General features: G+C 38.7%; 48 protein-coding genes and 4 tRNA genes (2 of these 52 cut by a window edge). 37 read left to right on the forward strand and 15 right to left on the reverse strand.

Annotated elements, in window-relative coordinates; all coding sequences use genetic code 11:
* From JMN32_RS11030 to recQ, 6 genes are all read right to left on the reverse strand, one after another.
* On the reverse strand, window positions 1–692 hold the beginning of the coding sequence (locus JMN32_RS11030) for a TrkH family potassium uptake protein (protein WP_202856393.1). It extends 763 nt beyond the left edge of the window; only the first 692 of its 1,455 coding nucleotides appear in the window; its start codon is at window positions 690–692; its stop codon lies off the left edge, out of view.
* A 5-nt stretch (window positions 693–697) separates the two neighbouring features.
* On the reverse strand, window positions 698–2,038 hold the full coding sequence (trkA, locus tag JMN32_RS11035) for a Trk system potassium transporter TrkA (RefSeq protein ID WP_202856394.1): 1,341 nt from the start codon (window positions 2,036–2,038) through the stop codon (window positions 698–700).
* A 38-nt stretch (window positions 2,039–2,076) separates the two neighbouring features.
* Window positions 2,077–2,562 (reverse strand): gliding motility lipoprotein GldH, encoded by a 486-nt coding sequence (locus JMN32_RS11040; protein ID WP_202856395.1) that lies wholly within the window; start codon window positions 2,560–2,562, stop codon window positions 2,077–2,079.
* On the reverse strand, window positions 2,559–3,725 hold the full coding sequence (locus tag JMN32_RS11045; protein WP_202856396.1) for a PSP1 domain-containing protein: 1,167 nt from the start codon (window positions 3,723–3,725) through the stop codon (window positions 2,559–2,561). The genes JMN32_RS11040 and JMN32_RS11045 overlap by 4 nt, the downstream gene beginning before the upstream one ends.
* A 131-nt stretch (window positions 3,726–3,856) precedes the next feature.
* Window positions 3,857–5,155 carry a phosphoribosylamine--glycine ligase gene (gene purD / locus JMN32_RS11050; protein ID WP_202856397.1) on the reverse strand — a complete coding sequence of 433 codons (1,299 nt, stop codon included), beginning with the start codon at window positions 5,153–5,155 and terminating at the stop codon, window positions 3,857–3,859.
* A gap of 279 nt (window positions 5,156–5,434) precedes the next feature.
* A complete protein-coding gene (gene recQ, locus JMN32_RS11055; RefSeq protein ID WP_202856398.1) occupies window positions 5,435–7,621 on the reverse strand; it encodes a DNA helicase RecQ in 2,187 nt (728 codons plus the stop codon).
* 156 nt (window positions 7,622–7,777) lie between these two features.
* Between recQ and JMN32_RS11060 the strand changes: the two genes are divergently transcribed.
* Window positions 7,778–8,746, forward strand: a complete 969-nt coding sequence (locus JMN32_RS11060) for a KpsF/GutQ family sugar-phosphate isomerase (protein ID WP_202856399.1) — start codon at window positions 7,778–7,780, stop codon at window positions 8,744–8,746.
* A 22-nt stretch (window positions 8,747–8,768) separates the two neighbouring features.
* Window positions 8,769–9,839: a mannose-1-phosphate guanylyltransferase gene (locus JMN32_RS11065; RefSeq protein WP_202856400.1), complete on the forward strand. Its 1,071-nt coding sequence runs from the start codon at window positions 8,769–8,771 to the stop codon at window positions 9,837–9,839.
* Between the two features lie 17 nt (window positions 9,840–9,856).
* On the opposite strand, the gene rlmB is transcribed toward JMN32_RS11065, so the two are convergent.
* Both rlmB and JMN32_RS11075 read right to left on the reverse strand, forming a co-directional pair.
* Window positions 9,857–10,597 (reverse strand): 23S rRNA (guanosine(2251)-2'-O)-methyltransferase RlmB, encoded by a 741-nt coding sequence (rlmB, locus tag JMN32_RS11070; RefSeq protein WP_202856401.1) that lies wholly within the window; start codon window positions 10,595–10,597, stop codon window positions 9,857–9,859.
* A 16-nt stretch (window positions 10,598–10,613) separates the two neighbouring features.
* Window positions 10,614–11,789 (reverse strand): GWxTD domain-containing protein, encoded by a 1,176-nt coding sequence (locus JMN32_RS11075; RefSeq protein WP_202856402.1) that lies wholly within the window; start codon window positions 11,787–11,789, stop codon window positions 10,614–10,616.
* Window positions 11,790–11,900: 111 nt separating this feature from the next.
* Here JMN32_RS11075 and JMN32_RS11080 point away from each other — a divergent pair, with 111 nt between their 5' ends.
* Window positions 11,901–12,674 (forward strand): class I SAM-dependent methyltransferase, encoded by a 774-nt coding sequence (locus JMN32_RS11080; RefSeq protein WP_202856403.1) that lies wholly within the window; start codon window positions 11,901–11,903, stop codon window positions 12,672–12,674.
* 106 nt (window positions 12,675–12,780) lie between these two features.
* On the opposite strand, the gene JMN32_RS11085 is transcribed toward JMN32_RS11080, so the two are convergent.
* Both JMN32_RS11085 and JMN32_RS11090 read right to left on the reverse strand, forming a co-directional pair.
* A complete protein-coding gene (locus tag JMN32_RS11085; RefSeq protein WP_202856404.1) occupies window positions 12,781–15,741 on the reverse strand; it encodes a glycosyltransferase family 117 protein in 2,961 nt (986 codons plus the stop codon).
* Window positions 15,742–15,885: 144 nt separating this feature from the next.
* On the reverse strand, window positions 15,886–16,524 hold the full coding sequence (locus JMN32_RS11090; RefSeq protein WP_202856405.1) for a sulfate ABC transporter permease: 639 nt from the start codon (window positions 16,522–16,524) through the stop codon (window positions 15,886–15,888).
* Window positions 16,525–16,749: 225 nt separating this feature from the next.
* On the opposite strand from JMN32_RS11090, the gene wecB reads away from it, so the two are divergent.
* From wecB to JMN32_RS11145, 11 genes are all read left to right on the forward strand, one after another.
* Window positions 16,750–17,859 carry a non-hydrolyzing UDP-N-acetylglucosamine 2-epimerase gene (wecB, locus tag JMN32_RS11095; RefSeq protein ID WP_202856406.1) on the forward strand — a complete coding sequence of 370 codons (1,110 nt, stop codon included), beginning with the start codon at window positions 16,750–16,752 and terminating at the stop codon, window positions 17,857–17,859.
* A 393-nt stretch (window positions 17,860–18,252) separates the two neighbouring features.
* The gene (locus tag JMN32_RS11100) at window positions 18,253–19,434 is read left to right on the forward strand and encodes a tetratricopeptide repeat protein (RefSeq protein ID WP_202856407.1); all 1,182 of its coding nucleotides are present in this window, start codon (window positions 18,253–18,255) and stop codon (window positions 19,432–19,434) included.
* Between the two features lie 101 nt (window positions 19,435–19,535).
* Window positions 19,536–20,855: an oligosaccharide flippase family protein gene (locus JMN32_RS11105; protein ID WP_238354436.1), complete on the forward strand. Its 1,320-nt coding sequence runs from the start codon at window positions 19,536–19,538 to the stop codon at window positions 20,853–20,855.
* Between the two features lie 4 nt (window positions 20,856–20,859).
* Entirely contained in the window at window positions 20,860–22,080 is a 1,221-nt protein-coding gene (locus JMN32_RS11110; RefSeq protein ID WP_202856409.1) for a glycosyltransferase family protein, read from the forward strand.
* Complete coding sequence (gene asnB, locus JMN32_RS11115) at window positions 22,068–23,945, forward strand: asparagine synthase (glutamine-hydrolyzing) (protein ID WP_202856410.1); 1,878 nt, start codon at window positions 22,068–22,070, stop codon at window positions 23,943–23,945. The genes JMN32_RS11110 and asnB overlap by 13 nt, the downstream gene beginning before the upstream one ends.
* Window positions 23,942–25,147, forward strand: a complete 1,206-nt coding sequence (locus JMN32_RS11120) for a glycosyltransferase (RefSeq protein ID WP_202856411.1) — start codon at window positions 23,942–23,944, stop codon at window positions 25,145–25,147. The genes asnB and JMN32_RS11120 overlap by 4 nt, the downstream gene beginning before the upstream one ends.
* A 153-nt stretch (window positions 25,148–25,300) precedes the next feature.
* Window positions 25,301–26,593, forward strand: a complete 1,293-nt coding sequence (locus tag JMN32_RS11125) for an MBOAT family O-acyltransferase (protein WP_238354437.1) — start codon at window positions 25,301–25,303, stop codon at window positions 26,591–26,593.
* Window positions 26,594–27,541: a hypothetical protein gene (locus tag JMN32_RS11130; RefSeq protein ID WP_202856413.1), complete on the forward strand. Its 948-nt coding sequence runs from the start codon at window positions 26,594–26,596 to the stop codon at window positions 27,539–27,541.
* A complete protein-coding gene (locus JMN32_RS11135; RefSeq protein WP_202856414.1) occupies window positions 27,538–28,680 on the forward strand; it encodes a polysaccharide pyruvyl transferase family protein in 1,143 nt (380 codons plus the stop codon). The genes JMN32_RS11130 and JMN32_RS11135 overlap by 4 nt, the downstream gene beginning before the upstream one ends.
* Window positions 28,677–29,801: a glycosyltransferase family 4 protein gene (locus JMN32_RS11140; protein ID WP_202856415.1), complete on the forward strand. Its 1,125-nt coding sequence runs from the start codon at window positions 28,677–28,679 to the stop codon at window positions 29,799–29,801. The genes JMN32_RS11135 and JMN32_RS11140 overlap by 4 nt, the downstream gene beginning before the upstream one ends.
* Window positions 29,794–30,870, forward strand: coding sequence for a glycosyltransferase family 4 protein (locus JMN32_RS11145; protein ID WP_202856416.1), 1,077 nt, complete (start codon window positions 29,794–29,796; stop codon window positions 30,868–30,870). The genes JMN32_RS11140 and JMN32_RS11145 overlap by 8 nt, the downstream gene beginning before the upstream one ends.
* Here JMN32_RS11145 and JMN32_RS11150 read toward each other — a convergent pair.
* On the reverse strand, window positions 30,859–32,169 hold the full coding sequence (locus tag JMN32_RS11150) for a hypothetical protein (RefSeq protein ID WP_202856417.1): 1,311 nt from the start codon (window positions 32,167–32,169) through the stop codon (window positions 30,859–30,861). The two genes, JMN32_RS11145 and JMN32_RS11150, sit on opposite strands and share 12 nt — an antisense overlap.
* A gap of 93 nt (window positions 32,170–32,262) precedes the next feature.
* Here JMN32_RS11150 and JMN32_RS11155 point away from each other — a divergent pair, with 93 nt between their 5' ends.
* The 8 genes from JMN32_RS11155 to JMN32_RS11190 all read left to right on the forward strand — a co-directional run bounded on the left by JMN32_RS11155 (window position 32,263) and on the right by JMN32_RS11190 (window position 43,012).
* Entirely contained in the window at window positions 32,263–33,225 is a 963-nt protein-coding gene (locus JMN32_RS11155) for a class I SAM-dependent methyltransferase (protein WP_202856418.1), read from the forward strand.
* Window positions 33,226–33,272: 47 nt separating this feature from the next.
* Window positions 33,273–36,818 (forward strand): PKD domain-containing protein, encoded by a 3,546-nt coding sequence (locus JMN32_RS11160; RefSeq protein ID WP_202856419.1) that lies wholly within the window; start codon window positions 33,273–33,275, stop codon window positions 36,816–36,818.
* Window positions 36,819–36,999: 181 nt separating this feature from the next.
* Window positions 37,000–37,473, forward strand: a complete 474-nt coding sequence (locus tag JMN32_RS11165; RefSeq protein WP_202856420.1) for an Lrp/AsnC family transcriptional regulator — start codon at window positions 37,000–37,002, stop codon at window positions 37,471–37,473.
* 4 nt (window positions 37,474–37,477) lie between these two features.
* A complete protein-coding gene (locus JMN32_RS11170) occupies window positions 37,478–37,981 on the forward strand; it encodes a phosphoribosyltransferase family protein (RefSeq protein ID WP_202856421.1) in 504 nt (167 codons plus the stop codon).
* Window positions 37,982–38,072: 91 nt separating this feature from the next.
* A complete protein-coding gene (locus JMN32_RS11175; protein ID WP_317191773.1) occupies window positions 38,073–39,575 on the forward strand; it encodes a PAS domain-containing sensor histidine kinase in 1,503 nt (500 codons plus the stop codon).
* Between the two features lie 14 nt (window positions 39,576–39,589).
* Window positions 39,590–40,408: a 3-methyl-2-oxobutanoate hydroxymethyltransferase gene (gene panB / locus JMN32_RS11180; protein ID WP_202856422.1), complete on the forward strand. Its 819-nt coding sequence runs from the start codon at window positions 39,590–39,592 to the stop codon at window positions 40,406–40,408.
* A 54-nt stretch (window positions 40,409–40,462) separates the two neighbouring features.
* Window positions 40,463–42,277, forward strand: a complete 1,815-nt coding sequence (locus JMN32_RS11185) for a TrkH family potassium uptake protein (protein ID WP_238354438.1) — start codon at window positions 40,463–40,465, stop codon at window positions 42,275–42,277.
* A gap of 48 nt (window positions 42,278–42,325) precedes the next feature.
* Window positions 42,326–43,012 carry a potassium channel family protein gene (locus JMN32_RS11190; protein WP_202856423.1) on the forward strand — a complete coding sequence of 229 codons (687 nt, stop codon included), beginning with the start codon at window positions 42,326–42,328 and terminating at the stop codon, window positions 43,010–43,012.
* A gap of 1 nt (window position 43,013) precedes the next feature.
* On the opposite strand, the gene JMN32_RS11195 is transcribed toward JMN32_RS11190, so the two are convergent.
* Window positions 43,014–43,592, reverse strand: coding sequence for a CAP domain-containing protein (locus JMN32_RS11195; protein ID WP_202856424.1), 579 nt, complete (start codon window positions 43,590–43,592; stop codon window positions 43,014–43,016).
* Window positions 43,593–43,731: 139 nt separating this feature from the next.
* Between JMN32_RS11195 and JMN32_RS11200 the strand changes: the two genes are divergently transcribed.
* Entirely contained in the window at window positions 43,732–45,960 is a 2,229-nt protein-coding gene (locus tag JMN32_RS11200; protein WP_202856425.1) for an NADP-dependent isocitrate dehydrogenase, read from the forward strand.
* 78 nt (window positions 45,961–46,038) lie between these two features.
* Here the strand turns inward: JMN32_RS11200 and ribH are convergent, their stop codons facing one another.
* From ribH to pdhA, 3 genes are all read right to left on the reverse strand, one after another.
* Window positions 46,039–46,515, reverse strand: a complete 477-nt coding sequence (ribH, locus tag JMN32_RS11205; protein WP_202856426.1) for a 6,7-dimethyl-8-ribityllumazine synthase — start codon at window positions 46,513–46,515, stop codon at window positions 46,039–46,041.
* An 84-nt stretch (window positions 46,516–46,599) separates the two neighbouring features.
* The gene (locus JMN32_RS11210) at window positions 46,600–47,307 is read right to left on the reverse strand and encodes a tetratricopeptide repeat protein (RefSeq protein ID WP_202856427.1); all 708 of its coding nucleotides are present in this window, start codon (window positions 47,305–47,307) and stop codon (window positions 46,600–46,602) included.
* A gap of 107 nt (window positions 47,308–47,414) precedes the next feature.
* On the reverse strand, window positions 47,415–48,449 hold the full coding sequence (gene pdhA, locus JMN32_RS11215; protein ID WP_202856428.1) for a pyruvate dehydrogenase (acetyl-transferring) E1 component subunit alpha: 1,035 nt from the start codon (window positions 48,447–48,449) through the stop codon (window positions 47,415–47,417).
* A gap of 52 nt (window positions 48,450–48,501) precedes the next feature.
* Between pdhA and recF the strand changes: the two genes are divergently transcribed.
* The 14 genes from recF to rpoB all read left to right on the forward strand — a co-directional run.
* A complete protein-coding gene (gene recF / locus JMN32_RS11220; protein ID WP_202856429.1) occupies window positions 48,502–49,626 on the forward strand; it encodes a DNA replication/repair protein RecF in 1,125 nt (374 codons plus the stop codon).
* On the forward strand, window positions 49,607–49,918 hold the full coding sequence (locus tag JMN32_RS11225) for a DUF721 domain-containing protein (protein WP_202856430.1): 312 nt from the start codon (window positions 49,607–49,609) through the stop codon (window positions 49,916–49,918). Before recF ends, JMN32_RS11225 begins: the two co-directional genes overlap by 20 nt.
* 168 nt (window positions 49,919–50,086) lie before the next feature.
* A tRNA-Tyr gene (locus JMN32_RS11230) sits at window positions 50,087–50,169 on the forward strand.
* Between the two features lie 73 nt (window positions 50,170–50,242).
* A tRNA-Gly gene (locus JMN32_RS11235) sits at window positions 50,243–50,315 on the forward strand.
* 185 nt (window positions 50,316–50,500) lie between these two features.
* Window positions 50,501–50,572, forward strand: a tRNA-Thr gene (locus tag JMN32_RS11240).
* A gap of 170 nt (window positions 50,573–50,742) precedes the next feature.
* Entirely contained in the window at window positions 50,743–51,930 is a 1,188-nt protein-coding gene (gene tuf / locus JMN32_RS11245; protein ID WP_202856431.1) for an elongation factor Tu, read from the forward strand.
* 183 nt (window positions 51,931–52,113) lie between these two features.
* Window positions 52,114–52,186, forward strand: a tRNA-Trp gene (locus tag JMN32_RS11250).
* A gap of 22 nt (window positions 52,187–52,208) precedes the next feature.
* On the forward strand, window positions 52,209–52,400 hold the full coding sequence (secE, locus tag JMN32_RS11255) for a preprotein translocase subunit SecE (RefSeq protein ID WP_155170769.1): 192 nt from the start codon (window positions 52,209–52,211) through the stop codon (window positions 52,398–52,400).
* A 20-nt stretch (window positions 52,401–52,420) separates the two neighbouring features.
* A complete protein-coding gene (nusG, locus tag JMN32_RS11260) occupies window positions 52,421–52,978 on the forward strand; it encodes a transcription termination/antitermination protein NusG (protein WP_202856432.1) in 558 nt (185 codons plus the stop codon).
* Window positions 52,979–52,982: 4 nt separating this feature from the next.
* Window positions 52,983–53,423 (forward strand): 50S ribosomal protein L11, encoded by a 441-nt coding sequence (rplK, locus tag JMN32_RS11265; protein ID WP_202856433.1) that lies wholly within the window; start codon window positions 52,983–52,985, stop codon window positions 53,421–53,423.
* Window positions 53,424–53,435: 12 nt separating this feature from the next.
* Window positions 53,436–54,140 carry a 50S ribosomal protein L1 gene (rplA, locus tag JMN32_RS11270; RefSeq protein WP_202856434.1) on the forward strand — a complete coding sequence of 235 codons (705 nt, stop codon included), beginning with the start codon at window positions 53,436–53,438 and terminating at the stop codon, window positions 54,138–54,140.
* Window positions 54,137–54,667 carry a 50S ribosomal protein L10 gene (gene rplJ, locus JMN32_RS11275; RefSeq protein WP_202856435.1) on the forward strand — a complete coding sequence of 177 codons (531 nt, stop codon included), beginning with the start codon at window positions 54,137–54,139 and terminating at the stop codon, window positions 54,665–54,667. Before rplA ends, rplJ begins: the two co-directional genes overlap by 4 nt.
* A 46-nt stretch (window positions 54,668–54,713) precedes the next feature.
* Entirely contained in the window at window positions 54,714–55,094 is a 381-nt protein-coding gene (gene rplL / locus JMN32_RS11280; RefSeq protein ID WP_202856436.1) for a 50S ribosomal protein L7/L12, read from the forward strand.
* Window positions 55,095–55,251: 157 nt separating this feature from the next.
* A protein-coding gene (gene rpoB, locus JMN32_RS11285; protein ID WP_202856437.1) for a DNA-directed RNA polymerase subunit beta crosses the window boundary here: on the forward strand, window positions 55,252–57,671 show its 5' portion. 1,453 nt of this gene lie beyond the right edge of the window; 2,420 of the gene's 3,873 nt are visible here — the first part of the coding sequence; the start codon lies at window positions 55,252–55,254; the stop codon falls past the right edge of the window.

The raw sequence follows: 57,671 nt of genomic DNA on the forward strand, positions 1-57,671 counted from the left end.
GCTACACTGGCATTTTTGGTCGAAAATCCGCCTGTGGCCATAGTTGTTAGCGAATGGTTTAGAGCATCGTAGAAAGTCATGCCCCCAAACATGAGAAGTACAGTTTCTATTAGTGTCAGCCCCAGGTAGATGAACCATAATCTTTTGGCCACCTCTTTGATCCTTGGCTTCATTTTATCTGGCGAAATACCCGGTGCTTCTGCTACGAATAGCTGCATGCCCCCAATGCCCAGAATAGGCAATATGGCTACAGCCAATACGATTATACCCATACCACCTATCCATTGCGTAAGGCTTCTCCAAAAAAGAACACCTTTTGGAGCACTCTCTATATCTGTCATCACTGAGGCTCCTGTAGTGGTATAGCCAGAGATGGTTTCGAAAAAAGCGTTGGTGAAGTCAGGAATAGTGCCAGATAAAATGTAGGGCAAAGCACCAAAACACGACATGCATAGCCACCCCAGAGTCACAATAAGATAGCCGTCCTTTTTCTTTAGTTCCTTATTTTGTTCATTTCTGGTTGCCAACCAAGTGATACCTCCAACGATAATGGAAACAGCCCCTGATGTGGTCAAATGCCAGATATCTTCCCTGAAGTAGAGGGAAAAGGGGAGGCATAACAACATAAAAATACCGTTGATTACAAGCAGTAGCCCAAGTATGTTGGTTATTAACCAGAAGTTAAACCTCATAATGATTATTTGAAGAATTTTTCAACTGCGTGAATACATTCCGGACGACATAATACTACTGCCCGATCCTTCGGTCTGAACTGGAAGTCTCCCATGGTGGTATACCCCACCCCATTTCGCACAACTCCTCCGATTATGGCCCCTTTTGGGAACTTCAAGGACCTTATTTCTTTTTCTGTTATTTTAGACCCTGCTTTTACAATAAATTCAAGAATCTCGGCATCAACACCATGGATACTGGTAAGTGAAATAACATCTCCCTGGCGGATATAGCGGAAAATAAAGTTGGCAGCAATGAGCTTTTTGTTGATCATGGTGTCAACCCCGATATTTTGAGATAAGTGGATGTAGTCTATGTTTTCGACTAAGGCCACCGTTTTCTTAACGTTATTATTCTTCGCTACAAGACATGAGATAATATTTGTTTCAGAGTTGCCTGTTACAGCAATGAAGGCATCCATTTCCTCAATACCTTCTTCCTGAAGCAGCTCCACGTCACGCCCATCTCCATTGATGATCATAACATTTCTAAGCTGGTCAGCCAATTCAAAACACTTATCCTTATCGCTTTCAATAAGCTTCACATTGAATTTTCTACTGAGCCTTCTGGCAGCATGAAAACCAACCTTGCTTCCTCCCAGGATCATGATATTTCTGATTTCCTGCTTTTGCTTGCCAGAGAGCTGAAGCACACTGTCAACTCCATCAGGCTGAGCGATGAAATAGGCGTGGTCACCTTCTACAAACCTGTTTTCTCCATGCGGAATAATGGTATTGTTCTGGCGGAGAATGGCAACGGTGAGGAAATTTTGATTAGGGTTAAGGTGGGCAACTTCTATCATTGATTTGTTGCACAACTTACTGTTTTCATCTATTGTAACTCCTACAAGCGACAATTTACCCTGATCAAAGTCAAAGGTGTCAGTTAAGGCTACTTCCTTTAAGAGTCTTTTGATTTCTTTTGCTGCAAGCGATTCTGGCGAAATGATTTCATCTATCCCCAGGTCTTTCAGGTCAAGCTTCTCTTTATCCAGCAAGTATTCAAGATTCTGTATTCTTGCAACGGTCTTTTTAGCTCCAAGGTGCTTGCCAATCATTGCCGTTGTTAGGTTGGTTTCCTCTGAAGAAGTTACTGCTATTAGTAGGTCGGCATTTTCTACATCCGCTTCTTCTAGTATTTTATAGGAGGTGGAACTACCTTTGATTATGCCTACATCCAAACTACTGGAGGCTTGCCTGAGTGTGTCACCATCTTTGTCTATCAGTATAATATCCTGTCTTTCGTAGGCTAGCAGCTTGGCTAAGTGAAAGCCAACATCTCCAGCTCCTGCGATAATGATCCTCATGCCCATTTTAGTCCTTTAACCATTTTGTTTTGAAATAATCATTCTACCTGGCCACTAGCATCTTCAACTCTGACTCCTACTGAAAGAATTTCAGGGAGAGAGTCCCTTCTCATAAATTGTTCGAGCTTTAGTCTATAAGTTCCCGCTTGTTCAAACTGGAAACTCTTGAGGAGAGGAAATCTATGATCAAAAATATCACCCAGTCCATCTCCATAGGGTTTTCCTGTTTTAGGATGAAAAAGGTCTTTATTTACCAGTTCTGTTGAAATTTGGTTTCCTAACGTATCTTCCAAAGTATAATTAACATATATGTTTTGGAAAGGGTAAGAAACTGAATTTCTGAGATTGTAATATAAGTTGTATTTTCTTTCCTGGTTTTTTATCTGGAATTGGAACGTCAGACTAGAGTCAGCGATCCATGTTTTGTTTTCCAGATCTATATTTTCTTCATATATTCTATTGCTATCGCATGCAGTGAGTCCTGAGATCAGGAAAAGAAGAATTATTAACACCTGCTTTGTCATTTACTCTGGTTGCTTTGATTGTTTTTTTTACGATTTCTGAAGTTTTTGCGCTTCTTGTTTCTGCTTTTCTTTTTCTTGTTTCCTGTTTTGCTTTTAAACTTACGATCCATTTTTTCCAGATCACTGTTTAGTGCTACGTGATCATCTTTGCCAGGAACGTCATTTTCAAGCAGGGAGGCTGGTTTTTTGCCTGCTTTGTTAAGTTTAATAATTTCATTAACACGTCTAACGCCAATAGGGTGCCAGGTGTTTTCATCGTCATAGCCAAACCACATCACTTTTCTGAAAATATCTGTTTTCTGAAGTTTCGCTACGCCTTTTTCAGTAATTAGTGGTTTTTCAAGCTCTGGAATGTCTTTCAGAGCTTCCATATAAGTTTCGAGTTCATAATTGAGACAACACTTTAGCCGTCCACACTGACCTGATAGCTTACTGGGGTTTAATGAAAGGTTTTGGTACCTCGCAGCACTTGTGGAAACACTTTTGAAGTCAGAGAGCCAGGTAGAACAACATAATTCGCGGCCACATGAACCTATACCCCCAAGTCTGCCTGCCTCTTGTCGCAGGCTGATCTGGCGCATTTCTACTCTGATTTTGAATTCTGCAGCAAGCAGTTTAATTAGCTCTCTGAAATCGACTCTGTCGTCTGCTGAGTAATAAAATGTAGCTTTACTATTGTCCGCTTGATACTCTACGTCAGAAAGCTTCATGTCAAGCTTCAGATCATTGATGATCTGCCTGGTTTTGTAAAGCGTTGGCATTTCTCTTTTTCTGACCTCATCATATTTTTCGAGGTCTTTCTGGTGGGCTATACGGTAGATTTTTTTTACTTCATCGTCGTCATTGATTTTTTTCTTTTGCATCTGGAGTCTTACCAGTTCGCCCTGCAATGAGACATAACCGATATGGTGTCCATTGGGCACATCAACGACAATAGCATCACCAGTAGTAAGCTGAAGATTTTCGGTGTTTCTGAAAAAGTCCTTACGACCTCCCTTAAACCGTACTTCTACTACGTTAAATTTATCGACTACCGGCAAATCCATGTTGGAAAGCCAGTCAAAAACATTCATTTTATTGCATCCTCCGGTAAGGCATCCTCCATTGTTTTTACATCCTGCTACCTTTCCGTCCCCGGAGCTACAAGCACTACATCCCGCCATAACTTACTTTTGTTTCATCCACACTAAAGATAAATAAATATCCATAAACACAACTATGCTATGAATAAATAAGGAGCTACTCCTGAGGCTGTTCAAACCAATATTTGTATAGTGAATGAGGTTCAAGTGGATTACTTTAGCTGATTTAATTGCAGAGCTAAAATATCTTTACCTATGTCCGTTCTATAATACAGGCCATCCCATGAGATACACTGAGCTCCGTAGTACGATCTTTTCAGGGCTTCTTCCAAGGTTGTTCCCTGACCTGTAATGGCCAGTACTCTGCCACCGTTGGTGACAAACTTATAGCCTTCCTGTTTTGTTCCGGCATGGATAACCAATGCATCAGTAACATCTCCAAGTCCGTTGATTTCCTTGCCTTTTTCGTAGCCCTCAGGATAACCTCCTGCAACTAGTACAACTGTAGTAGCTACTTTATCGCTTACTTTAAGTTCTGTATTTTTTAGGTTTCCTGTAGCTGAGGCATACAGCAGATCAAGCACATCACTTTCTATTCTGGGGAAGACCACCTGGGTTTCAGGATCTCCCATGCGTGCGTTGTATTCGATCACATAGGGTTCTCCATCTACATTCATCAAGCCTATAAAAATAAAACCTTTGTAATCTATATTCTCCTTTTTTAGTCCTGCAATAGTAGGTTCTACTACTTTGCTCTTTACTTTGTTAATAAAATCTGTATTGGCAAAGCTTACAGGCGAAACAGCACCCATGCCGCCTGTATTTAGCCCAGTATCTCCTTCCCCAATACGCTTGTAATCTTTAGCTTCAGGTAAGAGCACATAGTCTGTGCCATCGGTAAGTACGAAAACCGATAACTCAATGCCTTTCAGAAATTCTTCTATCAACACCTTAGAACTAGCCTCTCCAAATTGCTTGTCGAGCAACATAGATCTTAATGCGGCTTTTGCATCATCTTTGCTTTCGCTAATAATAACACCTTTACCTGCCGCCAGGCCATCTGCCTTAAGTACAATAGGTGTATTGCAGGTGTCGAGGTAAGACAGGCCTTCTTCTATATCTGCAGCCGTGAAGGTTTTTGATTTGGCTGTAGGTACACCGTACTTTTCCATAAAAGATTTGGAGAAGTCCTTACTTCCTTCCAACTGGGCGCCAACTTTACCAGGGCCAAGAATAGCAATTTCTTTCAGGTTTGTGTCAGCCTCAAAGTGGTCTCTGATACCATTAACCAATGGGTCTTCAGGCCCCACTACCACCAAATCAATTTTTTCATCTAAAACGAACTTACCGATGGCTTCGAAATCACTGAGCTGCAATGCTACATTATGAGCAATTTGGGCGGTGCCGGCATTTCCAGGTGCAACAAAAAGCTTGTCACACTTGTCACTCTCACCAATTTTCCAGGCAAGTGTAAACTCCCTTCCTCCGCTTCCCAGTATTAATATGTTCATGTTTCAATATTTAGAATTAATATCTAGTTGAGCAGACTGAGAATCGAGTATTTCCTAAGCTATTACTCTGTTCACTGTTGCTCAATGTCTGCGATTTAAAGACCGCATATCCACCCCGTGAATTTTGAATCACTCAGGTAAGAAGCAAAGTTAAAAATTTACTTATAAAATACACCAGTACAAAAGGGGTATTGACCTCACTATTAGTTATAATCCTGAAACAAAAAATCCCGGCTTTCCAAATGAACGAAGGCCGGGATCTCTACAAGTTTTTGCTATTTAATTGGCATATTCTGATAAAAATTTGATTCTCATGAGTCTTAACTCTTCTTCTGAATATTCCTCATTATCTTCGTCTTCTAATGCTACCTGGATGTTATCTGTTTCCGCATTAAGGAAGTAATCATAGATGTCGTCTTGCTTATCATGATCCAGGACATCATTAATATAATAGTCCAGATTAAGTTTCGTTCCAGAATAGCAGATATTTTCGATTTCAGTAAGTAATTCGTCAAAAGATATTCCTTTGGCCTCGGCTATTTCATCCAGGTCAATCTTTCGATCAATCTGTTGAATAATAAATATCTTCATTTTTGATTTGTTGACCGATGATTTGATTACAACTTCGGATGCCGTAACAATATCATTTTCTTCAACATACTCAGATATTTTCTTGATGAACTCAGTACCAAATTTCTTCACTTTTCCCATACCTACACCGTTGATCTGAGCCATTTCCTCTTCCGAAGTAGGGTAGGTGGTGGCCATTTCTTCGAGTGATGGATCCTGGAAGATTACGTATGGGGGCAGGTCTTTTTCATGGGCTATTTTCTTGCGAAGTGCTTTCAATAAAGCAAACAGATTTTCATCGTAAGATTTGGTCGAAACCGGGGTCCTTTCGCTACTTTCTTCCTCATCGCCTGTATCGACATATTCGTGATCAATAGCGAATTGTATAGAGTATGGCTTCTTCAGGAAATCATGACCTTTTTTGCTTACTTTTAGCACACCAATGTTGTCAATATCCTTTTCAAGCAACTCGTAGATCAGGGATTGTCTTACTACAGACTTCCAATATTCTACGGAATCTTCATTTCCTTTTCCGAAGATGTCAAGGTCATGGTGGTTGTAGGACTTGACATATTGGTTCTCAACCCCCCTTATTACATCCACGAGGTGGTTTAAGCCAAATCTTTCTCCTGTTTTTAATGCAGCTTCCACAGCTACAACAGCAACATCTTTCGCTTCATACCTGTCTTTTGGCTTCACGCAGTTATCACACATTTCGCAGTTTTCTACCGTATACTCTTCACCGAAATAATGTAGTAATTGCTTTCTTCTGCAAACGGGTGATTCTGCATAGTATGACATTTCCTGTAACAGTACCCGGGCATTTTCCCTTTCCTGAACAGGTTTGTCTTTATTGAACTTTTCTAGTTTGTTAATGTCGTTGTGGCTATAGAACATCAGGCACTTACCCTCAAGGCCATCTCTGCCAGCCCTGCCGGTTTCCTGATAATACCCTTCAAGTGACTTAGGAACGTCATAGTGTACTACGAAACGTACATCGGGTTTGTCTATACCCATGCCAAAGGCGATGGTGGCAACGATGATGTCTACATCTTCATTGAGGAAATCATCCTGATTTTTTTCCCTGATGGCAGGTTCAAGTCCTGCATGATATGGGGCAGCTCTAAAGCCATTTACATTGAGTAATTCTGCTATCTCAGCAACTTTTTTTCGACTGAGGCAGTATACAATTCCGCTCTTGTTTTTGTGGTCGCGTAGAAAGTGAACAAGATTTTTCTTGGCGTGTTTTTTTTGTTTTACCTCATAGTAGAGATTGGTGCGGTTAAAAGAAGACTTGAATACGTCCGCACCTTCCATCTGGAGGTTTTTTTGGATGTCCATCTGTACCTTTGGGGTGGCTGTAGCAGTTAGTGCTATGATGGGCAAATTTCCCAGTTGGCCAATAATTTCTTTAATCCTTCTATATTCTGGGCGGAAGTCATGACCCCACTCCGAGATACAGTGGGCTTCGTCAACTGCTACAAAAGAAATGTTGGCTTTCTTCAGAAAATCAACATTTTCAACTTTAGTCAATGACTCCGGTGCAACATATAAAAGCTTTATTGTGCCATCTAGGCTTTCGCGTTTTACTCTGTTCATCTCAGCTTTGGTGAGTGTTGAGTTCAAAAACTGAGCGTTTACACCAAATGCATTCATTTGGTCCACCTGATTTTTCATCAGCGCGATGAGGGGAGATATAACAATTGCAATTCCTTCGGTCATAAGGGCAGGCAATTGATAGCATAAAGATTTTCCTGCACCTGTAGGCATAATTACAAAAGTATTTCTGCCTTTGAGGATGTTCCTGATGATCGCCTCCTGATTTCCTCTAAACTGGTTGTAACCAAAAACCTCCTTTAGCTTACCTTTTAATTTGTCCTTCTCTTCTACCAGCATCTTTTTCGTTGATAATGTTAAAATTAACCATTAATGTAAAAATGTTTTAAACGCCTGATGTATGCCCATCTTACCGGGTGGAACGGTGGTCGTGGGCATTTCACCATGATTTGATTATCTTTGGGGCATTTCATATACTACTAACGCAAAAGGACGTTGAAGATAGCAAAAAATATTAACAATATTGCCAAAAAAGTGCTTCAAAATGAGGCAGATGCGGTAAAAAACCTGATAAATTTCATCGATGAAGATTTTGAGGTCTGTGTACGCGAAATATACAACTCTCAGGGGCGCGTTGTCATCACCGGAATAGGGAAAAGTGCCATCATTGCCAACAAGATTGTGGCTACCCTTAATTCGACTGGTACGCCGTCCCTGTTTATGCATGCTGCCGATGCCATTCATGGCGATCTGGGTATGATCCAGGAGAATGACATTGTGATTTGTATTTCTAAAAGTGGCAATACTCCCGAAATTAAGGTGCTGATACCATTGCTCAAGCGTACAGGTTCTAAATTGGTGGCCCTTGTCAGCAATGTGGACTCGTACCTGGCTCAGCAATCAGACTTTGTGTTGAACGCTACAATTGCCGAAGAGGCATGTCCTAATAACTTAGCACCAACCACCAGTACTACTGCCCACATGGCATTGGGGGATGCTCTTGCCGTATGTTTGCTGGAGCTTAGAGATTTCTCTAGTGAGGATTTTGCGAAGTTTCACCCCGGAGGCTCACTAGGTAAACAGCTTTATTTAAAAGTTGATGATATTTATCCCAACAATGAGTTGCCAATTGTTTATGAAAACACTTCTTTAAAGGAAGTTATTATTGTAATTTCATCAAAACGTCTGGGAGCTGCAGCAGTTGTAAATGATGAGAATCACTTGTTGGGTATTGTAACTGACGGAGATTTGCGAAGGTGCATGCAAAAAGACATGGACCTGGGGATGCTTACAGCTGGGGAGATTATGTCTAAAGGACCAAAAACCGTTAGTAAAGGTGATTTTGCAGTTAAGGCATTAAACATAATGCAACAAAATAGCATTAGTCAGGTTATTGTACTTCATAAAGACAAGGTTGTTGGGTTTGTACATATTCACGATTTGTTAAAAGAAGGCATAATATAAATTGTCACTAAAGCTTTTATTAATGAAAAACAACTATGTAGTGATTATGGCTGGAGGTATAGGGAGCCGATTCTGGCCCTATAGTAGAAATAACCAGCCAAAGCAGTTTCTGGATATATTAGGTACAGGGCGCTCACTATTGCAGATGACTTATGACAGGTTCTTGCCTGTGGTCAATAAAGAAAATATTTACGTTGTTACTAATAATGATTATGCGACTCTGGTAAAGGAACAGTTGCCCGATTTGACAGAGCATCAGATACTTAAAGAGCCACTGAGAAGAAATACAGCTCCTTGTATTGCCTATGCATCGTACAAAATAGCAAAACAAGATCCTGATGCGATTATCATGGTGGCGCCTTCTGATCATATTATTTTCAATGAAGAAAAATTCTATAGTGTCTTAAAAACAGCTATATCAGCTGCAAATGGGCAGAATAAACTTTTGACCATAGGCTTGAAACCTAACAGGCCTGAAACCGGATACGGCTATATTCAGTTCTTGGAATCCAAGGAAAAGGTTAACCGGGTTAAGACCTTCACAGAAAAACCGGAGAGGGATTTAGCGCAAAAGTTTTTGGAGAGTGGAGACTTTGTGTGGAACTCAGGCATTTTTGTTTGGGGAGTTCAGGCTATTATTCAAGCTTTTGAAGAATGTCTGCCTGAGATTGCAGAAACTTTTGCCGATATTCAAAAGGCATTATTTACTGAAAGGGAACCTCGTGCTGTTGATGATGCATACTCACAATGTGGTAATATTTCTATTGACTACGGAGTAATGGAGAAGGCAGATAATGTCTATGTGGTGCTTGGAGACTTTGGCTGGTCAGATCTTGGGTCTTGGAATTCCCTACATGAGCTGTCGGAAAAAAATGGAGAGGGCAATGTAATACAAGGGAATGCTATAACTTACGATACCAAGAATAGTCTTATTCATGGGCCCAAAGAGAGGCTTATTGTTGTTCAGGGACTAGATGGCTATCTGGTAGCGGAGTGTGGCAATGTTACCTTGATTTGCAAAAAGGATGAAGAAGCTAAATTCAGAGACTTTGTTGCTGATGTTAGAGATAAAAAAGGCAAAGAGTTTTTGTAAAGGGAATAGCAGAGGGTTTACCCCCTCTGCCTTATAGCTTCATAAATGGCTATAGCAGCCGAAACAGATACATTGAGGCTGTCAATTTTACCATTCATAGGTATCCTGCCACGCATATCAGTCATTTTTAAGTATTCAGGTGATATGCCATCTTCCTCAGAGCCAAGTAGCACCGCCACTGGCTGGTTGAAGTTCGTCTCATAGATTGATTGATCAGTTTTTTCAGTACAGGCCATGATCTGGATGCCACTTTCTTTAAGGAAAGTAATGGTGTTTTTAAGGTTGTCAACACGGCACACTGGAATGTAGTTCAGCGCTCCTGCTGATGTCTTCATGGCATCACTGTTGATCGCAGCGCTCCCTCTGCTAGGAATAATTATACCGTCCAATCCGGCACACTCTGCAGTACGTGCTATGGCTCCAAAGTTTCTGACATCGGTAACTCTGTCTAATATAATAAAAAATGGCTCACGGCCTTCCTGATAGACATGATCGATGATGTTATCCAGAGACGCATATCTTATGGCAGAAATAAAGGCTATGGCTCCCTGGTGATTTTTTCTAGTCAGCCGATTGAGTTTTTCAATTGGTACCTGTGACATGGGTACATGATGATCCCGAGCGACTTTAAGTAACTCTTTCATCAAGTCATTATGTAATCCTTTTTGGATAAATAGTTTATCGATTTCTTTGCCCGAATTGATGCTTTCAATGATAGCTCTTATTCCAAATATTAAATCTTTCTGGTTCTCTTTCAATGTGATATTATTATACTTAAAACCTTCCTTTTCTCCATAAATCTATGGCACGATACCATGAACTGGCATAATTTTTATTTCTTACCAGTACAAAATGTGATGAAGAAAAAACACTTTCAGTTCTGATGAAGCTAAATTTTAACTTTGGCAGATCTGGAGAGGCCAGGTATAGCCAGGTTTCATCATTATTGCTTTTAGTAACTTCATCAGGAGCACCAAAGATAATATAAATCAATCCCATATCTGTTTTCCAGCCTTCTTTATATGTGGTGAATAGTCTGTTGGCACCTTCTACTCTGTCAAAGTAATTCTTTATAATTAACCTGGCCCTTTCCTGTGATTTTGTTAAGTCCAGCCAAAACTTGTCAAAAGCTTTTTTATCACCATTGATATTCCGAAGTTGTATATTTTCTTCTTTGGTGGTGATGTAGATCAGAGGCTCTATAAGGTCTTCTAGCTTGGCTAATTTTGGGTAGTATTTGTTTTCTACCCTTATCCCTTTGCCCTGCTGACTTGATGAATCTTTTTGAAATAGGAAAAGCCCATGGTTAGCAAAATCCATATCCTGCCTGCTACTTACAACAAAAGAAGAGTCAATAGGCATAGCCTTGACTGGTACATCTTCTCTCACAGGCATGGGGGGTAATGCAGGAGGGAAATGGTGATTGTAATAATAACCATATACTTGGTCATTGAAATGATATTTCCCTGGAGCAACCCATGATGTAAATTGTATCTTATTACTGCTATTATATAGTGCAAGGTGATGGTTATCTACATTAAAGTCATAGAAATAGGTAAACCCACTGAATTTACTTTGCACACGGATGGCTCCAAGACTAAGTAGTTCCGTTTTTGGCATGTAGAATTTTATAATGTGTTGGTTTTTTACCTGTTCCAGGTAAGTACTGTCGATTTTATTGGAAGCTATTTGCTGTAATGCCCCACTGTATGATGCTGCCGTAAAAAAATCAAACGTATAATCTTGTAATGAGGGCTTACTTTGGTTAATAACAAGCTTTAAATAAATGAAAGTGGTGTCATTACTGGTTACTAATTCATGTCTTACATCTATCTCTGATTCTGGATTGTATTGATGAGCGAGATTACTTGTATTCAAAGTGGGTTGCGCATTTATTAGAAATCCATGAAGTGTAAATGCCAGAATAAATAAATATTGAAAAGGCTTCATATACTTTTAGTCGGTTTTATGGAGGAAGTTACTGGATTTGAGTCATAAAATAAAAAACGAATAACAGGTAATTTCTTTATAATTCAAGTAATTTTGCTCAAAAAACTGCAAATGAGTGTTTATACTACTGAAATAGCTTCTGATCAAATAGCTTCTGACAATCCTATTCATCAAAGGTTGTTAAAGGCGTATTATTTGGCAGAGGATTTTGTGAAGGGGGATTTATTGGAGATAGGTTGCGGAGAAGGTAGAGGTATAGCACTTCTCAAAGGTAAAAGCGATTCATATACTGCTGTGGATAAAATTGCAGGTGTGTTGGAAGCCTTAAAGCAAAAATATAATGATGTTACCTTTATTCAAGATAATATCCCTCCTTTTAGTAAAATCGAAAGTGATAGTTACGATGTTGTTATTAGCTTTCAGGTAATTGAGCATATAAAGAAGGATAAACAATTTCTTGAAGAAATTCATAGGGTTCTTAAACCAGGAGGGAAGGCATTGCTTACAACACCTAATATTAAGAAAACCCTTACCAGAAATCCCTGGCATATAAGAGAATACACTGCGGAGCAATTGGAGCAACTGGCAAAAGAGGTGTTTACTAAAGTAGAAATGAAAGGAGTTGCAGGCAACGACAAAGTGATGGAGTATTATGAGATGAACAAAAAGAGTGTTCAGAAAATAACTCGCTTTGACATTTTTAATTTGCAGTACAGATTGCCAGCTTCTTTACTAAGGATCCCATACGATTTACTTAATCGCTTGAACAGGAATAAACTTAAGGACAGTAATGATAGTTTGGTAAATGATATTCACCATTCTGATTATTTGTTAACCGATGATGCTGATAAGGCTTTAGATCTCTTTCTGATTGTAGAGAAATAATTAATCAACAGATGATCTGGTGATAGGCTTTTAAAGTATTGAGACCAATAAAAAGCCCCTGAAATGTCGACATTTCAGGGGCTTTTTATTTTTTGCCATACAGGTATTACATCCTTCCTCTAAATAATTGCATATCCGAAACTATTCTCTGATATGCCTCTTCATATTTTTTCGCCAAGTCTTCGTTACCATTTTCGTAAAGAGTCCTTTGCAGTTCGGCTAGTACTATCAAGTTTCTTTGCAGCTCAAAGCCCAGGTCTTTATGCTCCCTGGCAAGGTATTCGACCATCTCAACTGCACGATTACCAAGTGTCTGAGCTATCTCTATAGCTTTTTCATCTTCTCCCAAGTCAAAAAGCAGGTCGATGGTTCTGGCAGCAGTATAATCATAAGGAACGGCTGCATCAGGCATTTTTTCAAGGCTAAACATTAATGCTTTACGAGCCCTTTCTTTATCACCTTTGTCAATTAGAGCAGTCGCCAACGTGTTGAAGCTTGTACGGTGGTTTAGCACAAAGTTCCTATAATCCTGATTGTAGTAAACATTAGGATTATCCAACTCTCTGTAATTAAAGTTATTCATAAGGTTGTCGTACATCACTTTAGTGTTCACAAAATCCTTTTTAGGGTTAGGATTGCTAATAGGAAGTATTCTGTAAGCATTTCCCTCCTGGATAGCATACCTGCGCAGATCAAAATTGATTTGTTGCATGGAGGTATTGTTCAGGTAGATTGGCCTTTCCCAGTTTGCAGAAGCCAGGACATCAAGAATAGCCAGGTCCTTCTTCTCCAAAGCATTTTTCCCACGCTTGAGGCTAAATACCATCTGGTCGACTAGCAGGCTATCCATGCCCTCGGGTATTATATTGAGGCTTCTTACCTTATCCTTATTTACATCTATTGTAAAGGTTCTGCTAGGAACTACATTAGTAGTGCCGTATTTCTGACGGAGCCTCTTGTCCTCTTTTTTAACAAGTTGCAAGAATTGCTTTACATCTATACTGTTCAGCTTATAGTCTTCATAAGGCAGATAATCATTGAGTCCGTTTTGTTTATAGTTTTCAAAAGTAAGTGTATAAGGAAATGCTTCTGAACCATAGACAGGCCTCATGCTTTGCTTAATATACCAGTCTGTGTTATAGTAGCTCAATACCACAACTCTTGCATCTGTTCTGAAGCCCTCAACTTCTTGCACATACCACAACGGGAAAGTATCGTTATCACCACCAGTGTAGAGGATAGCGTTTTCAGTTGTAGAGGCCAAAAAGTTTTTGGCAGAGTCAACAGAGAAATATCTATTGTCTCGGTCATGGTCATCCCACCCTTCGGTAGCCATAAGTGCAGGCCCGGTAAGGCAGAGAACTGATGAGAGTATCGCAGCTGTTTTTCTTGCTGAAAATTTAGCTAAAAGGTCACCCAGAGCCAATACCGAGAAGCCAATCCAAATGGCAAATGCATAATATGACCCTACATAAATATAGTCCCTCTCCCGAGGTTCAATTGGAGGAGAATTTAAGTATAATATAAGAGCAATGCCCGTTAAAAAGAACAGCATGGCTACAAATGCGAAATCCTTTTTGTTTTTTTGATATTGGTAAAACAATCCAATAATACCAAGTATCAAGGGGATCATAAAGAAGTTGTTCCGGCCTTTGTTCTCTGCCAGCTCCTCGGGAAGGTCTTCAAACGCACCTAACGGGCTTAACCAATCCGCATCCTGAATATCACTTTCCCTTCCTGCAAAGTTCCACATAAAATAACGCATGTACATCCAGCCCATTTGATGCCTAAGCATAAATGTAATGTTATCCACAATATTTGGCTTTTCACCTTCACTCAGGCCAGTAACTTCCATGTATCGCTCAATATGTCGTGGGTCATTGCTGTACATTCGCGGGAAGAGAGTTAAGTGGTTAGGGTCATACTTATATACCACATTTCTGTCCACTATTTCGTATTTATCTTCACCTTTAACATATACAGGTGCTCCTTCCTCAGAGTCAACAACTCGGGCAGTATAGTACTGGCCATAAAGTAACGGTCTACTTCCATATTGTTCCCTTTTGAGATACTTTACGAATGACATCACATCTTCAGGGTTATTTTCGTCAATTGGAGGGTTAAAGTTGGACCGGATTACTACAATAGCATATGAAGAGTATCCAATTAGAATAAACGTCAATGCTAGTAATGATGTGTTAAGTAAGACCTTCTGGTGTTTGATAGAATATTGAATACCTATAATTAGTCCGGCAATAATCAAAGCTCCGAAGAAGATAGCCCCAGAGCCAAATGGCAGACCAAGATTGTTAACAAAGAATATTTCGAATGTTCCTGCTATGGACGGCAACCCTGGGATGATGAAGTTATTTATTAATATGATCAGGAAACCACTAATACCTAATGCAGCTATAATTCCCCAAGTGGTAGGCTTGTATTTTTTGAAGTAATATATCAGTCCAAGCGCAGGAATGGTTACCAGGTTGAGCAAGTGAACCCCAATGGAAAGTCCCATCATGTAGGCAATCAATATGAGCCATCTGTTTGCGCGGTTTTCATCCTCCATAAGTTCCCATTTTAGGATAGCCCAAACTACAAATGCTGTAAAAAACGAAGACATGGCATATACCTCAGCTTCCACTGCAGAAAACCAAAATGAATCTGAGAAGGTGTATGCTAATGCACCCACGGCGCTAGCTCCTATAACCATTAGAATATTACCATCACTCATCTCAGAGGTGTCCTTGATTTTTAGGATTTTCCTTGAAAGCATGGATATGGTCCAGAATAGGAATAAAATGGTGAACCCACTGCTAATAGCGCTGACTACGTTGATCCAGAAAGCTACCTGGGTAACGTCGCCAAATGAGAGAAAGGAGAATATTCTTCCTATAAGTAGAAATAGCGGTGCACCAGGAGGGTGTGGAACCATCAGCTTATAAGATACAGCAATGAACTCACCGGCATCCCAGTAGCTGGCGGTGCGTTCGACGGTAATAAGGTAAACAAGTGTAGAGATAGCGAAAACTACCCATCCACCTATATTATTAACTCTTTTAAAATTCATCGGAGTTTTTGTTATTATATTTAGAATGGCGAAAATAACGAACTATGCACAATTAACAATGCATATTGCATATTAACCCGATGTTGGAACTTTCAAAGATCGGATTTATTGTATGCAGTGTGGCGTTCTAAAAGAATGGCCTGATTATTTGTAAACCAAAAGGTAAAAGCCTAACCACAACAGAAAGAATAGAACGTACGAAGAAAAAACTATAGCATAGGCAATATTTTTTTGTTTTTTTGCTTTATAATGTATCCCCCCTACTAAGATGAACCAATATATAACTTCAAAAATGTTCAATGCTTTTAGAGGGTAAAACCACCGATTGTCTAGTTCGTAAGGGTTGGCCAGGTTTATTAATGAAAGAGGGTAGAAGGCGCGTATTTCGAACAGGTTAGGGTCCATATCAACGAAAAGAAACCATAGGACTTTCAGCAGTTCTGGAATTAGAAATATAGCCTCTGCGATTACTGCTACCTGCCACGTTTGACTATAGGTGATCTTATAGCCGAACATAAAACTCCCGATCCATATTACGAAGCTGATCACTGTAAACTTGAAAAGGTAAATCAGAGGAATACTAAAATATTGCAGGGCATTGATGGTATGAAATATGCCCATCTCCCCTTGCGAATCGAGTACTTCAAATGCGGCAGTTTGGTTTTCAATGAAGGTCTTTTTTACAATTAACAGAAATAATGAGGCAAGGCAAAGGACAAGGAAAAATACCCATTTATTTGTGTCAAATATGGAATGATCTTCAGCGTTTTCAGTGGAATTCATATAGACAAAAGTGGTATTGTGGTTTATTTAGGCCAAATTAGTTAAACCTCTTGATTTTTTAACACTCATACAGAACGAAAGGAGAACTTTTATCTGTTCATAGGAATGATTGTTGGTGAGGACAAGGCTAGAAATAAATAATAATTTATCTTTAACCGATAATAGTGAATTTATGGGTTGTAATTAACGTAAACCCTTACATCATACACGTCTACTTTGGTGAATTTGAATATTTTAATAATAATTGGCACACGGCCGGAAGCAATTAAGCTTACTCCTCTATATAAAGCCTTAAAAGCCGAGAAGAATGTAAAGGTACATCTACTAAGTACTGGTCAACATAAAGAACTTATAGAACCTATTTGGGAACTGTTTGATGTTAAGCCTGATATTTCTCTTAATGTTTTGTCTGGTAATCAAAGCCTTTCTTCATTAACTAGTCATCTTCTCAATCAAATCAATGAAGTTGTAGAGAGGGAAAAATATGATTACATCATTGTTCAGGGAGATACAACCTCTTGCATGGTGGGGTCGCTGGTTGCTTTTTATAACCGTATAAAAGTGGCACATGTTGAAGCAGGGTTAAGAACTTTTAATAAGTATTCTCCATACCCGGAAGAAATTAACAGGAAGATTACATCTGTCATAGCTGATATACATTTTTCCCCAACTGAAAGTGCAAGGCAAAACCTTATTAACGAAAAGGTCCAGGGAGAGATTATAGTTACAGGCAATACCGGCATTGATGCGACTCTCTCAATGTTGGAAGTGATAACAGCCAATAAAGTGCGCTTTAATCAAAAATTTCCTTTTCTGTTTTCAAATGAGGGTAAGAAAATGATCTTAATTACCGGACATCGTAGGGAGAATATAGGCACTCAATTTTCTGAAATTTTTGCGGCTATTAAGGAACTGTCTATAGAAAACAGTGATTTAATTTTTGTTTTTCCTGTTCACTTGAACCCAAATGTGAGGAAACAGGTCAGTGAATGGCTTGAGGGTATTTCTAATATATATTTGATTGATCCCGTTCGGTATGACGAAATGATATTTTTAATGGATTCGTGTTATTTAATTATGACTGATTCCGGAGGTATACAGGAGGAGGCTCCCTCACTAAATAAACCGTTGTTAATATTGAGAGATACTACTGAAAGACCTGAAGGGGTGGCTGCATGTTGTAGTGTTCTGGCTGGGGTAAAAAAATCAAGTATTAAGGAGGCCTTTTATGCTATTCACAACAATCAGAAGACATATATGAGAATGGCGCGTGCAATTAATCCCTATGGTGATGGAAAAGCAGTACGAAGAATAGTAGAACACCTGTTAAAATAATTTTTTATTCAGAGAGTGATCATACTAGAAAAATGACATATGGATACTTGTGATCGAGTATAGCTATCCATGAATGTGATATACGTGATTCATCAAAACATAACCATTGTTAAGCATAAAACAACCTTTTGACAGCCTATAATGTCAGCCTTGTTTTTCAGCTGTTCCCCGATTCACCAGCCTTGGAATACTTCGTTCTTTTTGATCCTTATTTTGCTTACTAATACAAGTTAGGAAGCGTATCTATGAAGAGGAAATAATAGATGTTGAGTGGGATGTCTAATTTTTTACCACGCAGACAGAACGAAAGAAGGCTATTTATCTGTTCATAGGAATGATTGTTGGAGAGGACAAGGTTAGAAATAAATAAAAATTTATCTTTAACCGATAATTATGAAGCGGATTCTAATCATACTGATGTGTTCATTGGGCCTTACTGTAGCATTTGCTCAAAGCAACGATGCTGCCAATGATAATAAGCCTATTATTCTTATATCGGATATGCAATTGCAGATTGATGTAAATCAGGCAATGAACGATCTGTATAACTTTAAGTTTGACAAAGCAGAGAAACAATTTAGATGGCTAAAACAAAAATATGGCTGGCACCCGCTGCCTTACTTTCTGCTGGGTTTGAGTGAGTGGTGGAAGATCATGCCAAACGTAAGCAACACAGAGTATGACGAGAGGTTTTTGGCCTATATGGATACAGTGATCCATATCTCTGAAAGGCTTCATGAAATGCCCAAGCATGAAGTTGAAGCATCATTCTTTTTGGCTGCAGCATACGGTTTTAAGGGGAGACTTTACTCTAGCGAAGAACGAAAGAATTGGACCAAGTCTGCTTTTGCAGGCAAAAATGCCCTTAAGTATATGAAGGAAAGTCAAGGCATGCACGACCTAAGCCCTGAGTTGCTATTTGGAGATGCTTTGTACAACTACTTCTCTGTTTGGGTTCCTGAAAACTACCCTTTACTAAAGCCGATACTGGCCTTCTTTCCAAAAGGTGATAAGGAGTTGGGAATCAAGCAGCTCCGGGAGGTTTCTTACAATGCCTTTTATACCCGTACCGAAGCGATGGTATTCCTCATGAGGATTATGGGGAGTTATGAGAATAATAAAAGGAAGGCACTTCAAATAGGAGGGTATCTGCATCAAACCTATCCGGACAATCCGTATTTTCATAGATATTACGCTCGTTTGCTATATACCTCAGGTAAGTTCAGTACTACCAAACCTGTTGCAGAATCCATTTTGGCTAGGATTGATAGTGGTATGATCGGCTATGAGGCTACCAGTGGCCGGTATGCAGCTTTTTTTTTAGGGCAAATCCATGAAAGTAGAAAGGAATACCAGGAAGCCAAGGAGTACTATTTAAAAGCCAAGGGGTTTTCAGAGCAGATTGATGCTACAGATACCGGCTATTACCTTTACTCACTGCTATCCTTGGGAGAGATCTATCAGCAGGAAGGAAATGAAAAAGAAGCGAAAAAATACCTAAAACTGGTTAAAAAGCATGCCAAGCGCAGTGATGATGTTCATGAAAAAGCGCGTGAGCGATTGAGGGAGTTTTAGCTAATTTTTTAAATTTTTATTAGCTTTGTGGACACTTTAAAGCTTGAGGTATTAAAAGAATTGGTCAGCGACTTTTAGTTAAAGGTTCCTTTCTTCAGAATTTGGTTGTCACCATATCGGGAAGTGGTTTGGGCTTTCTAATTGGCTTTGCGTTCACACCTTTGATAGCTAGAGTATATCAGCCTGAGGCGTACGGATTGTTTGCATTGTTTAATGCCTTCGCAAGTAACATCACAATTATTTCTACCCTTAACCTTACTAATGCATTTATTTTACCAAAGAATAATGCTACGTTTTATGCACTATTTAAATTCACAATTTTTAGTGTAGCCATCACCACTATTATTTCATTCTTGGCCTTCTTGTTTCTTGGGCAGTGGATACTTGAAGCATTTAATGCAACGGAACTGGGGGCTTTTGCTCTCCTGATTCCGGTTTTTGTGTTTTTAAGTGCCATTTCTCAAGTTTTGAATGCATGGAATGTTAGAATTAAAGCTTTCGCAAGAAGTGCTACTTCAAAAGCAGGATCCATAGCAGTAGCGAAAAGCACTACATTAGGGTACGGATATATGACCGACGGATTTATCGGAGGTCTGATTATAGGTGAATTTATAAATGTATTAGCTAATAGCCTAATATTGTTGAGCCGCCGAATTAGAAGAAAGATGATACTAATCTTTAAGCAGAAGAGTTTGCCGGTTGCGGCAGCAATATCTGAGTACCGTGAATATCCCTTATATGCCTTGCCTGCAAATTGGCTCTATGCGTGCGCTGACCAGGTTCCTATCTATGGACTTACGTATTACTACGGAGCAGAGAGCACAGGCTATTTTTCTTTTGCTTACAGTCTTTTGAATATACCACTACTTTTGATCGGTCAGTCTACAGCAACAGTTTTTCTTCAAAAGGCTGCCGAAACAGATCAAGCAGAACCGGGGAAACTTCAAGGTATAACAGTACAATTATTTAATCGCTTAATATACTTTGGTTTAATACCTTTTGCTATTTTGGGAGTATTTGGTGATTATATATTTTCGGTATTTCTGGGAGAAGAATGGACTAAAGCCGGGGTGTTTGCCAGCTACTTGGGGCCATACTTTATGTTTAGGCTTGTTGTATTTCCCATCATGTCTATCTATAGAGTAAAAAGAAAGGAAAAAACATTTCTAAGGTACGCTGCAGCTTCTCTTATGGTTCTGCTTCTAGTACTATTTTTATCAGTGCAAATTTTTTCTGTCGATGGTTTCATAGTAGCTTTTAGTACGTTTGCAGCCCTTAATCATATAGTACTTGCCATTCTCATTTTTAGAATGCTCAATGTCACCAATATTGTGACTATAATGATTAAAGTCGTTTTAATAGTCTTAAGTACATTTGCCCTGTTGTTTGCATTTCGTTTTTTCATATTATACCTAATTTGAGTGAATGAAGAATTTGTTAGTAGTTAGTGTTTCAGCTCCACCGAAGGGGGGAGCTGAAAGTTTACAAGTGGATAGGTATTTATCTTATTTAAAACACGCCTTTAATATTTCTCTATTAACAACAAAGCCGCCACGATCTGGGTGGGCGAAGCTTGATCCTGATTTGGTTTCTAACTTGCCTGATATTAAAACATACGAGTTGAACGGTTTTTACAACCGTTACTTTAGGTACTTTCTCCGGCTTTTTTTTAAGTCCGGTGCAGCAAAACTTGACTATGATTTTTTATTTCCAAGGCAATGGAGAAGGGCTACCAAAATGCTTAAAGATAAACCTGATGTAATATATTCAAGGTCGTTGCCCTTCAGCTCAGCCGTTATGGCTCGTAAACTTGCAGCATATTACAAGGTGCCTTGGGTGATGCATTTGAGCGACCCATGGGTTGGGAATCCGTATCTGGCAGATTCACATAGGTCAACACATGTATTGAACGAAGCTCTTTGTATAGAACAGGCAAATATGGTGTCGTTTACCACACGTCAGGCGCTAGAGTATTATACACGTCGCTATCCAACACATGCTACCAAATTTTTTATAACACCTAATGTTTACAAGGAAGAGGGGAAGCCTGAGAGAAAAAGTGATTTAACATCGAAATTGGTTTTTACACATACAGGTAACTTTTACAGTGAGAGAAACCCTGATTTTTTTCTACAAGCCCTCGAAGCAATAGATGAACAACATCCAGGTCTTTTAAAAAATATTCAGGTTAATTTTGTGGGCAATGCAGATGAGTATTCTGAGGAGCGTATAAGAACATGCCCGCTTGATCAGGTGGTTTTTTATGGCCCCAAGTCTTATGCAGAGTCTGTTGCAATGCAAAATGATTCTGATGTTTTGGTTGTGATAGACAAACCGGTTAAAAAAGAAGAAGATACACTGTTCCTGCCCTCAAAGGTACTGGATTATATGGTTACGGGCCGTTACATACTCGCAATTACTGATGATACTTCTTGTACATCTGGATTAGTCTCGGAAGGATTCGGAGTTGCGTGCGGATATGACGATTTAAATAAGTTAAAAAATGCAATAATGCAATTGATACAAGCTCATCATAACGGCGACTATGCTTACTTTAAAACCCAAAGGCCCCATCCTGCATATAGTGCAAAAGTCAATTCAGGGGAACTCATTTCAAAATTAAATACGCTTGTATGTGCGGAATAGCAGGTCTTTATGGGTATGGCTTAGTAGAACAGCAACACCTGAAGCGAATAACCCGAACGCTATCTCATCGAGGACCAGATGCGGAGGGGTATTTTATAGATGAACAGGTTGCATTAGGTCACAGAAGATTGGCAATAATTGACTTGGAGCCCCGGGCAAACCAACCCATGACGTATGAGGAATACACAATTGTGTTAAATGGAGAGATATATAATTATCGAGAAGTTCGGCAGGAGCTTAAAGGATTAGGTTATAGTTTCAGTTCGGAGTCTGATACTGAAGTGCTTTTAAAAGCGTTTTCTAAATGGGGTATTGATGCGGTGGCTAAACTGGTTGGTATGTTTAGTTTTGCTATTTACAATAGCAAAACCAGAGAGCTGTGTTTGGTTCGGGATCGTCTTGGTGTGAAGCCATTGTATTATCATTATTCAAATGGCAGGTTGATTTTTGGTAGTGAGATAAAAGTAATTTCAGAGCATTTTGACAGATCCTTAGAGGTTGACAAAAGCGGTTTGTACTCTTATCTCCGTTTTGGATATTTCATAGGAGAGACAACCATATTTGCACAAGTGAAGAAAGTGCCTCCGGGTTCATACATCAGAATCACGCCTAACAATTTATCTATACAGCATTATTGGTGTCCTGAGGGGTTTCTACAAGACAAAAAGTCTTTTAAGAATATTGATTCTGCTGCTGATGAGCTTGAGCCTCTTTTAATAGAGGCCTTTAAATACAGGATGGTTTCTGATGTCCCAGTAGGTACATTCTTTAGTGGTGGAATTGATAGTTCGCTGCTTGTGGCCATATTAAATAAGCACTATGGGAAGATCATCACATGTACAATCGGTTTTGATAAAAGCCAAAATAACGAGGCAGAATATGCCAGAAAGATTGCTAAACATTTAGGGACCATTCATCATGAACGTATTTTAGGGTTTTCGGAAGCACGGGATCTCTTCTCTTCCTTTTATGACGTTTATGATGAACCGTTTCACGACACTTCGGGGATTCCTACGTCAATAGTTACCGAATTGGCGAAGGAAAGAGGAATTAAAGTTGTGTTGTCTGCTGATGGCGGAGATGAGTTGTTCGGGGGATATCCCGTATACAAGAAATTATCGAGCTTTTATAATCGTGTAAGATCAATACCTGCAATTTTCAGGCAAACTGCTAGTAGAATAGTAGAATTCATGGGGGTAGATTCCTCCGGTTTGTACTATAGAAATATGGGACAAAAAATGGGCAAGGTTGCAGAATTATTAGAGTCGGAGAGCGCGGAGGAGGTTTATGAGGCGATAATAAGTACAATTTCCCATAAGGAAGCAATGAAGCAAATTACCGGCGAACTAACTTTTAATAAAACCAGATACAATAACAATGGTCTTCATCCTATGGAACGGGCTATGCTTTGGGATCTAAAATATTTTTTACCTGATGATTTATTGGTGAAAGTAGACCGGGCAACAATGTATCATGGAATTGAAGGAAGAGAGCCTTTTCTTGATCATAGGGTAGTAGAGTTTGCCTTACGTTTACCACTTGACTATAAAATCAAGAATGGGGATCAAAAAATAATTTTGAAAAAGATTTTGGCTCGTTACATGCCTCCAGAGCTATACGAAAGGCCAAAACAAGGCTTCAGCATTCCTTTAGCAGATTGGTTTGCGGAATATCTTGATGAAGGCTTTCAAAAGAAGTTTTCGGGGGCTCGACTGGCAGAGCGGTTTCCAATGAACGAGAAGGTTGCCAAGAGGTCAATTGACAACTACTTTAGGTACAGAAAAAAACAGCAAGAGTATAATACCCTCCATGCGTTTAAACTTGCAGGGTTACTTATGTGGTACGATAAACATGTTGGAAAATGAAGGAAAAGATTTTATTATTAATTACCAACCTTGACTATGGTGGTGCTCAGAGGTCGTTTTCCAAACTTAGTTATGAACTGGATGATCGATATGAACTATATGTATCTGTTTTTAATACATATGATGGCATTGCATTTCCGATGAAAGGAACATTAATTGATTTGGACATTCCTGGATCATCTCATGTTCCAGGCAAGATTTACAATTTTTTTAAGAGAATAGTCAAGCTTAGAACAGTAAAGAAAAAGCTCGGAATTGACATTTGTATAAGTTTTTTGGAAGGGGCTGACTATGTTAACGTACTCTCTGGGATTGGCGAAAGAAAAATACTAAGTATCCGCGGCTCCAAAAGCCATGATGAAACGATTCAAGGCTGGATAGGGGTTGTCAGAAGAAAACTTTTTATGCCTCTCCTGTATCCTTTTGCAGATCACATTATAGCGGTAAACGAGGGAATTGTGCGTGAATTACGTGAAGAATATGGTGTTAAAAAGGTACCGGTTGATGTTGTACACAATTGGTATAATATTGAGGAGCTGGAAAATTTTTCCAAGGAAGAAATTAGTGATTCGGAGTCAGCAATATTTGACTTGCCTGTCATATCTGCTTTTGGTAGGCTCGCCATAGAAAAAGGGTACGATCATCTCATCAAAATGTATTCACAACTTCGGAAACGAGTGCCTTGTAAGCTCTTGCTCGTAGGGGATGGCAATTTTAAACAGAATCTTTTTGAGTTGTGTAACACTTTGAACCTCAAATACTATGATTGGGCCTCTGATACACTTCATGAGAAGTACGACATATACTTCCTTGGCTATAAAGAAAATCCTTTGAAATTTGTCAGCCGGTCCACTGTTTTTGTGATGACATCTTCCTCAGAGGGTTTTCCCAACGCGCTTGCTGAGGCTATGATTTGTGGTGTTCCGGTTGTATCAACCGATTGCCCCAACGGACCAAGGGAAATCTTGGCCCTAGATCAAAATACACAGCCGAAACTAAAAGTGGAGGACTATGTAGATTTTGGTATCTTAATGCCCACTTTTGATGTAGCATCTTCGGTAGAGGTGTGGGTGAGTGTGCTGAACCGATTGCTCGAGGATGATGATTTAAGAAAGGATTATGCCAAGAGAGCAGGGAAAAGGATACGCCAATTTACCAGAACTCTCATTCTAAATAAGTGGTTTAATGTCATTGAATCGTAAATGCTGTTCAATTCCTTAGATTATTTGCTTTTTTTACCACTGGTAGTGGGACTTTATTATTCGTTACCCATAAGGTTCCGGTGGATCTTGCTTTTAGCTGCGAGCTATTACTTTTATATGTGCTGGAAGGCTGAGTACATAATTTTGATATTCTTGTCAACCTTAGTCGACTATCACATTGCCCGGCAAATATTTAGCGAAGCTAAGAAAACAACGAAGCAAATTCTGTTAGGAATTAGTTTAAGCGTAAATCTTGGAGTGTTGATAGCTTTCAAGTACTATAATTTTTTCAGTCATAACATAAATGAAGTGCTTTCGACTGTCAACGTTCTTGGGCGGTTGCCTTATTACGATCTTTTACTACCAGTTGGCATCTCATTTTATACATTCCAAACACTTAGCTATACAATAGACGTTTATCACGGAAGGATACAGCCTCAGAATCATTTTGGTAAATTTGCTGTATTTGTTTCTTTTTTCCCTCAATTGGTTGCAGGTCCTATAGAGAGAGCTAGCCATCTTATCCCCCAGCTTGATAAAAAGGTTGAGTTTAGCTACCGCAACGCTGTCAGCGGTTTAAGGCGAATTCTCTGGGGCATGTTTAAGAAAGTTGTAGTAGCAGACCGGTTGGCAATTATCGTGGATCATGTATACGGAAGCCACGAAGAACAAACAGGGTTTTCTTTATTGATAGCTTCCTACTTGTTTGCCTTTCAGATCTACTGTGATTTTTCCGGCTATTCCGATATCGCTATTGGGTCAGCACGGCTTTTAGGTATTGATTTAATGGAGAATTTTCGCCGACCATATTTTTCGAGGTCCATTAGTGAGTTCTGGAGCCGCTGGCATATATCCCTGTCTACGTGGTTTAGGGATTATGTTTACATCCCACTCGGTGGTAACCGGGTAAGTATGAGACGGGTGTATATCAATATACTTATTGTTTTCTTAGTAAGTGGACTTTGGCATGGAGCGAACTGGACGTTTGTAGTATGGGGTGCCCTACATGGGGTTTATCTAATTTTTGAACGGGTTCTGAAAAACAAGGTCAGGTTCAATAACAGCTTGTTTGTTCAATCGGTGCAAATTTTAATCTGTTTTCATTTGGTAGTTTTCGGCTGGATATTTTTTAGGTCGGAGTCGGTTGAGCAGTCAATTTCAATTATAGCTTCGATCTTTGATGTGGAACAGTGGCGGGTAAGCTTCAGTTATTTCGAGCAATTGAAAATACATAAACCGGTAGTTACTATTCCAAAATTTTTGACTACACTATGCATGCTTACTCTGTTGATAATTGGGGATATGATTTTATCCTACTTGAAGCTAAAAAAAGCCTTTTTTGCTCTCAGTCGACCCTACAGGTGGGGAGTATATATCATTGTTATTTTACTTATCGTTTTGGTTGGCAATCATGGTGAGTCCGAATTTATTTACTTTCAATTTTAAATGAGCAAAAGAAAACTTTTTATAGTGCGGGTGTTACTTTTCTCAGCAATTTGTTTTGTTGTGCTACTCTCTATCAGCTCCTTTTTAAAAATTGGGCATAAGTATGTGGATAGAAGGCCAAATATTAAACTTTACCGGGTTTTTGATAGAGCAGATATTAATGCTCAATTACTAATATTAGGTTCCTCTATAGCTGAAGCGGCATTTAACTCGGGTATTATTGAAGAACAGACGGGCCTAAAGACTTACAATGCGGCGTTATCGGGAAGAAAAATTCAGGATTGGAGACCGGTTGGATATCAACTTTGTCATGCTGACACAGTTCCTGATATAGTCATATTGGATGTGTTTCCAAATATGCTTGACTGGTATGGGAATATTTATCATCCTCAGGACTTTTATCCATACTTGTTGAATCCGAATGTAAAAGAAGCACTATCTGAGATTAATAGCAGATATTCGAAATTGGTAACAGTTCCCTTCTACGAACTGACAATGCTGAATTCTAATTATATAAAGGATGCTTTTCAGGCGTGGGTGACTGGATTAGAACAACAGGGTTATGATTCTCTAGAATTCGTACAAACAGAGGGATCCGATTTTGATCCGAAGGATCTTCAGCATTTCATTCCTGTTGCCGCGGATCCATTGTCCGTTAAAGCTTATTATGAGTTGATTTCCTGCTTTAATCAACGTGGGACCAGAGTAATATTTATTGCACCACCCATGTATTCACCAGGTATGAGTGCTTATGTAAGATATGGCGAGGTAAAACAAATGGTCAATCAAATAGCAGATTCGACTAACAGCCTATTTTTGGATTACTCGAATCTAGAGAGCTTTTCTGAAAAAAAATTGTACTTTTTTAATAATACGCACTTAAATGGAGAAGGTGCTGCCGCTTTTTCCAGAAGGTTTTCATTAGACATTAAACCATTAACAAATTGAAAAGTAATCAAAATAGGGCGAGCATTTTAATTCGTGGCTACTATGGTTTTGGGAATTTTGGAGACGACATCCTACTACTTACCACGTTTAATGTTATTCGTGATGCCTTACCAAATGCGGAAGTTCAGGTGTTTTCAAATGCACCGATACCGGGGTATATATGTAAATTATTAGGCACCGATATTGGGATTATTGATTATAAGGCCAATAAGCACTTTGATTTTTTAATTGATGGAGGGGGAGGAGTGTACTTTGACTTTGCAACCGGTACAACTTTAAGCGCAGTGAGAAACAAAGTAATAGATATAATAGGTCATAGCACGTTTTCCTCCGTGCTAAACTTTTATAAGCGCTTCAAGGGTACGCCGGGCGTAACAGCGACGTATCAACTGGGAGTCGGTATTGGTGTTGGGACATTTACGAAAAGTTCAAATAGGTACCCGGATAGTGTTAGGAAACTCTCCGCATATAATATTTTGATGGTCAGGGATCCCGATAGCCTGTGTAACTTAAAAAAGATTAAGTTCGGAGGGGAAGTCGGTGTGTTTTCTGACCTGGCATTCTTGACAGATTATTGGTTGCCCAAAGAGCTTAAGAAAAATCAAAAAAAGCGAGGAAAATCAATAGGGTTTGTAGTGCGGGTGTGGAATCAACCCGAATATTTTGACTGGTGCTTATCTAGGGCTGAATTGCTTGCCTCTAGGGGCTATGAAGTTTCTTTTTTTTGTTTCGAAAAGAATTCGGATGCTGAAATTGTTGAGCGGTTGTCCACGAAACCTTACCAATTACATGTCTGGTCTCCTCATGAGGGGTCTTTACAAGTTTATCTGTCACATATAGCTGACTTGGACTTAATTATTTCAATGCGCGCTCATGGCACCATAGTGGGAGCATGCCTAGGGGTTCCTTCAATAAATCTTGATATTGAACCAAAGTTGAAAATCGTATCTGAAATGTTCCCTCGGTCTTCTGTTTTGCTAAACATTGGAGTGACCGAACCGAAGTTTATCGAATCAATTGAAGAAATGCTGCAGCGAAGGGTTTATTTAGAGAGTGAGGTTCAGAAAAACAGAGCTATCATGATTAAAGGGAAGGAAAAATTATGTCAGTTTCTTTTAAGCAAAAATAGGAACAGATGAGACCAACAATTGTAATAATGGATAACAGCATGGGTACCACTGGAGCGTTCAATGCTATCAGGTATAATGCACTTGATCTCCGGGTTGATTTTAACTTTGTTTTTGTTATTCCAGCAACCAGCAGTAATGATGAACAACTGCGAAAGGAAGGTTTTCAAGTATATAAGCTGGACATGGTCGAAATTAACAGGAGCTTAAGGAATAACTTGAAATATTTGCCCATGCTCCTTATTAATACCATAAAGCTATTTAAAATTTTAAAAAGACACCATGCCCGGGTGGTTCATATGAACGATATATATAACCTGTTGGGTATTACCGCGAAGCTGCTTTATAGGTATGAGTTGATTGTACATGTTCGTAGACTACAGAATTCATTCCCTAGACCACTTTTTAAATTTTGGATGTTTTTAAACAGTTTGTTTAGTCAAAAGTTAATAGCAGTTTCATTTGCAGTGGCAAGGGAAAACCCTTCACCAAAACTGGAGGTGATATACGATAGACTTCCATTATCAGAGAACCATGAAAAATACAAGGTGAGGAAAGATACGGCGACTTTTAATATGCTTTTTCTGGCCAATTATACCTTTGGAAAAGGGCAACAGCATGCAATTTCGGTTTTGCAACGATTAGTCGAAGACGAGAATACCCCTGATGTTTCGTTAACCTTTGCGGGCGGGGACTTTGGAAACGAAAATAATCTACGGTTTAAAAATGAGCTGAGAAGGCAAGTTGTTACATTAAAGCTGGAGAAATATATCACCTTCAAGGGCTATATAAGTAATGTGGAAGAGGAAATGAAGAAATATGACTTGGTACTTAACTTCTCAGAGTCCGAATCTTTTTCGTTTACTTGTGCAGAGGCATTGTTCTACGGAGTTCCTTTGGTGGCGACCGATAGTGGAGGGCCTGCCGAGCTTTTTGAACATGGAAAATCAGGTTTCCTTGTTGAGAGGGGAAATTATTCTCAAATGGCGGATTATATCAAACTTTTATCACGAGATTTTCAATTAAGGAAAGAGTTTAGTGACAACGGGAGAACCTATGTCCGGGAGAAGTTTTCATTAGAAAAAACTTCTCTTCAAATAAAGCAACTATATTATAGACTGACCAATGGGTAAAAAAATTTTATTTGTCACCCCTTATCCGAAAGACACTGCCCCAAGTCAGAGACTCAGGTTTGAGGCTTTTTATGCACAGTTCGAAGCGCAAGGGTTTCAGGTAGAAATGAAGCCTTTTGTTTCTTACTCATTTTGGAATGTGATATATACTAGAGGCAATTTACTCAGAAAAGTAATTTATACATTAGAGGGATATTTAAAACGTATTTTGCTGCTATTCTCTCTGAGAAAGTATGATTTGGTTTACATACATCTGTGGGTTGTTCCTTTTGCACCTCCTATATTTGAATGGCTCTTCACAAAAATAGCCAAGGCAACAGTGTATGATATTGATGATATGCTTTATGTCGGAGACACAAGTAGGTTCAACAAGGCAGTTTCTTTTCTAAAAAGCAAAAGTAATCCTTTGTATCTGTTAAAGAACTGCGATCATGTTATTGTTTCAACGAAGGCAAACTATGATAAGGCTAAGGAATTGAATAAATCGGTTACTAATATCCCCGTTTGTATTGATGTTGAGCGGTACAAAGCAGTACATAAGAGCAATGACAAGGTAGTGGTTGGCTGGACCGGTAGTAGAAGCACATCCAAATATTTGTACTTATTAAAGCCTGTTTTTGAAAAGCTTGTTAATAGGCCGGATGTGGAGTTATTAGTTATCGGTGACCAAGACTATAAGATTGATGGAGTTCCAATTACTGCTTTGAAGTGGAGTGCGGAAACCGAAGTTTCTGATATTAACAGAATTGATGTTGGATTGTATCCCCTTCCGGATGAGAAATGGGTATTAGGAAAAGGGGGAGGAAAAGCTTTACAGTATATGTCTTTGGAAATTCCCGTTATAGCAACTGCTGTTGGGGAGAACCTTGGAATCATTGATGACGGGATAAATGGATTTTTAATTCAGCCAGGAGATACCCAACAATGGTATAGCAAGATACAGGAGTTAATTGAGAGCAAGAAATTGAGGCTGCAGTTGGGTAAGAATGGTAGAAAAAAGGTCGAGCATTCTTTTTCCATTAAAGCTAATGTCTTTAACTATATCAGTGTCTTTGATTCACTCATCTGAAATTTCCTTGTATTTAGACAGAAATAACAGCCCTGCACAATAAAAAGGTAAAATGGGAATCTTGTATCGGACTAGTGTTCCAAAGTTGAAGCTATTTAGTCCTACACCAACAGCAAGTCCAAGCGAGAACACTATCGAGAAAAGTATGAGGGGTTCCTTGAATAGAATTTGGATACTTTTAAAAAAGCCAGGTTTAATAAAAATATAGAGCGACAAAGTCAGGAACAGAAGTGATTCAATCGCGGATAGGAGCATTAAAGGGTTTCTTATCTCCCATAGGAACGGGCGGTAAAGCGTAACAAGTATTGCTTGAGGCGTAAGTCTCACAATGCTTTCAAAAGATCCATCCAGTTCACCAAGATAATAAGCTGACCCCTCTTGTTGCTGACTTATAGCGTACAAGTATTCAGCATTAATTTTAGTTCTCTGGCCTATATTATCCAAGTCGTATTTTTCGCTTCCTTCTGTAACAGTGATTGCAGCATAAAATGCCAGACCTAACCCAAATGCCGCAAATAAAGGCTTTGAAATATTTCTAATTAGAGCGGATTTAATTCTCTTGTTGTTTTCCAGAAATATCCAAAATAATGCAGGGGGTACAAAAGCCAGTAAAATGTAGATTCTTATTGTATACAAAATATACAGGCAGATTATTAATACAATTACAGATATCAAAATCCTTTTTTTTTCAATAAAGAGTGAATGAAAAGAGTGGAACAGCCAACCTAATGCACCTAGCATGATAGTGTCTTTCATCAGACCACTTCCCCAGAATATGACTGATGGAATGAAAAATATAGCAATCGCTGAATATAATTTTAAGGATGGATAAATTTTGTTAAAAGTATTAAATAATGCCCACGAACCGGAGAAACTAATTAGCATAAACATCAGGGCAATAGATGAGTATGTGTCGAAACATAGGTAGCCGAAAAGACCAGATAATTTTATAATAAACATTTCTGGGGGATTTCTATACCAGTACAGCTTAGTACTGTATTCAAATGTTGATGATTCAAATTCCCCATTTGATAATAGCAACTGAACGCCGGCCAAAAAGTTTTCTCGTAGAGCCGATGCAACAATCTTTCCTTGATTATAATAGTTGAGGGTATCGCCGGCACCATAGTAGAATTGGTAGATAATGCCAATCATCAGCGCTCCAATGACTTTTAATGTAAGAGAGGGGAATAATATTTTTTTTGAAAGTTCATCATTAAGTGTCAGGTAGTATAGGTAAAACGCTATATATATTATAAATAGCAAGATCGGGGTAAATAAAAAATCACTAATGCTCATTGCATTTCCGCTATTGAATTAAATATTCCAAATTTAAGAGTTTTAATTTAAGCATTAACTTAGTTTCGTCTATCATAAATAAAGATCATTTGTATGAAGCAGGCAGTTAAATATTTGATTCGAGGACTAAAACCGTTAAGTGTTGTTATAGATGTTATTTTTGTTCCATTGACAATATTGGCCGCTGCATGGTTCAGAGTCGCAAAATATCTAGAGCTTAAAAAGCTTCCTTTGACAAAAAATATATTATTGAAGCTGGGAGTTTTTCCTATTGTAGACCATTATTACGAGCCGCAATTCGATTTTAGAAATGTCGAAGTTTCTGGAATAAGGCCTTTGCTATCACTAGATATGAACATTGACGAGCAGTTGAAATTTATTGATGGATTGCATTATCAACAAGAATTGAAAAATTTGCCTCTGAAGGAACAGAAACCAAATAGCTACTATTTCCATAATACCTCTTTTCAGTCTGGCGATGCAGAATTGTACTACGCTGTAATTAGAAAAATTCAACCCAAGAAGATAGTAGAAATTGGATCAGGTTATTCAACTTTATTGTCCATTGAAGCACTTAAAAGGAACGATACGAAGTGTGAATTAATTTGTATAGAGCCATACGAAATGCCATGGCTGGAACAATTAAATGTTACCCTAATTAGAAAAAAAGTTGAAGAAGTAGAACTTCATGTATTCGAGCAGTTGCAGGAGGGGGATATACTGTTCATTGACTCATCTCATGTGGTAAGGCCGAAGGGCGATGTCCTGTATGAAATATTTTCTATTTTACCAGTCCTTAAAAAGGGCGTATTGATCCACTTTCATGATATCTTTACTCCATATGAGTATCCTAAGGAGTGGTTAGTTGATGAATTCAGACTATGGAACGAACAGTATATTCTGGAAGCTTTTTTATCATATAACAAAGAATTTAAAATTGTTGCAGCATTGAACTTTTTGAAGCAGAATTATTTTCCTACTTTATCAAAGTATTTTCCGGTAATAGCTCAGGAGCCCGATCGCGTACCAGGTTCCATTTGGTTGGAGAAACTATAGTATATTTCAGCTGTTTACCTAAGGTAGTATTGGCATATTAATAAATAATGATTTTTCGAGCGCTTGTATTTTTTGCTTTACTCTATTCAGTTACTGCTTTTGGGCAATGTCCTACAGTTAATTTTACTATGGCGCAAACTGCCTGTACCAACGGAGCAATCCAAGTGGAGAGTTCTGCTGCAGGAAGTGTGCAGTGGGATTTTTGCGCAGGGGATTTATATTCCACCCCTTCTTCGTCAATTGTCTTAAATAATTCAAGTTTCTTGCGATCCCGCTCACTACAGCTCGTAAATGAAAACGGAAGCTGGTATGGGTTCGCCATAAGTACAACGGACAATACATTGTTACGTATGTTTTTTGGTGACGACCTTACCAACACTCCTGTGTTTACAAACTTAGGATCCTTATCGGGTGCATTTTCTAGCGTATATGCATTTGATATGATAGAGTATAATGGGGTGCCGTACATTTTTGCTGCAAATTCAGGTAATAGTACTATCGTTCGGTTGGCTTTTGTCAATGGATTGAACGATCTTCCTGATGTCCTTAACCTAGGAAATTTTGGCCTGTTATCCTCGGCAAACAGTATATCTGTCGAGGAAGATAATGGAAACTACTATGGCTTTGTTTCTTCTAATACGAGTATTGTACGTTTAAGTTTTGGTACAAACCTTTTGAATTTAACCCCTACTATTTCCTCATATCCGGTTTCTGGCAGCAGTTCCCTTAGAGGCTTAGATCTCATCAAGGATTGTAGTTCATGGTACGGGATACTCCTTTCTTATGGTAACTTCAAAATCTATAGTCTTTCGTTTTCCGGCGGTAGTCTCGGAGGAACTCCTGTATTTACTGAATTGCCAACCGCTGTTACGACCAGGTTTCCGGCTACAATAAAACTAGTGAACGAAGGTGGGAAATTTTTCGGGTTCATTCAAAGTGCTGAAGGTAATCTCTATCGAATCACATTTGGGGACCATATCTCTGATTTTGTTTACAACACGGAAGATTTAGGAAAATTGACGCTGTCAAGTCAGAATTTTGCTCTTGATATCCAAAATATCGATTCAAAGTGGTATGCGTTCAACATAGATTTATTGAACCGTAATCTCGCTAGCCATTCATTTAATAACACTTGTTCAGCGTCAATAACTACCTCAGAAAGTCAGTCAGAAAGCATCAGTTATTCTCAAGCTGGTCAGTATGTTGTGAGCTTAAGAACAATAGAAAATGAGGCTATCTCTTATCATCGCGATACAATTATGATTTCTTCTGCTGTAGCTCCTGATATCGACTTCACTTCCCAAAATATCTGTCTTTCCTCCCCGGTAAACTTTTCTTCCATAAACGCCTCGGGTAACATTGTCTCCTACAACTGGGACTTCGGAGATGGCAACAGCTCAACAGCCGCCGCCCCAAATCATACCTATGCCTCCGCAGGTAGTTATATGGTTACTTTAGCAGTGTCAAGCTCGGATGGCTGTGAAAATTTTGCAAAAAAAGGGATTACTATTTATCCTGAACCAACACCCTCATTCAACTTTCCCTCCAGCACCATATGTACCAATGACACTTACGTCTTCGAAAACACTACCCCTGGCAGCTACAATGGCAACATCAGCTATGAGTGGTTTGTGAATGGCGCTTCTGTTTCCACAGCAGAAAATCTCAATTACGAATTCTTAACAGGGGGAGCGAAAGAAATTAAATTGGTTGCAACTATTCCAGGGTGTTCTGCGGAGGTTATTCAAACCATCAGTGATGTAAGCATTGGACCGGTGGCACAATTTACGGTCAACGACGACTGCGTAGGCAAAGCCCTACAATTTAATAATACTTCAACAGGAGATATCACATCAGTACATTGGGATTTTGGCAATGGATTTACTTCAAACCTTGAAAACCCACTATTCCAGTATGCTACACCTGGTACATATAATGTTACTCTGACATTGACAAACAGTGCAGGCTGCGAAACTTCCAAGATTCAGGAGGTAAATGTGTATGAGCTGCCGGATGTGCAGTTTACCAATGAGCTTTCATGTGAAGGTATATCAACTGTTTTTACAGATGAGACCACGGTAGGTGATGCAAACCTCGCCTCGTGGAATTGGGATTTTGATGACCCCACGTCAGGAAGTAACATATCTGCAGACCGTCATCCAACTCATGTATTTACTACTTCTGGTGCGTTTGATGTTAAACTTGTGGTACAAACCACTAATGGGTGTAAGGACTCCCTCCAACAGGTGGTGAATGTAAAGCCTGCACCAGAAGCTGGATTTGAATATGACAAGCTTTGTATCAACGAACCCATACAGTTCATGGATGCATCCGTGCCTGTACCAAACGAAGATATTACGGACTGGTCGTGGGATTTAGGAGGTATATATAGTGCTGTCCAAAATCCCGAACGGACTTTTGAGTTTGCATTGGATTATAGTGTAGGCCTAACCGTTACGTCTGAAAACTTATGCACCTCTACAATTTATAAAACAGTAAGTGTCAAGCCAGAACCAACTGTTATTTTTGGTGTTGAAATGGCGTGTGATAATGCAGATGCACATTTCTTTGACACAACCGATCCTATGGGAGACTCTATTATTTCCAGAAGTTGGGATTTTGATGGCCTGGCAACAAGTATTGATTCTTCTAGCTATTATGCCTTCAATCAAACGGGCAACTATAATGTTGGTCTTACTATTATGACCGAAAATGGTTGTGACTATTCAATTACGCAGTCCATTCAAATTAATGCAGCCCCAACCGCTGAATTTGAGCCTTCTGTTACTTTTGGAGCACCCCCGCTTGAAGTTGAGTTTACAAATAGGTCTGAAGGAGCTAATAGCTTTCAATGGACATTCGAAGAAGGGAACACATCGGGAAGTACCAATGCGGTTTATACATTTACAGAAGAAAACTCATATGATGTTAAGCTAGTCGCTACTGATGAAAATGGATGTAACGATACCATAACACATAGAATAAACGTATTATACCCTGATTTGGACATTTTATTTACAGCATTAAATAGAAACCCGGTTGATGAAACCGAAGTGATACTGACAGTCGGTAACAATGGCACGGTAACCATTGATAGTTTTAAAACGTTCATAGATCTGGGTAATCAGGCAACTATTGAGAAAGTCATTAGCCAGACACTAAACCCGCGTACATCTGCAGAGGCTCCATTACAATTTGTTAATATTAATTTAGGATTTAATATTGACCCACGGAGCTTAGATTATTTGTGTGTTACGTTAGTTCCGCTATTTGAGGGGTTGGAAGAGAGTGAAATTTCAAACAACACGAAATGTATAAACCTTAATAATGACGAGACGGTTATTCTTGCGCCGTTTCCTAACCCTGCATCCAATCAATTGTACCTTCAAATTATTTCTGAAAAGGTGAATTCTGCCACTGTTCAATTATTCGACACCAAAGGTGATTTAATAAAAAGTATAGACTTTAATGAACTCCCTGCTGGTATGAGCAATATACATATAAATACAGCTGACATTAATAGCGGCATCTATGTTTTAAGGGCTTATGCCGGGGGTAAAACGGCAATGTACAAAGTAATAGTTGATAACTAATAGCGTTAGTTTTAACAATATCTTTTTTCATATATCCTTCCTATTTGTATTTTATATCTATCTTCGCACCAAATAATATTTTGTGGTTCACGTCGTATTTAGTGCAGTAGTTATTTAGAGCACTAATTGTTTAGTGACAATAAGTGAAGTTGAATGGTCAAAAACTCAAAAATAGAAGCAAATGAAACCGAAAATTAAGCTGGATAAAATTGATCGCAGGATATTGGAAATTCTTCAGGCCAATGCTAAAATTACAAATGCTCAACTAGCCAATGAGATTGGCTTATCTCCTGCACCAACATTAGAGAGAGTGAAGAAGCTGGAAGTTTCGGGGATTATAAAAAGTTACCATGCCACGCTCAATAATGAGAAGGTAGGACTTGGGGTTAGCACTTTTGTGATGGTATCTTTAAAAGGGCATAATAAAACAAATATAGAGGCCTTTACTCAAGCTATTAATGAAATTGACGAAGTGATTGAATGTCATCATATAACAGGTTCTGGTGATTTTATATTAAAAATTATTGCTCAGGATATTGCCGCATATCAAAAGCTTATGTTAGAAAAAGTAACTAATATTGAAGTAGTTGATAACATGCAATCACTTGTAATATTATCAACTTTTAAGGATAGTAAAGTAATGCCAATACCATAGGTCCATGGGAAGAAAAAGTTTGATATTAACTGATGCGCAAGTTAGGCAAAAAATAAAGCGCATTGCATATGAGATATATGAGAACAATTCTCAGGAAAAAGAGATAATCCTTGCAGGTATTTATGAGCAAGGTTATGAACTGGCAAATCTCTTGCTGAAAGAGCTTGAAGTTATCGCTCCTATTAAAATTACATTGATAGGAGTGAAACTGGATAAATTTGCTCCTACTCAGAGCGAAATAGCCTTGACTTGCAATGTCTCCCAATTAAAGAATAAATGTATTGTGCTCATCGACGATGTAATGAATACAGGACGCACAATGGCATACAGCCTCAAGCCTTTCCTTAATGTCAAGATTAAAAAAATTGAAACAGCTGTTTTGGTGAATAGAAGTCATACAGAGTTTCCCATACTGACTCAGTATGCGGGATATCAATTATCTACGACCATAAATGAACATGTCGAAGTACAATTAGAACGCGATAAAAAAGAAGTATACCTTCAATAAGAGATATACTTGTATTACAGCCATCATCCATTTATCTTAGACATGTTTATTCAGAAGCTGTCAGGTCTGAATCTTGAAAATCTTGTTAAATGTGAAAGGCAATAACGAAAACTTCAAAAGTGCTTTGGAAGAAAAATGTCTTGGAGTCTCCTCTGTGAAAGATCAACTCCATAAATATGAAGCCGCAGCAAATGGGGCTAATGATGGTTTGTGGGATTGGGACTTTGAGAATAACGTGGCATTTGTGTCTACGCCTTGGAAAACTATGCTGGGGCTTGATGAAGAAGAGGCTGTAGGTTATAGAGGTTTGTTTTCGTGGGAAAGTCTCCTACATCCTGAAGATAAAGAAAGAGCAATAAATACTTTTCGAGCTTATATTAATGGTTGCACGGATAGCTATAGAGAGGTCTTTAGATTAAAACATAAGGATGGCTCGTACAGATGGATTTTATCTAAAGCAAAAATTATCCATGATGATAATGGAAAGGCTGTGAGGATTTCTGGCTCACATACAGATATAACAGAACAAAAGAAGGCCGCCGATGCGCTCAGGAAAAGTGAGGAAAAGTATAGAAATCTTTTTCAGAATTCATTGGTAGCGATGCTTCGAAGTGACTCTGAGACAGGAAAAATAATCGAAGCCAATGATAAGTTCTGGGACATGTTGGGAGTTAGCCAATACCAAGATGATCAACTCAACTTTGATTTTTTCTACAATGATAGAGAGAAAAGAAGACTCTTGACTCTTTTAAAAGAGCAAGGATCAGTGGATAACCTTGAAATTCAGGTAAAATCTGTTACGGGTCAGTTGATTTGGGTCTCTTTTAGTGCAGTCCTTTACGCTGATGAGCAAGTGTTTGAATGCGTTTTGAAGGACATCAGCCAAACGAAAGAAAACCTTCTTGAACTTCAGAAAGTAAATTTTGAACTTGATAGCTTTGTATATCATGCATCTCATGATTTAAGGTCTCCGTTAAGGTCTGTTTTAGGACTAATTGACCTATACAGAATGGAACAAAGCCAAGCTATCAAAAAGGAGTGTATCAATAAGATTGAAAGTAGTGTTAAACGTTTGGATGACTTAGTGGTTGAACTTTTGAGCATTTCCAGGAATGACCGTGTAAATGATGAGCATGTTTCAATTAACTTGATGGTTGAAATAAACAGTAGTATATCCAGTTATTATAACGCTACAGATACCAAGGGACTTGAGGTTATTACTAAAGTAGATCAACGTATACCCTTTCACTCTGACCTGACCCGGGTAAGGATAATTCTAAACAACTTGATTTCTAACGCGATTAAATACCGAAGTTTTTATAGAGACCGTGCATATGTGTTGGTCGAGGCAAAAGTAACGGAGGAAAAAGCCGTAATTAAGGTAGAGGATAATGGTGATGGAATTGAGGAGTCTAAATTGCCCCATATCTTTGATATGTTTTACAGAGCGACTGAGAAGAGTGAGGGCTCAGGTTTAGGTTTATACATAGTCAAAAAAGTGGCTGATAAACTATATGCTAAAATTGAAGTGAATAGTGTGGAACTAGAGGGAACTACTTTTACCATAACTATTCCTAATGTGAAACAAATTTAAAAAGTATTTATACTATGTCTGTTCATAAATCCAATATAAAGAAAGTTACCACCCACCAACTTCAGGAAATGAAAAATAGGGGGGAGAAAATTTCAATGCTTACAGCCTATGATTATTCGATGGCAAGAATATTAGACGGGGCCGGGATTGATGTGCTTTTGGTAGGTGATTCAGCCTCAAATGTTATGGCAGGTCATGAAACCACCTTGCCAATTACATTAGACCAGATGATCTATCATGCCACATCCGTTGTTAAAGCAGTTGAGAGGGCCTTTGTGATTGTAGATATACCTTTTGGTTCATATCAAGGGAACTCTTCGGAGGCGCTAAGGTCAGCAATTCGTATTATGAAAGAGTCCGGTGCACATGCAGTGAAAATGGAAGGAGGCAGTGAAATACAGGAGTCCGTAAAAAGGATACTAAGTGCAGGGGTTCCGGTAATGGGGCACCTCGGTTTGACACCGCAATCAATATTTAAATTTGGGACGTATGCTGTAAGAGCGAAGGAAGAAGAAGAAGCAAAAAAGTTGATTGAAGATGCCAAGTTGCTTGAAGAGTGTGGGTGTTTCTCAATAGTACTGGAAAAAATTCCTGCAGAGCTAGCCAAAAAAGTAGCAGAGGAAATTTCCATACCTGTCATTGGGATAGGTGCAGGCCCTCATGTTGATGGTCAGGTTTTAGTAATGCAAGACATGTTGGGTATTACAAAAGAATTCAAACCTAGGTTCTTACGTAGATACGCTGATCTGTATACGGTAATCACTGATGCTGTAAGTAATTATATAGAAGACGTAAAAGCAAAGGATTTTCCAAACGAGGAAGAACAATATTAATTTTTCTGCCTTTATTTGTTTCCTCAAATTAAACTTTAAAACAGAGGTAGTATTTTGAGCAGAGGAAGCCAGTTGATCTCATCTAAAATTATTAATTCCCTGAATCAGGCGATCAAATGGATGCTTGGATCAGGGCTTTTTGTTACAAGCCTTTTAGCATTTATTAGTATTATAATTGAAGCAGGTTTTAAGCTTTCATTTCACCTTGTAGTGCTAATTCATATTTGGTACTTCTTATGCGTTACGGTCTTTCTGCTTGTTATCCTTTCCCGGATAACAATGAAGCTTTTGGGATCTACAGAAAAGAGAAAAATACTGTATTCCGAGTATTTCTTGTTTATAGTAGTAGTGGTGCTGCTTTTGATGAATATACTAATTCCTTCAGGGCAAGTCAGTGAAATTACATTTGTAAATGTTGTAACTGATGTGGTCTTTCTGAGGTTCAGTGTTATTCTTCTGTTCATTATTGAGCTATCTAAAAAATCGCTTAAATTTCAGCGGCTTGACTTAAACCCAGCGCTTCTGTTTATTGGAAGTTTTTTGCTACTAATCTTGGTAGGAACGGCACTGCTTATGCTTCCGCGTGCTACTACAGAGCACCTTTCTATATTGGAGGCACTATTTACATCTACAAGTGCGGTATGTGTTACCGGTTTAATAGTAGTTGATACAGCTACGCGTTTTACTCATTTTGGCCAGTTGATCATCCTTATACTCATCCAAGTCGGTGGCTTAGGCATAATGACCTTTACCACCTTTTTTGGATTTTTCTTTAAAGGAGCATCCAGTTATCAGAATACACTATTCATAAAGGAATTTATTAATGAGAGCAAGCTTAGTGAAATACTACATACTATAGTTAAAGTTGTGGTAGTTACATTGCTTATAGAGGCTATTGGTGCTGGTTTTATCTATTTTTCCGTTGCAGATATTTTTGATACTTCACAAGCGATTTGGTATGCTGTTTTTCATTCTATTTCAGCTTTTTGTAATGCAGGATTTTCCACAATGAGTAACGGACTTTACGAGCCAGTAATTAGGTTTCAGTATGGTATGCAGATGATTATTGCCGTATTAATATTTTTCGGTAGCATTGGTTTTCCTGTGATTTTTGATGTCTATAAATCAATGAAGTATTATGTCGTAAATAAGTATATGTACCTTTTTAAAGGTAAGTCATATGCACACCGAGGCAGGCACCTTACCGTGCATACAAAAATGGTACTGGTTACTACAGCAGTACTTTTAGTTGTTGGATTTACAATCTATTATATTGCTGAATTTGATAACACATTGGAATCACTGCCATGGTACGGAAAAATAGCAGGTGCTGTTTTTGGCGCTATAACACCACGTACCGCAGGGTTTAATACCGTGGATATGGCGTCACTTTCAGCGGTGGTAGTGTTAATTTATTTGTTTTTGATGTGGATAGGAGCTTCTCCAGGCTCAACAGGCGGGGGGTTGAAAACCACTACTTTTGCAGTAGCTATATTAAATGTTCTGAGTATTTCTAAACAGAAGGAAAGAATAGAAGTTTTTAGAAGAGAGATTACGAATGAGTCTGTCCGAAAAGCATTCTCAGTTGTTTTACTCTCTTTACTTGTTATTGGAACTTCTGTTGTTTTGGTGGCTTTATTTAACCCTGATATACCTTTGCTTTCGGTAATTTTTGAGTGTTTTTCAGCCTTCAGCACTGTTGGGCTTAGCTTAGGTATAACCGGGGATTTAAGTGAGGCTAGCAAAGTCGTGCTTATAATTACAATGTTTTTAGGTAGAGTTGGTACTCTTACCTTGTTGGCAGCACTTATTGCTAGTGCAAAAACTCAGAGTTATAGGTACCCATCCGAAAGTGTTTTTGTAAGCTAAGGACTGGTTGATATGACTTATGTTCGATTGTTTTAAAATTTTACCCAAATGAAATATATAGTTATAGGTTTAGGAAACTTCGGTTCTACACTCTCCATTGCTCTGACAGAAATGGGGTTTGAGGTAATTGCTGTGGATAAGGATATGAAGAAAGTCAACGAATTTAAAGAGCAGATAACTCATACCATATGTTTGGATTCAGGCGATAAGGCTGCTATGGAAACCTTGCCGTTAAAGGATAGTGATGCTGTCGTCGTAGCTATTGGAGAAGATTTTGGAGCGTCAACGCTTTCAACCGCTATCTTAAAGCAGCTTGGGGCACGGAAAATTATTGGCAGAGCTATATCAGATTTACACCAGACGGTAATAGAGGCTATTGGGGTAGAGGAAATAATAAGACCTGAGGAAGAGTCAGCGAACCGTTTAGCCAAAAGATTTCAAATAAAAGGAGTAGTTGACTCTTTCGAAATATCAGAGGACTACAATATTATAGAGACTGAATTACCGGAGGAATATGTCAATAAAACAGTTCAGGAAACCAATTTCAGAGCTGAATTTAATTTGAATATTTTAACTATTATCCGCATGGTAAAAACGGAAAATATCATAGGCCAGCCTTCTTTAAAAAGAAAAGTGCTTGGGGTAGTTACACCAAACACCATCTTCGAAAAGGGCGATATTCTTGTGCTGTTTGGTAATAATAAAGATATCAAGCGATGTCTGAACCCTGAATAAATTAACGATCGTTGCAAATGATAATCTGCGATTGGTCATCCTTTAGTTGACCAAACCATACAACTGCATACTCTTTATAGATTCCAATACCTATAGCATTCCATTCTGCCTGTTTCCACATTCCTGAGTTGATTAAGAGAGGGTTGTGGCCAGGGCTTTTCTGCCACCCCTGAAGACCTTCTTCCGCATTGGCACCTACGGAACTGTAATAGGCAATTTCATAGCCGGGGCTGTCATATGCGGCTATCTCTTTGGGCTTGTCCCACATGCATTTGGCCATTTTATGATCATTAGTGTAACAGCATGAACTCCACATACCATTTTTAGACCAGCTGTGAGGGTTACATTCATTTGAAGGATCAAAATTGTAATAGTCAGATAAGTCTTTAGCATGAATTTGGGCGACCTTGGTTAATTTGGCGGAGAAAGGGATGGGTTTTAATTTCTTTTTAGCGCGGTATTCATTGATAATATTGTAAAGCTTTTGTTCTTCAGAACTTACACAAATGTCGGCAGTAGCACTCTCCTTCAGGCTTTCAGGAAAAAGGCTTAACATAAAAAATAGTAGTATGTGCATCATGGTACATAATATTTAAAAAGAATCAACGATAAAAACCCATTACTGGTTTATTTAATTCCATTTATATATTCATGAGCTTCAATTGCATAATGAATTTTGTTAAATTCGCAACCTCCATAGAGTAGAAATCACAAAAATCATGACAAAAAAAACACCTAAAATTCTTTATACAAAGACTGATGAAGCCCCTGCGTTGGCAACACTTTCTTTACTGCCTATAGTTAAGGCTTTTACCAATTCAGCTGGCGTGGTTGTAGAAACCAGGGATATCTCTCTGGCAGGTAGAATACTAGCTAGTTTCCCTGAACAACTTACAGATTCGCAAAAAATTTCTGATGACTTAGCCGAATTGGGAGAAATAGCAAAAACTCCTGAGGCGAATATTGTTAAGCTTCCAAACATAAGTGCCTCTATTCCTCAGCTAAAAGCGGCAATAAAGGAACTTCAAGGGCAAGGATTCAATATTCCTAATTACCCTGATGAGCCTCAGACAGCTGAAGAGAAAGATATTAAAGCAAAATATGATAAAGTAAAAGGAAGTGCAGTTAACCCGGTATTAAGGGAAGGAAACTCAGATCGCAGAGCGCCTAAAGCAGTCAAAGACTATGCTAAAAAGCACCCTCACTCAATGGGTAAATGGAGTGCTGATTCAAAATCGCATGTAGCAAGTATGACTGATGGAGATTTCTACGGAAGCGAAAAATCGGTTACAATAAAGAAGGAAGGAGATGTTAAGATTGAACTATTTGGGGATGATGGTAACAATGTTATTTTGAAAGAAAAAACAGTGTTACTTGAAGGGGAAGTTATCGATGCAGCGGTGATGAGCAGAGTGGCATTAAAAGCCTTCTTAGATGAGCAAAAAGATGATGCAAAAAAACAAGGAGTGCTATTTTCCCTGCATCTAAAAGCCACAATGATGAAGGTTTCTGATCCCATTATTTTTGGACATGCAGTAACAGTTTTCTTTGCCCCTGTTTTTGAAAAACATGGAGAAATACTAGATGAAATAGGTGTGGACCCTAATAATGGATTGGGTGATCTACTTAATGAGATACAGAAGCTTCCGGAAGAAAAAAGACTAGAAATAGAAGCGGACATAAAAGCTTGTTATGAAAATGGACCTGACCTGGCGATGGTAAATTCTGATAAAGGCATTACAAATCTTCATGTTCCAAGTGATGTAATTGTTGACGCCTCTATGCCTGCTATGATCAGGACATCTGGTCAAATGTGGAATGCTGAGGGTAACCAGCAAGATACCAAAGCAATTATTCCGGATAGATCATATGCTGGTATTTATCAGGAAACAATTGATTTTTGTAAAAAGAATGGTGCGTTCGATCCCGCAACTATGGGAAGTGTATCCAATGTTGGTTTAATGGCTCAGAAAGCTGAAGAATATGGTTCGCACGATAAGACATTTGAAATCCCGGCAAATGGAACTGTTAAAGTAACAGATACTTCTGGCAACGTTTTGTTAGAGCACAAAGTTGAGAAGGGAGATATCTGGAGAATGTGTCAAACCAAGGACGCACCCATTTTTGACTGGGTGAAATTGGCCGTTAATAGAGCTAAAGCTACTAACTCTCCTGCAGTCTTCTGGTTAGACCGTGATAGGGCTCATGATGTTCAGTTAATCGAAAAGGTTGAAAAATATATAAAAGACTATGATACTTCAGGTCTTGAAATTCATATAATGTCGCCTGTTGAGGCTATTCGGTTTTCGCTTGAAAGGATTAAAGAAGGTAAGGATACGATTTCAGTAACAGGGAATGTATTGAGAGATTACCTGACGGACCTTTTCCCTATACTAGAATTAGGGACAAGCGCTAAAATGCTTTCTATCGTGCCTTTAATGCAAGGAGGAGGTTTATTTGAAACAGGAGCAGGAGGGTCAGCACCTAAACATGTTCAACAATTTGTTGAAGAAGGCCATCTAAGGTGGGATTCTTTAGGCGAGTTTTTGGCGTTAGCCGTATCTCTTGAGCATTTAGGAGAAACTTTTAATAATCAAAGAGCAAAAGTTTTAGCCGAAGCGTTAGACAAAGCTACTGGTCAGTTCTTGGAGAATGATAAGTCACCTTCCCGTAAGGTCAACGAGCTGGATAACCGAGGTAGCCATTATTATTTGGCGCTATATTGGGCTCAAGCACTTGCAAAGCAGGACAAAGATGCGGAGTTGAAGTCAATATTTGACAATGTCGCCAAGCAACTGGCAGAAAATGAACAAAAGGTTATAGACGAGTTAAATGCTGCACAAGGCCATACAGTGGATATTGGAGGCTATTATAATCCTGATTTTGGAAAGGTTTCTAATGCCATGAGACCAAGTGAAACTTTGAATAAAATAATTGATGCTATTTGATTTTAAATATGCTCATAATAAAAACGGCTGCTTACTTATGTAGGCAGCCGTTTTTGTTGAGAGTTGCTTTATTGAAAATTAAAAGCCGAGCATTTTAATGGCGGTGATTGCAGCTTCATCTCCTTTATTACCATGCTTACCGCCAGCCCGATCCAGAGCTTGTTGCTGGTTGTTTGGAGTAAGTACACCAAAAATAACTGGTTTATCATACTTTAAGCTCACATTAGTAATACCGTGAGCAACGGCACTACAAATAAAATCGAAGTGTTTAGTCTCTCCTTGAATGACACACCCAATACAAATAACCGCATCTATGTCTTCACGTTTGGCCATCCATTGAGCCGCTAGACTCAGCTCAAAGCTTCCTGGAACATCTTTTCTTATAATGTTTTCCTTGGTCACACCATTCTCTCTAAGTGTATTATAAGCTCCTTCATACATGGCTCCGGTAACCGCCTCATTCCACTCAGATACTACAATGGCAAATACCTTTGTATCAATATCTGGGAGGTGCTTTTTTGAAAATGCACTTAGGTTTTTATCTGCTGATGACATTATGTTATAATTAGAGTTCATTTAAAAATAAAAAAGGGATAAAGATTAAAACCTTATCCCTTTAACAAATTTATTAATTTCATTTTAAGATGCTGACAGTGTTAATTTCGCCTTATACTTTTTCGCAGTCTGAAATTCATTGGAGTCCCAATATTTGCTGATAATGGTACTATAGGCCTCTATAGCAGCTTCTTTATTATTGTTTTTTTCATGAGCAAGAGCTGCCTTTAATAAGTATCTCGGTGAAAAGTATTTGTTGGGCTTGTAGTCTGCAGCCTTTTTATAAAATGATGCAGCTTTTTCATAATCCCCTTTTTCCATATGCGCATCTCCAATCAGGCTATACGCTCTGGCTTGCACCAGTAAATCATCAGAACTAAAATCTTCAAGGTAAAGTATCGCGGACTCAAAATCCCCTTTTTTAAGATAGCTGGCACCGGCATAGAAATTTGCCAAGTTGGCGGCATCAGAAATACCATATTCCTCTACAATATCCAGAAAACCTAAGTTGTTACCATCTCCATTTAAAGCTAAGTCCAAACTGTCTGACTCAAAATAATGTACAGCTTGAAACATTTCATTTTGGGCTTTGGTGTTCTGAGAACTTTTGTAGTATTGGAACCCGAAGAAGCCTGCCACTATCAGAGCCAAAACTGCACCGACACCAAACACCATCCCCTTGTTTTGAGCTACAAATTCTTCTGTTTTTGAAATCTGACCAGCTAAAGCTTCTGGATTTTCTAGAATATCAGTGTTGTGCTGTTCAGTAGTTTTTTTGTTTTTAACTGCCATCTGCAATAATTTTAAGGCTGCAAAGCTAGTGATTACTTTATAAAGAAGAAACAGGATTTGCTAAAAATCCTGTTTCGCATTAAGTTCTTTGGTTATTAAGCCAGGTTTCAGTCCTTAATGTAAGGATAGTCGCCTTGCGCATATACATCTTTAAATGCTTCTTCAGCGCTTGGGAAATCAGACTCTTCTGCGAATTTGACGCACTCAGCAACTTGATCTTTTACCCTGGATTCAATTTCTGCAATATCATCTTCTGAAGCATATTTTTTATCCAGAAGAGTTTGCTTTACTTGCTCTATAGGGTCTTTCTGCTTGTAAGATTCTACTTCGTCTTTGGTTCGGTATTTGGCAGGGTCAGACATAGAGTGCCCTTTATATCTGTATGTTCTGAACTCCAGTAATGTTGGTCCATCGCCTTTTCTAGCGCGATCAGCTGCTTTTTCTACTGACTCATGAACAGCTTCCACTGACATGGCATCAACTGGTTCGGAGGGCATATCATAAGACTCCCCCAAAGTATAGAGGTCAGTTACATTAGATGTACGTTTTACAGAAGTTCCCATGGCATAACCATTGTTCTCAATAACAAAAATTACCGGAAGCTTCCAGGTCATTGCTAGGTTTAACGCCTCATGAAATGCTCCTTGTCTAACAGCACCATCACCCATGTAGCAGATACAAAGGTTATCTGTTTTACTATACTTTTCCGCAAAAGCAATTCCTGCACCGAGAGGTACTTGACCTCCTACAATACCATGACCTCCGTAGAAATGATGTTCCTTGTCAAATATATGCATAGAACCGCCTTTTCCTTTTGAAATGCCCGTCTCTTTAGCAAACAGTTCTGCCATAATTTTTTTAGGGTCCGAACCTAAAGCTATTGGATGTGCATGGTCGCGGTAAGCAGTTATATATTTGTCGCCTTCTTTCAATGCAGAAACTGCACCGGAAACACAAGCCTCTTGTCCTATATATAAGTGGCAAAAACCTTTAATTTTTTGCTGACCATAAAGCTGACCTGCTTTTTCTTCAAATCTTCTCATGAGTAACATGCTCTCAAACCATGTCAAATAAGTTTCTTTGGAAAACTTCGTTTTGGCAGAAGATTTAGATTTGGTCTTTTCTTTTATTGTACTTGCCATAATGTTAATTTTGAACTCTTAACTGGACTGCGAAAATAAGTAAAAAAAGTTAATGCACATTGAAAAATTAAGTTTGTTTAATTTTAAGAACTATGAAGAGATAACACTTAATTTCTCAGAAAAAGTTAATTGCCTGGTGGGGGTTAACGGAACGGGGAAAACAAATATTCTTGATGCTATTCATTACCTGTCATTGACAAAAAGCGCCTTCAATAGTATAGATAGTCAAAATATCAGGTTTGGAGAAAAGGTCTTCAGTATCAGAGCCGTTTTTAGTAAAGAGGGTAAACATAGTGAAGTTAGTTGCGGATTTCAGGAAGGAACAAAGAAGGCTTTTCGTATAGATAGGAAGGAATATGAAAGATTAAGCGAGCATATTGGAAAGTTTCCTGTTGTATTAATAGCCCCTAATGATGTTGATGTAATTCGTGAAGGTAGCGAGATTAGACGAAAGTTCTTCGATGCTATATTATGCCAAATGGATAACCAGTATTTGGATAACCTGGTGAAGTATAATCAGTATCTGAGGCAAAGGAATAGTGCATTAAAGAAGTTCACTTTTACGGGTCGGGTAGATTACGACCTTATTCATACTTATGATAGATCTTTGTTAGCTTTTGGGAAATCAATTTTTGAAAGAAGGAGTGAATTTATAAAAGATTATTTTTTACTGTTTCAGCGACACTATTCGTTATTATCGCAAAATAAAGAAAGTGTTACCATTATATATAAGTCAGAGGTTGGTGATGAGGCTTTTGAAGAAAATTTTAATTTAAATCTTAAAAAGGATTTAGCTTTGGAGAGAACATCCATGGGGGTTCATCGTGACGATTATAAACTTATGATAGAAGGAAAGCCTTTGAAAAAATTTGGTTCTCAAGGGCAGCAAAAGACATTTTTGGTGGCTTTGAAAATGGCCCATTTTGAAATAATCAAAGGGCTTAAAGGCTTTAAGCCTATTTTGTTGCTAGATGACATTTTTGATAAGCTTGATTCTTTTCGTATTAAGCAATTGGTCAGAATGATTGCAGATCAGACGTTTGGGCAAATTTTTATAACAGATGCTCGTGAAGAGCGAACGAAAGAAATTTTAAAGGAGTTAAATATAGACGCCACTTTCTACCAAATAGATAAAGGCATCGTAAAGGAAGCGACACATGGAGAAGAAAAAATATAACCTTCGCAAATCTGATATATCAACAGTAGGGGAAGCAATCAATGACCTGTTGGAAGGTTACCGCTTAAGAGGGCGGTTTGATGAGGCTAGGTTAGTATCATCCTGGGAACGTTTAATGGGTAAAACTATCGCTAATAGGACGGGAAAGATTTTTATCAAAAACAAAGTCCTTTTTGTGGAAATTAACTCTGCCCCATTAAAGCATGAGCTTAATTTGTCAAAGACTAAGATCATTGATATTTTTGAGCGCGAAATTGGAAGGGAAGTAATAGGTGAGATTATTTTTCTATAGAAAAAGGCCCGGAATATGCATTGAGGGCGGTTTTTTAAAAAAGTTTCATCTTTTTTTTTTAAAAGTTTGATTAAAAGAAAAAAGCGTATAATTTTGCACTTCCTTTAAAGAAAACGACACGGGAAATGTCGGCAAATAAAGGGTAGTTCATTTGAATTTTGAAGCTTTGGGGGGATACCAAAGCGGCCAACTGGGACGGACTGTAAATCCGTTGTCTTATGACTTCGCAGGTTCGAATCCTGCTCCCCCCACATTTTTAATAGAGGGATTTTTTACGATAACTTAGCAAAATCGTAATTTTATCTTCTTACTGTTAAGATATAAGCGGGAGTAGCTCAGTTGGTAGAGCGACAGCCTTCCAAGCTGTAGGTCGCGGGTTCGAACCTCGTCTCCCGCTCAAAATTTTGAGTTTAAGGTTGATAAATAAGACCTTCATTGAAAAATGAAGGTGAAGAAGTTTACAACTTTAAGTTATGAACTTTGAACTTTTCTGACCGAGATAGCTCAGGGATAGAGCATCCTGAAAATATCAGGAGGTCGGGTGACCCGGCATACATAGTGCTCTGAAGCATAGCGGAATTAGCCGAGATAGCTCAGGGGTAGAGCGCTTCCTTGGTAAGGAAGAGGTCGGGGGTTCAAATCCCCTTCTTGGCTCTAAGATATGATTAAATTTTCATATCGCAATAAAACGAGCTACAGGAGTTTAACAAAGAAAGAAAGGGTCATTACCGTAATGTGTACGGTACAATGAGCCTTATACTCATTTAAACGGTAAATAATTTTAATAACGAATATAATTTTAACTAAACTAGGGATTTTCAAATATGGCTAAAGAAAATTTTGACCGTTCAAAACCCCACGTGAATATTGGAACAATCGGTCACGTAGACCACGGTAAAACAACTTTGACAGCTGCGATATCTAAAGTATTATCAGATAAAGGTCTTGCTCAAAACAGAGACTTTTCTTCAATTGATAACGCACCTGAGGAAAAAGAAAGAGGTATTACTATCAATACTTCTCACATTGAGTACGCAACAGATAAGCGTCACTATGCTCACGTTGACTGTCCTGGTCACGCGGATTATGTTAAGAACATGGTAACTGGTGCTGCTCAGATGGACGGTGCTATTATAGTTGTTGCTGCTACTGACGGTCCTATGCCACAGACAAGAGAGCATATCCTTCTTTCTCGTCAGGTAGGTGTACCAGCTTTGGTTGTATTTATGAACAAAGTTGACTTAGTAGACGATCCGGAATTGCTAGAGCTTGTAGAGATGGAAATCAGAGAATTGCTTTCTGATTATGACTTCCCTGGTGATGATATTCCTGTAATCCAAGGTTCTGCTCTTGGTGCATTGAATGGTGAGCCTGAGTGGGTTGCTAAAGTTGAAGAATTGATGGATGCTGTTGATGATTATATCCCTCTTCCTGAGCGTCTTATAGACAAAGATTTCTTGATGCCTGTAGAAGACGTATTCTCTATTACTGGTAGAGGTACAGTGGCTACTGGTAGAATTGAAAGAGGTGTAATTAATAGTGGTGATCCTGTGGATATCTTAGGTATGGGTGCAGAAGGTTTGAAATCTACTGTAACTGGTGTTGAGATGTTTAGAAAGATATTAGATAGGGGTGAAGCTGGTGATAACGTGGGTCTTCTTTTAAGAGGTATCGAGAAAAGCCAGATTAAAAGAGGTATGGTAATCTGTAAGCCTGGTTCTGTTACTCCTCACCAAAAGTTTAAAGCAGAGGTTTACGTGCTTTCTAAAGAAGAAGGTGGTCGTCACACTCCTTTCTTTAACAAGTACAGACCACAGTTCTATTTGAGAACTACTGACGTTACTGGTGAGATCATGCTTCCTGAAGGAGTAGAAATGGTTATGCCTGGTGACAACGTTTCTATCGAGGTTAACCTAATCAATAAGGTTGCGATGGAAAAAGGACTTAGGTTCGCTATCCGTGAAGGTGGTAGAACAGTAGGTTCTGGTCAGGTAACTGAAATTTTAGATTAAGAATAAAATATTCTCAGAAAGCGTTCCGAAAAACTCGGAACGCTTTTATTTTCTGAAAAGTTATCGTATCTTTGCAGACCATTTTGGATTGTAGCGCATAAGTCAGGTTGATTTTTTGTTAAAATCAGAAGGGGTAGTGGCTTGTTTGACAAAGGCTTATGTGTATGGTACATTATATTATAAACGGGTGTAGCTCAATTGGTAGAGTAGTGGTCTCCAAAACCATTGGCTGGGAGTTCGAGTCTCTCCACCCGTGCTAAATTTAAACAAGTAGTCTGATGCATAAGTTAAAGACATTTATCCTGGAGTCGTATGATGAGATGAAAAACAAAGTCTCATGGCCAAAGTATAGTGAACTTCAGAGCAGCTCTATTTTAGTTTTAGTTGCTTCACTTATTTTTGCGTTGGTTATAGGCTTAATGGACTATGTATTCCAAAATGGCATGGACTGGTTTTATAACGAATTTTAATTACTAATACTTGACTAGCGATGAGTGAATTAAAATGGTATGTGGTAAGGGTTGTAAGCGGTCAGGAAAAGAAAGTTAAAACTTACCTGGAGACTGAAGTGGAGAGAGAAAAGCTTCAGGATTTTATTCCACAGGTATTGATTCCTTCGGAGAAGGTGTATGAAATGAGAGGGGGAAAGAAGAGAGTCAGAGAGAGAAACTTCTTTCCGGGTTATGTACTGGTGTCAGCTGATTTAAGTAATGGAGAAGCCAATCACTTGGTTACAAGTATCCCTGGAGTTATCGGTTTTCTTGGTAATAACGGTACCGGTTCTTCGAAAGACCCTGTTGCGTTGCGCCAGTCTGAAGTGAATAGAATTTTGGGCAAGGTTGATGAAATTGATGAGTTTGAAGAGAAGTTGGAAACTCCATATATAGTAGGGGAGTCCGTGAAGGTTATGGATGGGCCGTTTAGTGGTTTTACTGGTACTGTTGAAGAGGTATTTGAAGAGCGTAAAAAGCTCAATGTAATGGTAAAGATATTCGGCAGGAATACTCCTGTAGAATTAAACTATATGCAAGTAGAAAAATTAGATTAAGATAATGGCTAAGGAAATTAGTGGATACTTGAAGTTGCAGATTAGGGGAGGTCAGGCAAACCCTTCACCACCAGTTGGTCCTGCGTTAGGTTCTAAGGGACTTAACATCATGGATTTCTGCAAGCAGTTTAATGCAAGAACGCAAGAAAAACAGGGACAGGTGTTACCTGTATTAATTACAATTTACTCTGATAAGTCTTTCGACTTTGTAATTAAAACCCCTCCTGCTGCGGTTATGCTGCTAGAAGCTTCTAAGAAGAAAAGTGGTTCTGCGGAACCTAACAGAACTAAAGTTGGAAGTGTTACTTGGGATCAGGTTAAGGCAATTGCTGAAACTAAAATGCCTGATTTGAATGCTTTCAAGATAGACTCTGCCATGAAGATGGTTGCTGGTACAGCCAGAAGTATGGGAATTAAAGTAACTGGAACGGCTCCTTGGGAGTAAAATTTGAATCAAATGGCAAAACTGACAAAAAATCAGAAAGCAGCGCAGGCTAAGGTAGATAAATTTAAGGAATATTCCCTAGAAGAAGCTGCTAATCTTTTGAAAGACATTACTTTTACCAAATTTGACGCTTCTGTTGATTTGGATATCCGTCTTGGCGTTGATCCTAAGAAAGCTGATCAAATGGTAAGAGGCGTAGTTACATTGCCTCATGGTACAGGTAAAGACCTGAAAGTGTTGGTGCTTTGTACTCCAGATAAGGAGCAGGAAGCTAAGGATGCTGGGGCTGACTATGTAGGTTTAGATGACTATATCAAAAAGATTGAGGGAGGCTGGACCGATATAGATGTTATTATTACTATGCCTACTGTAATGGCGAAAGTTGGTAGATTGGGTAGGGTTCTTGGACCTAGAGGTTTAATGCCTAACCCAAAATCAGGTACAGTTACCTTAGAAGTAGGTAAAGCTGTACAAGACATAAAGGCGGGTAAGATCGACTTTAAAGTAGATAAATTTGGTATCGTCCATACGAGTGTTGGAAAGGCGTCTTTTACGCCTGAGAAAATAAAAGACAACGTTCAGGAGATGATCAGTACAATAGCAAAATTGAAGCCAGCTTCGGCGAAGGGAACATACTTTAAAAGTATTAACATTTCTACCACAATGAGTCCTTCAATCACTATTGACAAACATTCATTATCAGGAATAAAATCATGACAAGGCAAGAAAAGGCAAATATAATCGAGTCACTGACCGAGAAGTTCAATAATAATCCACACTTCTATATTACGGATGCTTCAGGTCTTACAGTAGCACAAGTTAATGCTTTCAGAAAAGTTTGTTTTGATAAGGGTGTAGAGTATGGAGTATACAAAAACACACTTATCAAGAAGGCGCTCGGCAATGTTGAAGGTGATTACACGGATCTTGACGAGTCATTGAAAGGTTTTTCAGGAGTAATCTTCTCTTCAGAAGTTGCTAACCTACCTGGAAAAGTAATTAAAGAATACAGAGATAAACAAGGTTTGAAAAAACCTCTGTTAAAGGCTGCTTCCATAGATAGAGATTTCTTCATAGGTGAAGAAAACCTCAAAACATTAACCGAACTTAAGTCTAAGCAAGAACTTATCGGTGAGGTTATTGGACTTCTTCAGTCACCTGCTAAGAATGTACTTTCTGCTCTTCAGAGCGGTAAGAACACTTTGGGAGGTTTAGTGAAGACTCTTTCTGAAAGAGAAAATTAAAATCGAAAATCATTAAAAAAGAATAATTGACTAAATAAGAATAAAAATGGCAGACGTTAAAGCACTTGGAGATCAACTAGTTGAACTTACAGTAAAAGAAGTAAATGAGCTAGCAGAATATTTGAAAGAAGAGCATGGTATCGAGCCTGCTGCTGCTGCAGCTGTTGCTGTTGCTGCACCTGCAGGTGGTGATGGTGGTGATGCTGCGGCTGAAAAATCAGAATTCGATGTGATCCTTAAGTCACCAGGCGGAGCTAAATTAGCTATCGTTAAATTAGTGAAAGAATTGACTGGATTAGGACTTAAAGAAGCTAAAGAAATCGTAGACAGCGCTCCTAAAGCTATTAAAGAGGGTGTTGCAAAAGACGAAGCAGAAGGTCTTAAGAAGCAGCTTGAAGAGGCTGGAGCCGAAGTGGAGTTGAAGTAAACCTTGACGACATATTATTTGCTCGTCTAACAAAAAGTTAGGCCCCGGTAAACTAATCGGGGTCTTTTGCTGTTTGTAGCTATTTACGAACAACACTTATTTAAGCCGTAAAACGACACGGCGTTTACAATATCTTGTAATTTAAATTTTTAAAGCCTTGGCTACTAAAAAAGATAACTCAAGAATCAGTTTTTCATCTATTAAGAAAGTAATAGATTATCCCGATTTCCTTGATATACAGCTTCAGTCCTTTAAGGATTTTTTCCAGTTGGAAACTCCAGCCGAAAAAAGGGAACAAGAAGGATTATTCAAAGTTTTTTCTGAAAATTTTCCAATCACGGATTCAAGAGAAAACTTCGTACTGGAGTTTATCGACTATATAGTTGATCCTCCAAAGTATTCTGTTGATGAAAGTATCGACAGGGGTCTGACGTACTCAGTACCTTTAAAGGCGAAATTGAAACTTACCTGTAATGATGAAGATCATGAGGACTTCGAAACTATAGAGCAAGAGGTTTTCTTGGGTAATATACCATATATGACGAAGAAAGGATCTTTCGTGATCAATGGTGCAGAGAGAGTTATCGTATCTCAGCTTCACAGATCGCCAGGTGTATTCTTCGCACAAAGTAAGCATACAAACGGAACCAAGTTATATTCTGCCAGAATTATACCTTTTAAAGGATCATGGATTGAGTTTGCCACTGACGTTAATAACGTTATGTACGCTTATATCGACCGTAAAAAGAAGTTCCCTGTAACTACACTTTTAAGAGCCATAGGGTACGGTACCGATAAGGATATACTAGACCTTTTTGGTTTATCTGAAGAAGTTAAGGCTACAAAAAAGGATCTAAAGAATGCTGCCGGCAGAAAACTTGCAGCAAGGGTTTTAAAGACGTGGACAGAGGACTTTGTGGATGAGGATACAGGAGAGGTAGTTTCTATTGATAGAAACGAGGTTCTACTGGAAAGGGATCATATTCTTACTGAGGAGGATATTGAAACCATTGTTGATTCTGGATCAAAGTCGGTTATTCTTCATAGGGAAGATGTAAATGTTACTGATTATACTATTATATTCAATACATTGTCGAAAGATAACTCAAACTCAGAGAAAGAGGCTGTTGAGCAAATCTATCGTCAATTAAGAAACACGGAAGCTCCTGATGAGCAAACAGCACGTGATATTATCCAAAGTTTATTCTTTAGTGAGAAAAGGTATGACTTAGGAGAAGTAGGTAGGTACAGGATTAATAAAAAACTGGGGCTTGACATCGACTCAGACCAAAGGGTATTGACAACAGAGGATATTATACTCATTGTTAAGTATCTTATCGGTCTTATCAATTCTAAAGCGGTAGTTGATGATATTGATCACTTGAGTAACAGACGTGTAAGAACTGTAGGTGAGCAGCTATATACTCAATTTGGGGTTGGTCTTGCTAGAATGGCAAGAACGATCAAGGAGAGAATGAACGTGAGAGATAATGAAGACTTTAAGCCTGTTGACCTAATTAATGCGCGTACATTGTCTTCTGTAATTAACTCCTTTTTCGGAACAAACCAATTGTCCCAGTTTATGGATCAGACAAACCCTCTTGCTGAGATTACTCACAAGAGAAGGATGTCTGCATTAGGGCCAGGTGGTCTCTCTCGAGAGAGAGCAGGTTTTGAGGTTCGAGATGTTCATTATACTCACTACGGAAGGTTGTGTACAATTGAAACACCAGAGGGACCTAATATTGGTCTGATTTCTTCACTTTGTGTTCATGCCAAAGTGAATAATATGGGCTTCATTGAAACGCCTTATAGAGAAGTGCATGAGGGCAAAGTGGTAATGTCAGGAGATGTGAAGTACCTTACTGCAGAAGAGGAGGATACTCACAATATTGCACAAGCTAACGCTCCATTGGAGGACGACGGTAAGTTTATAAATGAAAGGGTTAAGGCCAGGTTTGAAGGAGACTTCCCAGTAGTGGAACCCGCTGAGGTTCGTTATATGGACGTTGCGCCAAACCAGATTGTATCTGTAGCGGCTTCACTTATTCCTTTCCTTGAGCATGATGATGCAAACCGTGCATTGATGGGATCAAACATGCAGCGCCAGGCAGTGCCTTTGATGAAACCAGAAGCACCAATTGTTGGAACAGGACTGGAAGGCAGGGTAGCACTGGATTCTAGAGCACTGGTATTGGCAGAGGCGGATGGAGAAGTTGAATTTGTTGATGCTAAGAAAATCGTTGTAAAGTATGATATGGATGAAGATGATCTTCTTATCAACTTTGATGATGACTTTAAAACATATAACCTGATTAAGTTCAGAAGAACGAATCAGGATACTTGCATCAATCTTACTCCTATAGTTAAAAAAGGAGAAAGGATTTTGAAAGGTCAACCTCTTGTTGAAGGATACGCAACACAAGGAGGAGAGCTGGCTTTAGGTAGAAACCTTAGAGTAGCATACATGCCTTGGCAAGGGTACAACTTCGAGGATGCGATTGTTATTTCTGAGAAGGTAGTTCGTGACGATGTTTATACTTCTATTCACATAGATGAGTATGAACTTGAAGTTAG

The organism is Fulvivirga marina, from assembly GCF_016775155.1.
In the GTDB taxonomy this organism is placed as follows: domain Bacteria; phylum Bacteroidota; class Bacteroidia; order Cytophagales; family Cyclobacteriaceae; genus Fulvivirga; species Fulvivirga marina.

Excerpts from the sequence above, each read along its gene's own strand:
- JMN32_RS11130 (WP_202856413.1), top strand. The coding sequence starts at position 26,594 with ATGAGCAAAAGAAAACTTTTTATAGTGCGGGTGTTACTTTTCTCAGCA.
- JMN32_RS11090 (WP_202856405.1), bottom strand. The coding sequence starts at position 16,524 with ATGAATTCCACTGAAAACGCTGAAGATCATTCCATATTTGACACAAAT.
- JMN32_RS11210 (WP_202856427.1), bottom strand. The coding sequence starts at position 47,307 with ATGGCAGTTAAAAACAAAAAAACTACTGAACAGCACAACACTGATATT.
- rplK (WP_202856433.1), top strand. The coding sequence starts at position 52,983 with ATGGCTAAGGAAATTAGTGGATACTTGAAGTTGCAGATTAGGGGAGGT.
- trkA (WP_202856394.1), bottom strand. The coding sequence starts at position 2,038 with ATGAGGATCATTATCGCAGGAGCTGGAGATGTTGGCTTTCACTTAGCC.
- rplJ (WP_202856435.1), top strand. The coding sequence starts at position 54,137 with ATGACAAGGCAAGAAAAGGCAAATATAATCGAGTCACTGACCGAGAAG.
- purD (WP_202856397.1), bottom strand. The coding sequence starts at position 5,155 with ATGAACATATTAATACTGGGAAGCGGAGGAAGGGAGTTTACACTTGCC.
- JMN32_RS11170 (WP_202856421.1), top strand. The coding sequence starts at position 37,478 with ATGGGAAGAAAAAGTTTGATATTAACTGATGCGCAAGTTAGGCAAAAA.
- JMN32_RS11110 (WP_202856409.1), top strand. The coding sequence starts at position 20,860 with ATGAAGAATTTGTTAGTAGTTAGTGTTTCAGCTCCACCGAAGGGGGGA.
- nusG (WP_202856432.1), top strand. The coding sequence starts at position 52,421 with ATGAGTGAATTAAAATGGTATGTGGTAAGGGTTGTAAGCGGTCAGGAA.
- JMN32_RS11075 (WP_202856402.1), bottom strand. The coding sequence starts at position 11,789 with ATGAAGCCTTTTCAATATTTATTTATTCTGGCATTTACACTTCATGGA.
- JMN32_RS11100 (WP_202856407.1), top strand. The coding sequence starts at position 18,253 with ATGAAGCGGATTCTAATCATACTGATGTGTTCATTGGGCCTTACTGTA.
- rplL (WP_202856436.1), top strand. The coding sequence starts at position 54,714 with ATGGCAGACGTTAAAGCACTTGGAGATCAACTAGTTGAACTTACAGTA.
- JMN32_RS11040 (WP_202856395.1), bottom strand. The coding sequence starts at position 2,562 with ATGACAAAGCAGGTGTTAATAATTCTTCTTTTCCTGATCTCAGGACTC.
- JMN32_RS11065 (WP_202856400.1), top strand. The coding sequence starts at position 8,769 with ATGAAAAACAACTATGTAGTGATTATGGCTGGAGGTATAGGGAGCCGA.
- JMN32_RS11155 (WP_202856418.1), top strand. The coding sequence starts at position 32,263 with ATGAAGCAGGCAGTTAAATATTTGATTCGAGGACTAAAACCGTTAAGT.
- panB (WP_202856422.1), top strand. The coding sequence starts at position 39,590 with ATGTCTGTTCATAAATCCAATATAAAGAAAGTTACCACCCACCAACTT.
- JMN32_RS11085 (WP_202856404.1), bottom strand. The coding sequence starts at position 15,741 with ATGAATTTTAAAAGAGTTAATAATATAGGTGGATGGGTAGTTTTCGCT.
- JMN32_RS11120 (WP_202856411.1), top strand. The coding sequence starts at position 23,942 with ATGAAGGAAAAGATTTTATTATTAATTACCAACCTTGACTATGGTGGT.
- JMN32_RS11165 (WP_202856420.1), top strand. The coding sequence starts at position 37,000 with ATGAAACCGAAAATTAAGCTGGATAAAATTGATCGCAGGATATTGGAA.
- JMN32_RS11150 (WP_202856417.1), bottom strand. The coding sequence starts at position 32,169 with ATGAGCATTAGTGATTTTTTATTTACCCCGATCTTGCTATTTATAATA.
- pdhA (WP_202856428.1), bottom strand. The coding sequence starts at position 48,449 with ATGGCAAGTACAATAAAAGAAAAGACCAAATCTAAATCTTCTGCCAAA.
- rplA (WP_202856434.1), top strand. The coding sequence starts at position 53,436 with ATGGCAAAACTGACAAAAAATCAGAAAGCAGCGCAGGCTAAGGTAGAT.
- JMN32_RS11080 (WP_202856403.1), top strand. The coding sequence starts at position 11,901 with ATGAGTGTTTATACTACTGAAATAGCTTCTGATCAAATAGCTTCTGAC.
- ribH (WP_202856426.1), bottom strand. The coding sequence starts at position 46,515 with ATGTCATCAGCAGATAAAAACCTAAGTGCATTTTCAAAAAAGCACCTC.
- JMN32_RS11145 (WP_202856416.1), top strand. The coding sequence starts at position 29,794 with ATGGGTAAAAAAATTTTATTTGTCACCCCTTATCCGAAAGACACTGCC.
- JMN32_RS11195 (WP_202856424.1), bottom strand. The coding sequence starts at position 43,592 with ATGATGCACATACTACTATTTTTTATGTTAAGCCTTTTTCCTGAAAGC.
- asnB (WP_202856410.1), top strand. The coding sequence starts at position 22,068 with ATGTGCGGAATAGCAGGTCTTTATGGGTATGGCTTAGTAGAACAGCAA.
- recQ (WP_202856398.1), bottom strand. The coding sequence starts at position 7,621 with ATGCTGGTAGAAGAGAAGGACAAATTAAAAGGTAAGCTAAAGGAGGTT.
- JMN32_RS11045 (WP_202856396.1), bottom strand. The coding sequence starts at position 3,725 with ATGGCGGGATGTAGTGCTTGTAGCTCCGGGGACGGAAAGGTAGCAGGA.
- recF (WP_202856429.1), top strand. The coding sequence starts at position 48,502 with ATGCACATTGAAAAATTAAGTTTGTTTAATTTTAAGAACTATGAAGAG.
- JMN32_RS11200 (WP_202856425.1), top strand. The coding sequence starts at position 43,732 with ATGACAAAAAAAACACCTAAAATTCTTTATACAAAGACTGATGAAGCC.
- tuf (WP_202856431.1), top strand. The coding sequence starts at position 50,743 with ATGGCTAAAGAAAATTTTGACCGTTCAAAACCCCACGTGAATATTGGA.
- JMN32_RS11160 (WP_202856419.1), top strand. The coding sequence starts at position 33,273 with ATGATTTTTCGAGCGCTTGTATTTTTTGCTTTACTCTATTCAGTTACT.
- JMN32_RS11190 (WP_202856423.1), top strand. The coding sequence starts at position 42,326 with ATGAAATATATAGTTATAGGTTTAGGAAACTTCGGTTCTACACTCTCC.
- JMN32_RS11225 (WP_202856430.1), top strand. The coding sequence starts at position 49,607 with ATGGAGAAGAAAAAATATAACCTTCGCAAATCTGATATATCAACAGTA.
- JMN32_RS11140 (WP_202856415.1), top strand. The coding sequence starts at position 28,677 with ATGAGACCAACAATTGTAATAATGGATAACAGCATGGGTACCACTGGA.
- secE (WP_155170769.1), top strand. The coding sequence starts at position 52,209 with ATGCATAAGTTAAAGACATTTATCCTGGAGTCGTATGATGAGATGAAA.